This window comes from Hallella multisaccharivorax DSM 17128, from assembly GCF_000218235.1.
Taxonomy (GTDB): domain Bacteria; phylum Bacteroidota; class Bacteroidia; order Bacteroidales; family Bacteroidaceae; genus Prevotella; species Prevotella multisaccharivorax.
Genome location: NZ_GL945017.1, coordinates 1,476,612 through 1,534,282, shown reverse-complemented (window position 1 = coordinate 1,534,282; position 57,671 = coordinate 1,476,612). Strand labels below are relative to the sequence as shown.

Annotated in this window: 51 protein-coding genes and 2 tRNA genes (1 of these 53 only partly in view); 24 read left to right on the top strand and 29 right to left on the bottom strand. The window is 48.6% G+C overall.

The annotated features are described in order from the left end of the window. Positions 1-118 precede the first annotated feature (118 nt). Entirely contained in the window at positions 119-1,474 is a 1,356-nt protein-coding gene (mtaB, locus tag PREMU_RS06680) for a tRNA (N(6)-L-threonylcarbamoyladenosine(37)-C(2))-methylthiotransferase MtaB (protein ID WP_007574099.1), read from the top strand. Then, the gene (locus PREMU_RS06675; RefSeq protein WP_007574097.1) at positions 1,471-2,508 is read left to right on the top strand and encodes a glycosyltransferase family 2 protein; all 1,038 of its coding nucleotides are present in this window, start codon (positions 1,471-1,473) and stop codon (positions 2,506-2,508) included. The genes mtaB and PREMU_RS06675 overlap by 4 nt, the downstream gene beginning before the upstream one ends. 108 nt (positions 2,509-2,616) lie before the next feature. On the opposite strand, the gene rpsO is transcribed toward PREMU_RS06675, so the two are convergent. Further along, entirely contained in the window at positions 2,617-2,886 is a 270-nt protein-coding gene (rpsO, locus tag PREMU_RS06670; protein ID WP_007574095.1) for a 30S ribosomal protein S15, read from the bottom strand. Between the two features lie 277 nt (positions 2,887-3,163). Between rpsO and typA the strand changes: the two genes are divergently transcribed. Further along, the gene (typA, locus tag PREMU_RS06660; protein WP_007574092.1) at positions 3,164-4,966 is read left to right on the top strand and encodes a translational GTPase TypA; all 1,803 of its coding nucleotides are present in this window, start codon (positions 3,164-3,166) and stop codon (positions 4,964-4,966) included. Positions 4,967-5,138: 172 nt separating this feature from the next. Here typA and PREMU_RS06655 read toward each other — a convergent pair whose 3' ends face one another. Beyond that, a complete protein-coding gene (locus PREMU_RS06655; RefSeq protein ID WP_007574091.1) occupies positions 5,139-5,987 on the bottom strand; it encodes a GSCFA domain-containing protein in 849 nt (282 codons plus the stop codon). Positions 5,988-6,148: 161 nt separating this feature from the next. Here PREMU_RS06655 and PREMU_RS06650 point away from each other — a divergent pair, with 161 nt between their 5' ends. Then, on the top strand, positions 6,149-6,961 hold the full coding sequence (locus PREMU_RS06650; RefSeq protein ID WP_007574090.1) for a TrmH family RNA methyltransferase: 813 nt from the start codon (positions 6,149-6,151) through the stop codon (positions 6,959-6,961). On the opposite strand, the gene PREMU_RS06645 is transcribed toward PREMU_RS06650, so the two are convergent. Beyond that, positions 6,946-7,578: a LolA-like protein gene (locus PREMU_RS06645; RefSeq protein WP_007574089.1), complete on the bottom strand. Its 633-nt coding sequence runs from the start codon at positions 7,576-7,578 to the stop codon at positions 6,946-6,948. The genes PREMU_RS06650 and PREMU_RS06645 overlap by 16 nt on opposite strands. 2 nt (positions 7,579-7,580) lie before the next feature. Beyond that, complete coding sequence (locus PREMU_RS06640) at positions 7,581-10,091, bottom strand: YfhO family protein (protein ID WP_007574088.1); 2,511 nt, start codon at positions 10,089-10,091, stop codon at positions 7,581-7,583. Between the two features lie 73 nt (positions 10,092-10,164). Between PREMU_RS06640 and PREMU_RS06635 the strand changes: the two genes are divergently transcribed. Both PREMU_RS06635 and PREMU_RS06630 read left to right on the top strand, forming a co-directional pair. Continuing rightward, positions 10,165-10,863, top strand: coding sequence for a 5'-methylthioadenosine/adenosylhomocysteine nucleosidase (locus PREMU_RS06635; RefSeq protein WP_007574087.1), 699 nt, complete (start codon positions 10,165-10,167; stop codon positions 10,861-10,863). Positions 10,864-10,872: 9 nt separating this feature from the next. Then, a complete protein-coding gene (locus PREMU_RS06630) occupies positions 10,873-11,352 on the top strand; it encodes an S-ribosylhomocysteine lyase (protein WP_007574086.1) in 480 nt (159 codons plus the stop codon). Positions 11,353-11,413: 61 nt separating this feature from the next. Here the strand turns inward: PREMU_RS06630 and PREMU_RS06625 are convergent, their stop codons facing one another. From PREMU_RS06625 to PREMU_RS06590, 8 genes are all read right to left on the bottom strand, one after another. Further along, positions 11,414-12,019 (bottom strand): HU family DNA-binding protein, encoded by a 606-nt coding sequence (locus PREMU_RS06625; RefSeq protein WP_007574085.1) that lies wholly within the window; start codon positions 12,017-12,019, stop codon positions 11,414-11,416. A gap of 243 nt (positions 12,020-12,262) precedes the next feature. Further along, entirely contained in the window at positions 12,263-13,504 is a 1,242-nt protein-coding gene (locus PREMU_RS06620; protein WP_007574084.1) for a carboxypeptidase-like regulatory domain-containing protein, read from the bottom strand. 226 nt (positions 13,505-13,730) lie between these two features. Further along, positions 13,731-15,320: a peptide chain release factor 3 gene (locus tag PREMU_RS06615; RefSeq protein WP_007574083.1), complete on the bottom strand. Its 1,590-nt coding sequence runs from the start codon at positions 15,318-15,320 to the stop codon at positions 13,731-13,733. Continuing rightward, positions 15,313-16,194 (bottom strand): dTDP-4-dehydrorhamnose reductase, encoded by an 882-nt coding sequence (gene rfbD / locus PREMU_RS06610; RefSeq protein ID WP_007574081.1) that lies wholly within the window; start codon positions 16,192-16,194, stop codon positions 15,313-15,315. Before rfbD ends, PREMU_RS06615 begins: the two co-directional genes overlap by 8 nt. An 11-nt stretch (positions 16,195-16,205) precedes the next feature. Beyond that, positions 16,206-16,760, bottom strand: coding sequence for a DUF4924 family protein (locus PREMU_RS06605; RefSeq protein ID WP_007574079.1), 555 nt, complete (start codon positions 16,758-16,760; stop codon positions 16,206-16,208). Positions 16,761-16,796: 36 nt separating this feature from the next. Beyond that, the gene (locus tag PREMU_RS06600; RefSeq protein ID WP_007574078.1) at positions 16,797-17,477 is read right to left on the bottom strand and encodes a LysE family translocator; all 681 of its coding nucleotides are present in this window, start codon (positions 17,475-17,477) and stop codon (positions 16,797-16,799) included. Between the two features lie 72 nt (positions 17,478-17,549). Continuing rightward, entirely contained in the window at positions 17,550-19,325 is a 1,776-nt protein-coding gene (locus tag PREMU_RS06595; RefSeq protein WP_007574077.1) for a chloride channel protein, read from the bottom strand. Positions 19,326-19,366: 41 nt separating this feature from the next. Then, on the bottom strand, positions 19,367-19,936 hold the full coding sequence (locus PREMU_RS06590) for an L-threonylcarbamoyladenylate synthase (protein WP_007574076.1): 570 nt from the start codon (positions 19,934-19,936) through the stop codon (positions 19,367-19,369). Positions 19,937-20,174: 238 nt separating this feature from the next. Between PREMU_RS06590 and PREMU_RS06585 the strand changes: the two genes are divergently transcribed. After that, positions 20,175-21,152 carry an ROK family protein gene (locus PREMU_RS06585; protein WP_007574075.1) on the top strand — a complete coding sequence of 326 codons (978 nt, stop codon included), beginning with the start codon at positions 20,175-20,177 and terminating at the stop codon, positions 21,150-21,152. Positions 21,153-21,436: 284 nt separating this feature from the next. Here the strand turns inward: PREMU_RS06585 and PREMU_RS06580 are convergent, their stop codons facing one another. From PREMU_RS06580 to PREMU_RS06515, 14 genes are all read right to left on the bottom strand, one after another. Continuing rightward, positions 21,437-23,101 carry an AMP-binding protein gene (locus PREMU_RS06580; RefSeq protein ID WP_007574074.1) on the bottom strand — a complete coding sequence of 555 codons (1,665 nt, stop codon included), beginning with the start codon at positions 23,099-23,101 and terminating at the stop codon, positions 21,437-21,439. 57 nt (positions 23,102-23,158) lie between these two features. After that, on the bottom strand, positions 23,159-24,826 hold the full coding sequence (locus PREMU_RS06575; protein ID WP_007574073.1) for an AMP-binding protein: 1,668 nt from the start codon (positions 24,824-24,826) through the stop codon (positions 23,159-23,161). Between the two features lie 143 nt (positions 24,827-24,969). After that, a tRNA-Asp gene (locus PREMU_RS06570) sits at positions 24,970-25,043 on the bottom strand. A 31-nt stretch (positions 25,044-25,074) separates the two neighbouring features. Beyond that, positions 25,075-25,148: transfer RNA gene (locus PREMU_RS06565), tRNA-Asp, on the bottom strand. A 42-nt stretch (positions 25,149-25,190) separates the two neighbouring features. Further along, a complete protein-coding gene (locus PREMU_RS06560) occupies positions 25,191-25,745 on the bottom strand; it encodes a GNAT family N-acetyltransferase (RefSeq protein ID WP_007574072.1) in 555 nt (184 codons plus the stop codon). 4 nt (positions 25,746-25,749) lie between these two features. Next, complete coding sequence (locus tag PREMU_RS06555) at positions 25,750-26,931, bottom strand: glycosyltransferase family 2 protein (protein ID WP_007574071.1); 1,182 nt, start codon at positions 26,929-26,931, stop codon at positions 25,750-25,752. Between the two features lie 3 nt (positions 26,932-26,934). Beyond that, positions 26,935-27,372 carry a hypothetical protein gene (locus PREMU_RS06550; protein WP_007574069.1) on the bottom strand — a complete coding sequence of 146 codons (438 nt, stop codon included), beginning with the start codon at positions 27,370-27,372 and terminating at the stop codon, positions 26,935-26,937. 10 nt (positions 27,373-27,382) lie between these two features. After that, entirely contained in the window at positions 27,383-27,988 is a 606-nt protein-coding gene (gene recR, locus PREMU_RS06545) for a recombination mediator RecR (RefSeq protein WP_007574067.1), read from the bottom strand. Further along, a complete protein-coding gene (locus tag PREMU_RS06540) occupies positions 27,988-28,476 on the bottom strand; it encodes a hypothetical protein (protein WP_007574064.1) in 489 nt (162 codons plus the stop codon). The genes recR and PREMU_RS06540 overlap by 1 nt, the downstream gene beginning before the upstream one ends. A gap of 17 nt (positions 28,477-28,493) precedes the next feature. Next, positions 28,494-30,020, bottom strand: coding sequence for a carbon starvation CstA family protein (locus PREMU_RS06535; RefSeq protein ID WP_007574061.1), 1,527 nt, complete (start codon positions 30,018-30,020; stop codon positions 28,494-28,496). An 11-nt stretch (positions 30,021-30,031) separates the two neighbouring features. Further along, the gene (dapA, locus tag PREMU_RS06530; RefSeq protein ID WP_007574059.1) at positions 30,032-30,919 is read right to left on the bottom strand and encodes a 4-hydroxy-tetrahydrodipicolinate synthase; all 888 of its coding nucleotides are present in this window, start codon (positions 30,917-30,919) and stop codon (positions 30,032-30,034) included. 85 nt (positions 30,920-31,004) lie between these two features. Continuing rightward, positions 31,005-31,919: a DMT family transporter gene (locus PREMU_RS06525; protein ID WP_007574058.1), complete on the bottom strand. Its 915-nt coding sequence runs from the start codon at positions 31,917-31,919 to the stop codon at positions 31,005-31,007. A 35-nt stretch (positions 31,920-31,954) separates the two neighbouring features. Further along, positions 31,955-32,605, bottom strand: a complete 651-nt coding sequence (locus PREMU_RS06520) for a helix-turn-helix transcriptional regulator (RefSeq protein ID WP_007574057.1) — start codon at positions 32,603-32,605, stop codon at positions 31,955-31,957. 1 nt (position 32,606) lies between these two features. Continuing rightward, the gene (locus PREMU_RS06515) at positions 32,607-35,147 is read right to left on the bottom strand and encodes a DUF5686 family protein (protein ID WP_007574056.1); all 2,541 of its coding nucleotides are present in this window, start codon (positions 35,145-35,147) and stop codon (positions 32,607-32,609) included. Positions 35,148-35,334: 187 nt separating this feature from the next. On the opposite strand from PREMU_RS06515, the gene PREMU_RS06510 reads away from it, so the two are divergent. The 9 genes from PREMU_RS06510 to pyk all read left to right on the top strand — a co-directional run bounded on the left by PREMU_RS06510 (position 35,335) and on the right by pyk (position 44,600). After that, positions 35,335-35,838 (top strand): phosphatidylglycerophosphatase A family protein, encoded by a 504-nt coding sequence (locus tag PREMU_RS06510; RefSeq protein WP_040558711.1) that lies wholly within the window; start codon positions 35,335-35,337, stop codon positions 35,836-35,838. Between the two features lie 7 nt (positions 35,839-35,845). Further along, positions 35,846-36,268, top strand: a complete 423-nt coding sequence (locus tag PREMU_RS06505; protein WP_007574054.1) for a GtrA family protein — start codon at positions 35,846-35,848, stop codon at positions 36,266-36,268. A 62-nt stretch (positions 36,269-36,330) separates the two neighbouring features. Beyond that, complete coding sequence (locus tag PREMU_RS06500) at positions 36,331-36,999, top strand: CDP-alcohol phosphatidyltransferase family protein (RefSeq protein WP_007574053.1); 669 nt, start codon at positions 36,331-36,333, stop codon at positions 36,997-36,999. A 4-nt stretch (positions 37,000-37,003) separates the two neighbouring features. Then, positions 37,004-37,801: a phosphatase PAP2 family protein gene (locus PREMU_RS06495; RefSeq protein ID WP_007574052.1), complete on the top strand. Its 798-nt coding sequence runs from the start codon at positions 37,004-37,006 to the stop codon at positions 37,799-37,801. A gap of 8 nt (positions 37,802-37,809) precedes the next feature. Next, a complete protein-coding gene (locus tag PREMU_RS06490) occupies positions 37,810-39,837 on the top strand; it encodes a patatin-like phospholipase family protein (RefSeq protein ID WP_007574051.1) in 2,028 nt (675 codons plus the stop codon). A 301-nt stretch (positions 39,838-40,138) separates the two neighbouring features. Continuing rightward, positions 40,139-40,600, top strand: a complete 462-nt coding sequence (locus PREMU_RS06485) for a MaoC family dehydratase (RefSeq protein WP_007574050.1) — start codon at positions 40,139-40,141, stop codon at positions 40,598-40,600. Between the two features lie 162 nt (positions 40,601-40,762). Next, positions 40,763-42,550 (top strand): 30S ribosomal protein S1, encoded by a 1,788-nt coding sequence (rpsA, locus tag PREMU_RS06480; protein ID WP_007574049.1) that lies wholly within the window; start codon positions 40,763-40,765, stop codon positions 42,548-42,550. Positions 42,551-42,659: 109 nt separating this feature from the next. Next, positions 42,660-43,094 carry a hypothetical protein gene (locus PREMU_RS06475; RefSeq protein ID WP_007574047.1) on the top strand — a complete coding sequence of 145 codons (435 nt, stop codon included), beginning with the start codon at positions 42,660-42,662 and terminating at the stop codon, positions 43,092-43,094. A 90-nt stretch (positions 43,095-43,184) separates the two neighbouring features. Further along, positions 43,185-44,600, top strand: a complete 1,416-nt coding sequence (gene pyk / locus PREMU_RS06470; protein ID WP_007574046.1) for a pyruvate kinase — start codon at positions 43,185-43,187, stop codon at positions 44,598-44,600. Here pyk and PREMU_RS06465 read toward each other — a convergent pair. The 3 genes from PREMU_RS06465 to PREMU_RS06455 all read right to left on the bottom strand — a co-directional run bounded on the left by PREMU_RS06465 (position 44,575) and on the right by PREMU_RS06455 (position 47,598). Then, positions 44,575-45,855, bottom strand: coding sequence for a type IX secretion system plug protein (locus tag PREMU_RS06465; RefSeq protein ID WP_040558083.1), 1,281 nt, complete (start codon positions 45,853-45,855; stop codon positions 44,575-44,577). The two genes, pyk and PREMU_RS06465, sit on opposite strands and share 26 nt — an antisense overlap. 2 nt (positions 45,856-45,857) lie before the next feature. Further along, positions 45,858-47,108, bottom strand: coding sequence for a phosphoglycerate kinase (locus PREMU_RS06460; protein WP_007574042.1), 1,251 nt, complete (start codon positions 47,106-47,108; stop codon positions 45,858-45,860). Between the two features lie 205 nt (positions 47,109-47,313). Continuing rightward, positions 47,314-47,598, bottom strand: a complete 285-nt coding sequence (locus tag PREMU_RS06455; RefSeq protein ID WP_007574037.1) for a DUF4491 family protein — start codon at positions 47,596-47,598, stop codon at positions 47,314-47,316. A gap of 134 nt (positions 47,599-47,732) precedes the next feature. Between PREMU_RS06455 and PREMU_RS06450 the strand changes: the two genes are divergently transcribed. The 8 genes from PREMU_RS06450 to pheT all read left to right on the top strand — a co-directional run. Next, positions 47,733-49,481: a phospho-sugar mutase gene (locus PREMU_RS06450; RefSeq protein WP_007574035.1), complete on the top strand. Its 1,749-nt coding sequence runs from the start codon at positions 47,733-47,735 to the stop codon at positions 49,479-49,481. 69 nt (positions 49,482-49,550) lie between these two features. Next, positions 49,551-50,534 (top strand): Gfo/Idh/MocA family protein, encoded by a 984-nt coding sequence (locus tag PREMU_RS06445; RefSeq protein ID WP_007574033.1) that lies wholly within the window; start codon positions 49,551-49,553, stop codon positions 50,532-50,534. A 434-nt stretch (positions 50,535-50,968) separates the two neighbouring features. After that, positions 50,969-52,060, top strand: coding sequence for a DUF4421 domain-containing protein (locus PREMU_RS06435; protein ID WP_007574029.1), 1,092 nt, complete (start codon positions 50,969-50,971; stop codon positions 52,058-52,060). Next, complete coding sequence (locus tag PREMU_RS06430) at positions 52,057-52,911, top strand: N-acetylmuramoyl-L-alanine amidase-like domain-containing protein (RefSeq protein WP_007574027.1); 855 nt, start codon at positions 52,057-52,059, stop codon at positions 52,909-52,911. The genes PREMU_RS06435 and PREMU_RS06430 overlap by 4 nt, the downstream gene beginning before the upstream one ends. Positions 52,912-52,928: 17 nt before the next feature. Further along, positions 52,929-54,200, top strand: coding sequence for a replication-associated recombination protein A (locus tag PREMU_RS06425; RefSeq protein WP_007574025.1), 1,272 nt, complete (start codon positions 52,929-52,931; stop codon positions 54,198-54,200). Between the two features lie 203 nt (positions 54,201-54,403). Continuing rightward, complete coding sequence (locus PREMU_RS06420; RefSeq protein WP_040558710.1) at positions 54,404-55,375, top strand: D-2-hydroxyacid dehydrogenase; 972 nt, start codon at positions 54,404-54,406, stop codon at positions 55,373-55,375. 8 nt (positions 55,376-55,383) lie between these two features. After that, on the top strand, positions 55,384-56,019 hold the full coding sequence (locus PREMU_RS06415) for a trimeric intracellular cation channel family protein (protein ID WP_007574021.1): 636 nt from the start codon (positions 55,384-55,386) through the stop codon (positions 56,017-56,019). Between the two features lie 99 nt (positions 56,020-56,118). Further along, a protein-coding gene (pheT, locus tag PREMU_RS06410) for a phenylalanine--tRNA ligase subunit beta (protein ID WP_007574020.1) crosses the window boundary here: on the top strand, positions 56,119-57,671 show its 5' portion. Its footprint extends 916 nt past the window's final position; only the first 1,553 of its 2,469 coding nucleotides appear in the window; the start codon lies at positions 56,119-56,121; its stop codon lies beyond the right edge, outside the window.

Below are 57,671 nucleotides of genomic sequence, written 5' to 3'. Positions count from 1 at the left end.
ATTTGCACAGCGATGAGAAAGGCTCTTGCTATGTGCCTTAACATGGATAAAAATGTACTATTATATAATGTGTAAGTCTTAAGAAAGCCGTACCTTTGCATGAAATTCAGAAAGAGATATGATAGACACATCAGCTTTCCAGGGCAAGAAAGCCGCTTTTTATACATTAGGATGCAAGCTTAACTTCTCCGAGACCTCGACTTTCGCCAAGATTCTTGGCGAAATGGGCGTTGTGGAAGTAAAGGCAGGGGAAACAGCAGACATCTGTTTGATCAATACCTGTTCGGTAACTGAGATGGCGGATCATAAGTGTCGGCAGGCCATCCATCGCATGGTGAGGGATAATCCAGGCGCTTTTGTCGTGGTGACAGGGTGCTATGCGCAGCTCGACTCCGAGAAGGTGAGTAAGATGGATGGTGTGGATCTGGTACTTGGATCAAACGAGAAAGCAGATCTTATTCAGTATCTCAACGACGCGTGGACCAACGCACAGCCGGAAAATGAGAGTATCGATGGACACCGGCATCTTTTTCACCACGTCAAGACAAAGGACATCAAGAAGTTTCAGCCTTCGTGCTCACGCGGTAACCGGACACGCTATTTCCTCAAGGTGCAGGATGGATGCAACTACTTCTGCACCTATTGTACCATTCCTTTCGCACGTGGTCTCTCGCGCAATCCTTCTGTCGCCTCACTTGTTGCCCAGGCTGAGCAGGCTGCGCAAGAGGGCGGAAAAGAAATCGTACTCACCGGAGTCAATATTGGCGACTTTGGAGAGACAACAGGTGAGAAGTTCATTGACCTGGTCAAAGCGCTTGACGGCGTGGAGGGCATCAGCCGTTTCCGCATCAGTTCCATCGAGCCCGATCTTATCAGTGATGAGTTGGTAGAGTACTGCGCGCGTAGCCGCGCCTTCATGCCGCATTTCCACATCCCCCTTCAAAGTGGAAGTGACGAGGTGTTGAGGCTCATGCACCGCCGCTATTCAAGGGATGTCTTCGCCCATAAAATTCGACTCATCAAGCAACTCATGCCCGATGCATTCATTGGAGTAGATGTGATGGTGGGATGCCGCGGCGAAACGCCCGAGTGTTTTGAGGACAGTTATCAGTTCATCAGTTCGCTTCCGGTCACCCAACTCCATGTTTTCCCTTACTCTGAGCGACCGGGTACCGCAGCCTTACACATTAATTATATAGTGCCTGACAGGGACAAGAAAAACCGTGTCCACCATTTACTGAAATTGTCGGATGAGAAAACGCTTGCTTTTTATGCTGCACATATTGGTCAGGAAGCTGAAGTGCTCTTTGAAAAAGCCGCCCACGGCAAGGCCATGCATGGATTTACGGACAACTATATCCGTGTAGAACTTCCGCCGTCGGACGATAACGACCGGCTTGACAATAAGATAGTGCGGGTGAGGTTAGGAGAATTCAATATTGATAAGAGTGCGCTCAAGGGGCAGTTACTATGAACACTGACAGAAGAATTGCGGTCGTCATTCTCAATTGGAATGGCAAGGCCATGCTGAAAAGCTATTTGTCCACGGTGGTCGAGTATTCTCAGGACGAGGCTGTGGTTTGGGTGGCCGACAATGCCTCTACTGACGGTTCGTTGGAGATGCTGGCAGAGGAATATCCGATGGTGAGAACTCTCCGTCTCGATTGTAACTATGGCTTTGCTGAGGGCTATAACCGTGCTTTAGCAAAGATTGATGCCGAATATTATGTGCTGCTCAACTCCGACGTGGAAGTTACTCATCATTGGCTCACGCCATTGCTGGAGTTGATGGATGCCCATGCTGACGTGGCAGCTTGCCAGCCCAAGTTGCTGTCGGAGTCAGATAAGGACAGTTTTGAATACGCTGGGGCATGCGGAGGTTTCCTTGACAGATATGGCTATCCTTTTTGCAGGGGAAGAATCTTCAACACCGTTGAGTGGGACAATGGTCAGTACGATTACCCTGCCGACGTACTTTGGGCTACGGGCGCCTGCCTTTTCATCCGCTCATCTGATTATTGGAAAGTTGGTGGGTTGGACGGCCGGTTCTTTGCCCATTGTGAGGAGATCGATCTCTGCTGGAGGTTGAGACAGTGTGGCCGGAGAATTATATGTTATCCGGAAAGCAAGGTTTACCATGTGGGCGGAGGCACGTTGCCAAAAGGCAATCCGATGAAAACCTTCCTCAACTTTCGCAATAACCTGACCATGCTTTATAAGAATTTGCCCGACAATGAGTTGCGTGGTGTAATGCGGATGAGGTTTTTCCTGGATTGGCTTGCCGCCTTTGAGATGCTCCTTCTCCAACGAAATTTTGGGGAGTTTAAGGCGGTGTTGCGCGGCCGACGGGCTTTCCGTCGTTGGAGACATGATTTTGATAATGACCGTCGCAAGATTGCTGCCACCCGAACGGTCAACCCTGTACCGGAGCGGAGTATGTTCTGCATTTTGTGGCAATACTATGTCAAAGGAAGGAAAAAGTACAGTCTGTTGAAACCGAAAGGGTAGAGTTGCTGCCATGTTTTCCTTTTCCCCAGAGTTCAAAAGGCAGAACCATAAAAACCCCGCCATCATTAATGATGACGGGGTTGAGCTTCTATAAATGCTTTTAGCGTATTACTTACGCAAGCCGAGAGCCTTGATGATCTCACGGTAGCGGTTAATGTCGCGCTCCTTGAGGTAGGTGAGCAGACGGCGGCGCTTGCCGACGAGCTGTGTCAGTGAGCGGGTGGTCACGAAATCTTTGTGGTTAGCCTTCACGTGCTCTGTCAGATGGGCGATGCGATAAGTGAACAGCGCAATCTGTGCCTCTGCAGAACCAGTGTCTGTTGTACCTTTGCCGTACTTGCTGAAGATCTCAGCCTTCTTCTCTTTGTCTAAATACATTGTGTAATGAATGGATTAATTTATTGGTGCATCAATGACATCCTTCTGCCGTTTGCAGGCCTTAATCACAACCTTGACAGCCTCGAATGCTCCGGCCTCTCCGGAAATGCGGATGCAAAGTTACTAAAAATTCGGCGACTAGCAATGATTTCCCAGTATTTTTTTGTAATTTTGCCACCGAATAAGAATAACAAGTGAAGAGAGAAGGGTGAAGAATCATAGTACTTACTGTCATCATAACTCTCCATCCTCAACTCTCAAATCTCAAAGGTAAAAGATGCAAGACATTCGTAACATTGCAGTGATTGCGCACGTTGACCATGGCAAGACCACATTGGTCGACAAGATGATGCTCGCCGGAAAGCTTTTCCGAGATGGAAAGGATGATAGTGGCGAGGTGCTCGACTCCAACGATCTGGAACGTGAGCGAGGGATAACGATTCTTTCTAAAAATGTCTCGATAAACTGGAAAGGAGTAAAGATTAACATTCTTGACACGCCGGGGCACTCCGATTTTGGTGGTGAAGTTGAGCGTGTGCTCAACATGGCCGACGGTTGTCTGCTTTTAGTTGATGCCTTTGAGGGCCCGATGCCGCAGACACGCTTTGTGTTGCAGAAAGCCCTGAAGATAGGCCTCAAGCCAATTGTTGTGGTGAATAAGGTGGACAAACCCAACTGCAGGCCCGAACAAGTCTATGAGATGGTGTTCGATCTCATGTGTGACCTCAACGCCTCTGAAGATCAGCTCGACTTCCCAGTCGTTTATGGTTCAGCCAAAAATGGATGGATGGGTTCCGACTATAAGACGCCGACCGGCAATATTGACTACCTTCTCGATAAGATCGTAGAGATTATTCCCGCGCCTAAGCACTTGGATGGGACCCCGCAGATGCTCATTACGTCTCTTGATTACAGCAACTATACGGGACGTATTGCCGTGGGTCGTGTGCATCGTGGCACATTGAAAGACGGTATGAACATTACGATCTGTCACCGCGATGGCACTCAGGAAAAGACCAAGATTAAGGAGCTTCACACCTTCGAAGGTATCACTCATAAGCGTGTGGAGTCGGTTGATAGTGGTGACATTTGCGCTGTCATCGGATTAGAACACTTCGAGATTGGCGACACCATCGCTGACTTTGAGAATCCAGAACCGCTGCCGCCCATCGCCGTGGATGAACCCACAATGTCAATGCTCTTCACGATCAACGACTCGCCGTTCTTTGGCCGTGAGGGCAAGTTCTGTACTTCGCGCCAGATCAACGACCGCCTGATGAAAGAATTGGAAAAGAATATTGCCTTACGTGTTGATATGGTAGAAGGCTACACCGACCGCTGGATCGTCAAGGGTCGTGGTGTGCTTCATCTCTCCGTACTCATCGAGACAATGCGTCGCGAGGGCTATGAGCTGCAAGTAGGACAGCCGCAAGTGATCTACAAGGAAATTAACGGGCAGAAGTGTGAGCCTGTCGAGGAACTTGACATCAATGTGCCGCAGGAGTATTCGTCAAAAATGGTGGATATGGTGACACGCCGTAAAGGTGACCTTACAGGTATGGATACCGAAGGCGACCGCGTGAACATCACCTTTGACATTCCCTCACGTGGCATCATCGGCTTGCGTACCAACGTGCTTACTGCCAGTCAGGGAGAGGCCATCATGGCGCACCGCTACAAGGAGTACCAGCCTTTCAAGGGTGAGATCGTGCGTCGCACAAATGGCTCCATGGTGTCTATGGATACGGGTACGGCCTATGCCTATGCCATCGATAAACTGCAGGATCGTGGCAAGTTCTTCATTGATCCGGGCGAAGAAGTGTATGCCGGTGAGGTTGTGGGCGAGCATGTACACGACAACGATCTCGTCGTCAATGTCTGCAAAGCTAAGCAGCTCACCAACGTGCGTGCCAGTGGATCCGACGATAAGGCACATATTGTGCCGAAGACCGTTATGAGCCTTGAGGAGTGTCTTGAGTATATCAAGGAAGACGAGTATGTCGAAGTTACGCCGAAGTCGATGCGCATGCGCAAGATCATCCTCGACCATTTGGAGCGGAAACGTGCAGGCAAAGACTGAGCACTGTCATCCTTCAAAAAAAGGCAAGCAAAGGGTGTGATAAAACGCCCATATGTGAGGTTCGGCCCTTGTGACCGCCCGTGAAGACATTGACAATCCATGTTGCCACGAGCAGTCGCAAGGGCCGAACTTTGCTATTTATAGATTGGGGGAGGGAATCGAAACAACAGTGTCATTTGGGAAGAGATATCGGAAGGGATATGGGATATTTCTCGCTTAACCGTCTAAGTCTTTCTTCCATCTTCAGCTCAAACAGCCGGTATTCCTCACTGTCAGGGTGCAGGGGCCTGTGGCCAAGCGCGGCGCGGATGGGCCTCCACTCCTTGAGAAAGGCGAAGGTGGCATCTGAGAAATAGGCTTCCGCCATGCGATCGTAGATGTAGTCTACTGCCTGGCTGCTGGGATGAAGCATATCGGGTTGATAGAAACGATAGTCGCGCAACTCATCGTCCAATATCTCATAGGAAGGGAAATAGCCCATAAGTCGAGAGTTGTCACTTTGAAGAAGTGTATCGATAGCAAGGAGGAGAGTGGCTTTTGAGAGTCGTGAGCCATGATAGCCGTACTTGCGGTAGCGGATGGGGGAAACGGTGAACAGAAAATGAACCTTAGGGAAGTGGCCTGTAATGAGGCTGACAGCGCGGTTGAGATAGTCGGCACACTCATTAATGGACAGCTTTTGCTCCAGAAAAAGGCTTTGCGGCCGCTTGTGGCAGTTGTCAACGATTTCTCCTGTTTCCTTGAGGATGTAGACGTGATTGGTGCCGAGGGTGAAGATGGCAGTGCCAGGTTCTCCCGACTGGAAAGGCATGGCATTGTCAGCAAGCAATCGCTCCACGGTGTGGAGAATGCTTGCAGGGTTGTACATCACACCGAAAGGGTTGACTACAACCCTGAACTGCTCTTCTGCAAACCGGCGGCCAATGTTGTCGGCAAAGCAAGAACCGACGAAGAGCATGCGCTCGCAAGGCCCAATCTTCCAAGGACTTGGGGGAATGTCAACAATAGTTCTGAACTCCATTGCCCTCATATAATTACTTTCATACCTTTTATATATAACGTCTCCTCACGTGGACTGTTCCTGTTTCTATTGTTCGTGTGAGGCATACCCATGTGGGCTTGTCCAAACAAAGTTACGGAAAAGTTTGGTCAATTGGCATAGAATCAGTAATTTTGTGAAATATGGAAAGGGAAATCATTACGAGCACGCAAAACCCGAAGATCAAGCGACTCGTACTGCTTCAGCAGAAATCGGCTTTCCGTCAGTCGGAAGGCTTATTCGTCGTCGAAGGAGCGCGCGAGGTGCTTCACTGCCTTCATTCGGGTTATGAGGTTGACACATTGTTTGTTTGTCCTGAGATTTTGCAGAGTTATGAGGGTGCGGCTGAGATCCTTACGATAGTTCATGAGGGGTGCGGCTATGCGGTCTCACCGAAGGTCTACGGCCGCATTGCCTACCGTGAAGGTACTGAGGGCGTGGTCGCGGAGATGAGATCCAAGAAGCTTACCCTTGATGACCTACGCCTTCCTCACAATCCCCTTGTGGTGGTACTGGAGCGCGTGGAGAAGCCTGGCAACCTTGGTGCGGTGCTTCGCTCAGCGGATGCCGCAGCGACTGATGCCGTTATCGTGTGCGATCCGCTGACTGATCTTTACAATCCAAACCTTATTCGGTCAAGCATTGGAGCCGTGTTTACGGTGCCGACGGTGGCATGTACCTCAGAGGAGTGTGTCGCTTTCCTGAAGAAAAACGCCATACAGATTCTTACGGCTCAATTGCAGGATTCCCGTCTCTATTACGATACTGACATGCAGTGTGGCACTGCCATCGTGATGGGTACGGAGTCGACAGGGCTGACCAACACTTGGCGCGAAGCTGCCGACGCGCATATCCGCATTCCGATGAGAGGGCAGCTCGACTCCCTTAACGTATCGGTCTCGGCCGCTATCCTGCTTTTCGAGGCTGTAAGGCAAAGGGCTCAGTCGGGCCAGTGATTGGTGAACTGGAAGCCTTTGAACCGCGAAGAGGGGAAAATGAAGATGTCATCGTCCGTGATGCCAGGATGGAAGTTAATGATTTTCACTGTCGTCCAGAAGAAAGCCACCTTCACTTTCAAGGCAATAGGATAATGGGTCTGACGGTCGAGCACAAGCTTAGCGTGCCTAATGCTACTTTTTACATTGTCTTTGGCGTCAAGACTGATAACATAGCCGTCCTTCTCATTGGCCCAGCCATAGTTATAGTCGTCGGGTGTAAAGGTGAATTTGGACAGGTATTTGTCTCGTTTGGGCGAGTCGGGGTTGTGGACATCCACCGTTTTCTTTTTCATGTCCACCTTATAGAAGTGTTTTGAGTCTGACCAACCCCAGTAACGTTTTTCCTGATAGTGTTGTCTCTTTCCTTTTACCCATATTGTACCGGCCGTTTTGTAGATACCGATGATGTTGACTGAGTAGCCAAGTGATACTCCGTTGGGCGATGTGTACATATCCCATACAGAATTGAACAGCGCACGCGCTTCTCTGGCATTATTAGCTGAAACGCTGCTAACTGGAAACAGAAGGAGCAGTAGCATGACTGCCATTGCTCCTTTCCATGAAGAGATCCTCATTGTTATTGTTGTTTCTTCTTTTTCTTCCACTCAGTGTAGATCCCTGCGATGATGAGAACAAAGAGGAGTAAGTAAGCTCCGTAGGCAACGGCTTCGGTGTTACGGATAGATGCAGGATGGAAGTCGAGCACTATCTCGTGTTTGCCTGGCACCACACGCAATGCGCGGAGAATATAGTTGGCACGACCGAGCTCTGCGCTTTTACCGTCAATGGTTGCAGTCCAGCCTGGATAATAGATTTCTGAGAAGACGAGCACGCCTCCCTTTGCGGAGTTAGCCTCATAAATAAGGTGATTGGGTTCATAGTCTTTCAGCGTCACCATGGATTCCCCGTCTTGTCTTGTAGCCTTACCCAGTGTTGACTCAAACTGCCGGTCAGCAACGGCTTCGTGTTTGAGGTTGATCTGGCCTACCTCGGCAATCTCCTCGTTAGCGTTAGCTGCATAGTAGACTTTGTCTACAAACCAGGCGTTGCCGTTCACATAGGGATTCTGCAAAGGTACTGTACGGTTGTTTTGCATTGGGAGAATGAAGTATTTGGCATTGAGCATATCCAGAACAGGGAAGATGGAGTCGCCGTTTACTTTCGTCATGTCTCCTTCAGCCTTAGCGATAGCAGGCATCATCTTCTGCATTTCCGGTACTATATAGGCGTCAATCATCTCTTGGTAGCGGCGTAACTTAGCTGCGTGGTAACCGCCGATACTCTTGTGGTAATAAGATGTCTCGTTCTCATTGAACGTATTGGATGCAAGATTGAGCACACGATAGTCGAGACCTTTGTCTCGTAGGATGAGCTTGTCAGTCTCCGTCATAGGTTGGGGGGTGTCGCGAACGCTCTTCTCTACGAACATGGCATCGTTGAGATAGCGCTTGTCCACCTGCCACATGTCTACAAGACAGAGCAACGCGATGCATACAACCGTGAACTTTGCGTTAAGCTTTTTCAGATAGAAAAGCAGTAATAACGCCATACCAATAGCAATGATGATGAATGACCGCAGTGCATCGGATGTGAAGATGTACTCACGTACAGTCGTGAGGTTAGCTTCCAGACCGCTGATGAACTGTGAGGCTTCCGCACCTTGTTGGGCGATTTGTCCAAACTGCTGCATCTCAGTTGCAGAGATGTAATTGGGGAAAAACAGTGTAGGGGCGAGCCAAAAGAGAAGCGAGACTCCGCCCGTGAGACCGAACGATGTCCACAACCATTTCTTATTTCTTTTGAGTGTGTCGGGCTCATCAATGATTTTCTTCAATGCCATCATCGCCAGCAAGGGAATGGTGAACTCAGCGATAACAAGAATGGAGGCCACCGTACGGAATTTGGCATATAGGGGCACGTAGTCGATGAAGAAGTTGGTGAAGCCCATGAAGTTGTGGCCCCATGAGAGAAGAATGGACAGAACGGTAGCTGCCAACAAGGCCCATTTAACGGGTCCTTTCACAATAAACAAGCCAAGGAAGAAGAGTAAGAGCACAAAGGCGCCTACATAAACCGGCCCACTTGTGCCTGGCTGGTCACCCCAGTATTGTCCGAGTTGCTGGTAGGCCTGCATGTATTGCGGGTCTGCTTTCTTCATCGCCTTGGCGTTAGCAGCCATGGGTACGCTGGCACCACCCTTGACATTAGGCACGAGGAGTGTCCACGTCTCGTCAATGCCATAGCTCCACTGCGTGATGTAGTCACGGTCGAGTCCACTTGAAGTCTGTTCGGTTGTATTTTTCTTCACCAGCTCACTCTTCCCGCGCATGCTTTCTTTCTGGTATTGCCAGGTGTGATAAAGATTGGGAAGGTTGATACAGATACCGATAATTGCCGCTGCAGCCACGACTCCCGAGGCTTTCCAGAAGCGGGGGAGCCAGTGCTGACGAATGGCAGCCACGAGCCATGCAATGACCAAAAAGAGGATGATGAACAGGTAATAATAGGTCATTTGCACATGGTTGGCGTTGATCTCGAACGCCGTGAAGATGGCAGTCACCGTGAAACCCCAGAGGTATTTGCCGCGATAAGCAAGCACCATGCCACCAATCATGGGCGGCAGATAGGCGAGTGCCATCACTTTCCATAAATGTCCGGCAGCAATGATGATCAGGAAATAGCTTGAGAATGCCCAAATAATGGAGCCGAGGACAGCGAGATATTGCTTGAAGTCAAAGGCTCGGAGAAGAATGTAAAAGCCTAAAAGATAGGCAAACAGGAACCATACGTAGTCGGGAAGCCAAAGATGATAGAACGATATGGCTTTGTTGAGAATCGTATTGCTACTGTAAGAGGGTGCTGTCTGATACGTAGGCATTCCGCCAAAAAGTGCGTTGGTCCACCTTGTTGTTTTGCCGGTCTTCTCATGATATTGCTGTGCCTCACGGCCTGCGCCGATTCCAGCTGCAGAATCATGCTGAAAAAGGATACGGCCTTCAAAGTCGGCGGGAGCAAAGTAAGCCACAGACAATACGATAAAAAGAATCACTGCCAAAATGTCTGGCAGGCATTTCTTCAATGTTTTCATAAGTTTTCTGTCTATTATGCGGCAAAGGTAGTGTTTTTTCTTAACTTTGCATGCAAATTTAGTAGATATTGTTATGAAAAAGTTAGGAGTTATTGTGGCGATGGAGAAGGAGCTGTCACAGCTCCGTTCATTGCTTGATGGTGCCTCTGCAGAGCGTCATCACCATAATGATTTTATTCTTGGCACTATGGGGTGCCATGAAATCGTATTGCAGCAATGCGGCATTGGTAAAGTGAACGCGGCCATTGGAGCTGTCGAGATGATAGACAATTATCACCCGGATCTCATTATCTCAACAGGATGTGCAGGCGGAGCCGACATCGCCTTGAATCCTTTGGATGTGGTGGTGGCTTCGGAGTGTGTCTATCATGATGTCTATTGTGGAGACAATGCTGACTTTGGGCAGGTAATAGGTATGCCGTCACGCTTCAAATCGGAAGCCGGACTTGTGGACAAGGCCTTGGCGGTGCGGGTGCCAGGAGACAGCAAAATCGTTAAGGGACTGACGGTGAGTGGGGATTGGTTTGTAGATTCGCAACAGAAAATGCGGGAAATTCTCTCTATGTTCCCAAAAGCGACGGCGGTTGATATGGAAAGTTGTTCCATTGCTCAGGCCTGCTATATTTACAAGACACCGTTCATTTCTTTCCGCGTCATCAGCGATGTGCCATTGAAAGACTCCAAAGCTTCTCAATACTTTGACTTTTGGAACCGCGCCGCTGAGGGCAGTTTTGAGGTAACACGGTTATTTATTGAGTCAATAGATTTATAATACACAACGATGAAAAAGATACCTTCTTTTACTATCAACCATGAGAAACTTCTCCGTGGCATTTATGTATCGCGTAAGGACGAGGTTGGAGGCGAGACCGTCACAACGTTTGACATCCGGATGAAAGAACCTAATCGTGAGCCGGTGGTGCATGCAGGAGCACTTCATACCATAGAACATCTTGCGGCAACATTCTTGAGAAATGATGCGGAATGGAAGGACAAGGTCATCTATTGGGGGCCTATGGGATGCCTGACAGGCAATTATCTTCTGCTCCGTGGCGACTTGGAACCGCAAGATATTGCTGATCTTATGCGCAGGACATTCAGGTATATCGCTGATTTTGAGGGAGACATTCCTGGAGCCGCTCCGCGCGACTGTGGCAACTGGCTGCTCCATGACCTGCCGATGGCAAAATGGGAAGCCCGGAAATTCCTTGATGAGGTGCTTGAGCATCTGCATCCTGAGAATATGACGTATCCGGAGTGACTTCCAATGCTTTTGTCGCTCCTGGGCTGAATGCCCTGATGGCAGGGCTCAAGGGTTGTTCTCAATCCGGCTTTCTGAAATAGATGGGCAGATGGTGGGTTCCTTGTTTCGTCAAGTGCCCGTCTTCTACCCATTTCGTAAGCCATTCCAGCGCCTTGTTCTTGCCCAGCACAAATTCCTCACGCATAATGCGGGTTGTAAGATACTGATGTGAAGACAGATAGCTCTCTACTTTCGGCCACAACTCTTCGGCAGTATAAGTTATAGATTTTGAAGGGCAGTCGCTTTTATGGAAGGACACTTGCTTCTTGATCGTGTTGAGCAACTTCTCTTCTGGCAGAAAGTTGATGCCTCGCAGATAGATGTCCTTTCCCGTGACGGTGGCCTCCTTACGCTCTTCGGGAAGTGCAAGACCGGCAGAGAGCGATAAGTAGCCGATGCCTTGGAGATGAAAACGGCGCCCTTCGCACAGGCTGTCAACGATGACACGTCGCAGCTCGGCAAGCACGCCACGCACATCGGCACGCGTCAAGGTGGTGGACTGCTCAATTCTGTTTTCTATTTCTTCCACCGTCAAGGCTCTGCGATGTCTGAGACGAACGAAGCGTTGAGGTTTACCGGAGCCTTGTGCGTTCTCAATGTTTTGTTCTTCGTAATTGATTTCCATGAGCTAAAAGATTTTCTGTAGATCATTGCAAAGTTAAGCAATCATCTGCAAACGGCCAAATGTAGACACTTCAAAGCCCGCTGTCGATTGTCACCCGAACGCATGACAATCATCATTTGTTCGTAGGACAATTGTCATTCGGCCGCATGACGATTGTCCTACGACCGATAGACAATGACATCCCACTTTCAGCATCTCCTTTCAGTCAGTATGAAGACGTATAAGAAGACATGTCCTTCCCGCTCATTCGTTGTTGATGATTTTCCGTTTGAGTTTCTTGATGCCGTTTTCCAGACTCTCTGTGGGTGCAATGATGTTGTAGTCCTTCCAGAATTCAGGGTCTCCGAAATATTCGGGATGGTCAAACAGTGACTCCCTCTCCTTGAACGAGTCCCTCGATTTGATGGCTTTGACGCCATCAGTGTGCTCGTCAGTCACTACCATCTCTGATGTCACACGGTAGGGTGCAGCGAACAGTTTTCTCTTCCATTCGCATGTGAAGCTCGTTTCAACTCGCAGGTAACTCAGCGTCAGTCTTCCTGTTGTGCCGGGCTTATAGGTAAGATACAAGGTCATACCCTTAGGTTTGAACTTTACGCCGAGGGGCTTGTGGTAAAGCATGGCATTCGTGGCCTTCGTCTTATTGCTGAGATCAAGGCTCATATCGATATGTGTGATGCCGATGGTGTTGGTAAGAATATAGATGTCACCATATAGCAGCGCATAAGGACATGCTATCGAAGCTCCTTTCTTTGGCCTTATGCTCACTTTCACTTGTCCGAGACCATCGGAGGTGGATGCGGGCAGCATGGAGAAATCATAATATTGCAGGTTGTCCTCATTGAGTAGAAAGTCAAGGTTCTTGACAGCGTCAAGGGTCAGTGGGGTTGTCGGTCCACCTATGAGTTTTGCTCCGAGCGTGTCCTTGGGACTCGCAGAGACGAGTCTCCGTGCCTTCACTATTGCCACGCGGTCGCCAGTAATGCCTTGAGAATAAGGAGTGCGGTACATGTCATTGATAGACTCTGCAACATAGATGAATCGTTTCCCTTTTTGTGTCGTCTCCCGATAGAAACATCTTTGGATGACCGGTACCGAGACATAGTTGTCGGCAATGCTTTTTATTGCGATTCTCACCACATCCTCAGGGCGTGCCGCAAGGATATTGTCAAGCATGATGGTCGTACGTTGTAGCCTGACGGCAATATGGTTTCTGTCTCCTGTAAGTTTCAACTTTCGCGTAGCATAGCCTATGTGCGACACTGTAAAGCTTTTACTGTCGGAAGGTAACCGAAGGATGAACTCGCCATCGGCATTGGATACGGTAGTGTAGTGCCCATCGCCGGCAGTCACCGATGCGTAAGCGATGGCCTCATGGGTTTCACTGTCCGTGACTTTGCCTGCAACGGAAGCCAGCTCCTGTGAGAACACTTTTGTTGAAAACATCAGTGCCAGTAATAAGGGTATAGTAGAAAACGGTCTCATAAGCTCAAGTCTTAAGGTTCCCAATGGCAAATTTAAATAAAAATCGGCGAATTATGGCTCTGTTTGGCATAAAAAATGAGGAGAATTTGTAACTTTTTGCTGATATTTGACAGTTTGCCGTATGTCCCTCATTTGCAGGAGATTATTATCTAAAAGAAAATAGCCGGAGCCCTCTTTAAAGGCGCCGGCTATTCAAAGAAGATGCAGGCCTCTCGGAGGCCTGCACTTAGAATTCGCTGGTGAAGTGGAACTTGATGTGCTTGAAGTCTTCCTCGGCCATGCCCAGCACATAACTTGAGTCAGCGAGAAAGACGTCACGGTTTTCAATGTCTTTGGCCATATACTGATATTTTCGCTTTTTGAAGTTCTCCAGTTCCTCTGCATCGTCACTTTCTATCCAGCAGGCTTTGTAGAGATGAACGGGCTCCCAACGGCATTTAGCGTTGTACTCATGTTCAAGACGGTACTGAATGACTTCAAATTGTAGTTGTCCGACAGTGCCGATGATACGGCGGTTGTTGAACTGATTGACAAACATCTGCGCCACACCCTCGTTCATGAGCTGCTCAATGCCTTTCTGGAATTGCTTCGATTTCATGGGATCGTCGTTCTCGATGTATTTGAATAGCTCGGGTGAGAAGGAGGGGAGGCCGCGGAAATGCAGCTTCTCTCCCTCGGTGAGCGTATCGCCTATCTTAAAGATACCATTGTCGGGGAGACCGACAATGTCGCCCGGCCATGCCTCGTCCACAGTGCTCTTGCGTTGTGCCATGAATTGTGTGGGGGAGGAAAACCGTAAACTTTTGTCGAGTCTTACGTGGTAGTAGGGCTGATTGCGGAGAAACTTGCCTGAGCATATTTTGCAGAAGGCAATGCATGAGCGATGATTCGGATCAATGTTTGCCGTGATCTTGAAAATAAATCCAGTGAACTTGGGCTCGTCCGGCTTTACCATCCTTTCCTCTGCCTTTGTAGGCTGAGGGTCGGGGGCTATCTGCACGAAGCAGTCAAGCAGTTCCTGTACACCGAAGTTGTTGAGGGCAGATCCAAAGAATACGGGTGCCACCTCTGCCTTCCGATAGTCTTCGACGTTGAATTCAGGATAAACTCCATCCACTAATTCAAGGTCCTCGCGTAGCCTTGTGGCAAAGTCCTCACCCACATGCTGTTCAAGGTCGGATGACTGTACATCGACTTCCACTTTCCGTGTTTTGCGCTGTTTGTCGGGGGTAAATAGGTTGAGGTTGTGCTCAAAAATGTTGTAGACACCTTTGAACTTCATTCCTTGGCCGATGGGCCACGAAAGAGGGCGCACGCGGATGTTGAGCTCCTGCTCCAGCTCGTCAAGCAAGTCAAAGGGATCGCGCCCCTCACGGTCCATCTTGTTGATGAAAATGATGACGGGTGTGTTGCGCATCCGGCATACTTCCATGAGCTTCCGGGTCTGCGCCTCCACACCTTTGGCGGAATCAACAACAATGATTGCGGAGTCGACGGCGGTGAGCGTGCGGTAGGTATCTTCCGCAAAGTCCTGGTGTCCAGGCGTATCGAGGATATTGACCTTATAGGGTTCTCCGCTCTGGCCTTCGGGGAGATAGTCGAACTCCATGACCGATGTGGAGACGGAAATGCCACGCTGCTTCTCAATGTCCATCCAGTCGCTGGTAGCCGTCTTGCGAATCTTGTTGTTCTTGACGGCTCCTGCGACTTGTATTTGTCCGCCAAAGAGCAAGAACTTCTCTGTTAGTGTTGTCTTGCCTGCATCAGGATGGGAAATGATGGCAAATGTTCGCCTTCTTTCGATTTGTTTATTCATTGTTGATATTGTTCATGCATTTCTTGAGGCTGTCGAGCCAATAGGGGATCTTTATACCGAAAGTTTCCTTGATTTTTGTTTTGTCGAGCACAGAATAGGCTGGGCGTGTCACGGGTGAAGGGTATTCGTCGCTGTGGCACGGTTCTATATTGCAGTTGTTGTTTCCAGCAATCAGGGCAATCATCTTTGTAAAGTCGTACCAACTACAGACACCCTCATTGCTGAAATGGTAGATGCCAGTCTTTCCTTCGAATAGACGATTCTCGATGATATGGAAGATTACATCAGCCAGATCGCCGGCGTATGTAGGTGTGCCCGTCTGATCGAAGACGACTTTCAGTTGTGGCTTGGTAGCGGTAAGATTCAGCATGGTCTTCACAAAGTTGTGGCCGAACTCTGAGTAGAGCCATGCCGTACGGAAAATGAGATATTTACATCCTGTGGCTGCGATTTTTTGTTCACCGTGAAGCTTGGTCAGTCCGTAGACTCCCGTAGGCGTTCCTTTCTGATTCTCGTTGCATGGCGTGTTATAGGGGTCGCCACCGAAAACGTAATCTGTGCTGATGTGAATGAGGAGGCCATTGTTTTCCTTCATTACTTTGGCAAGATTCTCTGGAGCAGTGGCATTAAGCGCTTCTACAATATCACCTGCAGTTTCTGCCTTATCCACATTGGTCCATGCTGCACAGTTGATGATGCAGCGTATGTCGTGCTCTTCAACGTAGCTGCGCACTTTGTCAATGGCTGTTATGTCGAGCTTTTCATATCCATCGCAGACATCTGTAAAGAAATAATTATCTTTGACAGCTTGCCTGCTTACAATTTGTACTTCGTTGCCAAGTTGTCCGTTGGCGCCTGTTACAAGAATGTTCATATGCTTAGTGCTTAATTATTGTCTCCGAAATCCAACCCCTCTTCTCTATCCTTTACATAGTAATCGCTGAGCATTCCGACAAAAGTAGCTATTTCGTTGAATGCATGTTCTGTCTCAGGAGAAATCTCTTTCTCTTGGATTTGCAACATCATTTTGCCGTATAGTGCATTAAAGCAGGTCTCAATCTCTTCAAACTGCTCATTGCCTTTTCTCCTTAACTCTACGATGAAAGGAAGAACTTTGTAATATTCTGCATTATAAAAAGGGAAGTGGTTGCTATCGAGAAGTTGTTGGTGCAAGTCGGTAAGATCTTGCAGAACAATGGCATTGATATTCAGATGGCCTCTGTCACGTTTTCCTTCCTCGTTCATCATGCGAATGAGATTGCCAAACCAGTCAGTCTCTTCCTCCTTTTGTTCGGCAGTGAGTTTGGCAAATTTACTGATGTATTCCTTCTTGATTTGGCTGAGCGAACAGCTGTAAGCACGGATGAGATCTTCTATCTGCCACATATAGAGCAGATATTCAGCGATATTTTTTTTTCTGAGTTGCTGTGCAATAAACATATGTTACCGTGGCATGTTTTATCCCATAACTGCAGGCTACTGTTGCAATTTCGGAAAGAGATAGATATTAAAAATAGTGCCGATGAGGCTTATTAAAGAGAAGAAGATGACACATCCTCCAATAATTCTATTGATGATGACCACTCCTGTCTGGTCAAATTTGCTGCGTATCTTGTCGATAACCCACGTGAGCCCATACCACCAAAGCAGGGCTCCGCCTATCATAGAGGCATACCCAACAGCCATAAGAACCGGTCGCTTGGGAATGATAAAGTTGAATTGGGCAAAGAGAGCGATGAAGAGCAGGATAATCAAAGGGTTGGAAAAGGTGATGAAGAACGCTGTCACTCCGTTGTGGAGCAATGTGCCTTTCTCTTTCTGTCCTCCACTGCGCGCATTTTTTAAAGGATTGCTGAAGAAACTAATCAGCCCAAAAGCCAACAACATTATTCCACCAGCAAGTTGAAGATAAAACTTGTAGACAGGATTGTTGATGAAATCGACGACAAACGACATACCTGCACCTGAAATCAAAGCATAGATCAAGTCGCTGACCGAGGCACCAACGCCTGTTGCAAAACCATACCAACGGCCTTTTTTTTGAGTGCGCTGAACACAGAGAATGCCAACAGGGCCCATGGGTGCAGATGCGGCCACACCAATGATGATTCCCTTAATGATCAGTTCTAAAATATCGATATGTATCGGGAAGGGCATAATGAGCTATCTATAAATCTCTGCAAAGTTACTCATTTTATTCTATGATAACAACATTTTTCCTTATTTATGCTACTCAGCAGAATAATCGGCAACCATTTTTCTATAAACCCGATAGAGTCTCATTCGTGAAATATACCCCATCAGATGATTGTTGATATCAACTACAGGCAGGGCCTCGGCATTGGTTCCGTCAAACTTTTTCATCACCTTTTCCATAGGCTCATTATTGTAGAGAAATGCGGGGACGGGAGTCATAAGTTGTGCCGCGGTATACTTTTGATAAAGCTCTGTTCTAAAGACAATGTGCCTTATTTTAAGAATATCGATCTCTCCAAGCAAGTGCCCATCATCGTCAACGACCGGCAAATAGTTGAAATCGTTGTTGGACAAGACGCTGACGAGTTTCCCTAAACGCAGTCCTGGCTTGACGGAAGTGATGTTTTTCTCAATCACAGAGTCCATGTTCATCAACGTCAGTATGCTTTTATCGGTGTGGTGGGTGAGCAGTTTTCCCTCACGTGCCAAGCGCATGGCATAAATGCTATGGGGCTCAAAGATGCTGATGACTATCACACTGACAACAGCCACAATAAGCAGTGGCACAAAGAGCTGGTAACCTCCGGTTATCTCCGCAATGAGGAAAATACCTGTCAGAGGTGCATGCATCACCCCTGCCATTACTCCAGCCATACCTAAGAGCACAAAGTTTTTCTCAGGGAGGTATGTGCCGATCATCTCCATGTTCCAGATACGTGAGAAGAAGAACCCTGCGAATCCTCCCACGAACAATGAAGGCGCAAAGGTTCCACCGCAACCTCCTGCACCGTTAGTAGAGGCTGTGGCTACAATCTTCGTAAGGATGACAAGGCCAATATACACGACGAGCAACTCAGAATGGCCATAGAACAAGGACCCGTTCATGATCTGGTCCCAATTGTCGGGCGTTTTCCCGCTCAACAAGATGGCCAATCCATTCCATCCCTCACCATAAAGCGATGGGAAAAAGAAAATGAGGATACTAAGGATCAGTCCCCCCGTGAAGAGCTTTTCATAAGGGTGCTTCCGCATTTTGCTGTATTGTGTTTCACACCAAGTCATACCCCTCATAAAGTAGAGGCTCACGAATCCGCAAAACACGCCAAAGAGAATGGTGCCCGGTACACGTTCTACACTCCATGCGCTGTCGAGCTGAAAGGTAAACATCGTGGCTGTACCAGCAAGTATGTAGCTCACGACGTCTGCGGTGATGGTCGAGATGAGAATCGGTACTATAGAGGCCATGTTCATGTCAATCATTAGCACCTCAAGTGTAAAGACCAATCCTGCGATAGGAGCTTTGTAAATGCCGGCGATAGCTGCGGCGGCTCCACATCCGACAAGAACCATCAGTTGTCGGTTGCTCATGTGGAAGATGCGTCCCAAATTGGAGCCAATGGCGGACCCCGTAAGCACGATAGGAGCCTCAGCTCCCACAGAACCACCGAAGCCAATGGTCAGTGCAGAAGCAACGAGCGAAGTCCAACAGTTGTGGGGCCTCAGCTTTGACTGCTTTGTGGAGATGGCATAGAGCACCCGTGTAATGCCGTGAGAGATATTGTCTCTTACAACATATTTAATAAAAAGCATGGTCAGCCAAATGCCTACGACAGGGAAGACGAGGTAGAGCCAGTTGGCGCGGTCGGCAACGAAGTCGTCGGTGAGGAAGTTCTGTATCAGGGCGATAAGCTTGTGCAAGAGAAAGGCGGCAAGCGAGGCCAGCACACCGATAGCAAATGCCAACAAGGACGTTGCCTGTCTGTTTGTGAGATGATGCTCTCTCCAAGCTATAACTTGGTCAATCTTCATGCTTTTTCTTTAGTCTTCATCATTCAATGCATATGCAAAGTTCATTTTCTAATGATTGTTACCTCGCCATTCGGTCTGAGTCTAATGATGGAGCTTGGCGTGTGTGGCTTATGCTCTTGCCGGCGCGACCAACATACATAGTCGACACTGTCGAGTAATTCCTGACTGATGTCCGCATAGTTTTGCGCGGCAGGTTCTCCGCTGATGTTGGCACTTGTTGAAACCAATGCTTTCTGAAATCGATAGCACAACTCGTGAGAAAAAGGCTCTTTGGTGATTCTCAAAGCAATGGAGCCGTCTTCAGCTATAAGATTGGATGCGAGGTTTACGGCACCGTCAAGGATGACAGTTGTAGGCTTGATCGCAGTATCAAGCAAATCCCATGCGACAGCCGGCACGTTGCGGACATATCGTTGCAATCGTGCATCGCTGTCAACCAGGCAGATGAGAGCCTTGGAGTCGTCGCGGTGCTTGATCTGATACACTTTGGCCACAGCCTCTGCATTCGTAGCATCGCAACCGATGCCCCATACAGTATCAGTAGGGTAAAGAATGACGCCGCCAGCTTTGAGAACTCGGACGGCATTCTTAATGTCTTCTTCTTGTGTCATGATGAATGATTCCTGATTTACACAAACTTAGCGCAAAGATACTAAATCTTTATTGGTTACACAAAATAAGACCCATTTTTTATAAAAAAAAGCTACATTTTCTTAGCTTTTCTCTAATGTTTTATTAACTTTGCATCGACAAGGCGACGATCTATGATTGCGCCGTTGTTAAAACCATGGAATAGAAACATTTGAGAATTCAGATACTCGGATATTAACAGACTAAAAACATAGTATTATGGAAGAACCCGTTATGAAGCCGTATGTCATTGGTCTTGACCTCGGCGGCACTAATTCAGTGTTTGGTATTGTCGACTCTCGTGGTGATATAAAAGCTACGACAGCCATTAAGACTCAAGTCTATGAAAAGGTCGAAGACTACGTGGAGGCAAGCGTAGAGGCTCTGCAGGCCATTATCGAGCAGGTCGGCGGCATTGGTACGATCAAATCGATGGGTATAGGAGCCCCCAATGGAAATTTCTATACTGGCACCATTGAGTTTGCACCAAATCTTGTCTGGGGACATGATGGTATTGTTCCCTTGGCGAGCATGTTCTCTGAGAAATTAGGAGTGCCTGTAGCTCTCACTAACGATGCCAATGCCGCAGCCTTGGGTGAGATGACTTATGGAGCCGCTCGCGGTATGAAAAACTTTATCGAGATCACATTGGGTACAGGAGTTGGCTCGGGTATCGTTATCAATGGCCAGCTCGTCTATGGCTGTGACGGATTTGCCGGTGAGTTGGGGCATATCACGATGGTCCGCGGCGAGCAGGGTCGTCCTTGCGGATGTGGCCGGACAGGATGTTTGGAGGCTTACTGTTCAGCTACGGGTGTGGCTCGTACGGCTCGTGAGATGTTGGAGAAGACGGATCGTCCTTCGCTGCTCCGTGACTTGGATTCTGAGAAAATCACTTCTTTGGATGTGAGTATTGCGGCAGAGAAAGGCGATCAGTTGGCTAAGGATATTTATGAATTCACCGGTCACATGCTCGGTGAGGCTTGCGCAGACTTTGCTGCCTTCTCTTCGCCGGAAGCATTCATTTTCTTTGGAGGCATGACAAAGGCCGGAGATCTGATCATGAAGCCTGTGAAGGAAGCCTTTGACGCGCACGTGCTGAAAATCTTCAAAGGTAAGGCGAAGTTCCTTATCAGCAGTCTGGACGGCAGTTCTGCCGCTGTTCTTGGCGCTTCTGCTGTGGGCTGGGATCTATAAAGGCATTTCTTAAGAAAATAATAACAGGTAATTTTAAGATTGGTGTTGGCTTTCTTCCAACAAGCTGTTATCTTAAAGTTACCTGTTATTTTTTGCATTGACAAGAAGATGAGTAGCACGTCTTGCCCTTTCCGCCATATCGCTTCTAAAAAGGACTACACCGTAATCGCAACGCCTCAACGCTGTAATCGCGTTGCCTTTACGGTGTAATCGGAATGCCTCTACGGTGTAAAGGCGTTGCGATTACACTGTAGAGGCAAATGGGTTGGAGCGTACTCCCCGATTTATTGGGTATACAGGAATCTTTTAATGGAGCGTTTCGGGGTTTTCTCGAACTCTTCTTCATGAATCCGAATCTCGGAAAGATGGCAGTAAGCCGGTTGTTCGGCATTGAGCGTCTTACGGTTCTGCTCCATGATATCCTTGATATCACTGTCGTTGAGTCCCATTCCCTTGGCTGCCTCGTAGTCGGGATGAACCAGTCCCACAAGCTTGTCGCCATCCTGGATAACTACACTCTCGTTGACAAGTGTCAGAGAGTTGAGCTTGTCTTCTATCTCTTCCGGATAGATATTCTGTCCGTTTGATCCGAGCAACATATTCTTAGACCGGCCTTTAATGAAGATGTTGCCTTCTGCATCCATCAGTCCGAGGTCGCCCGTGTGGAACCAACCGTTACTGTCGATAGCGTCGTGGGTTGCTTTCTCATTCTTGTAATAGCCAAGCATAACATTGGGGCCCTTGCAGAGTATTTCACCCGGCACGTGGGCTGGGTCAGTACTGTCGATTTTAACCTGCATATGGTAGGCGGCCTTGCCACATGAGAACGGCACAAAATGCGACCAGTCCTCATAACCAATGATAGGCGCGCACTCCGTTGCACCGTAGCCGACAGTATAGTGGAAGCCAATGCGGTGAAGGAACAGCTCCACTTCCTGAGAGAAAGCGGCTCCACCAATAATGACTTCATAGAAGTTGCCACCGAAGGCATTGGTTACCTGCTCATTGATGCGCTCAGAAATCTTTTTGTTGATTCCCGGCATTTTAAGCAGCAACCGCATGCGTGGATCCTGAAGTTTCGGGAAGACCTTCTTGCGAATGATCTTCTCAATGATGAGAGGCACAGAGATGATGATTCGCGGCCTCACGTCGGCAAACGCAGCGGCAATGATGGCTGGTGAGGGTATGCGTGTGAGATAGTAGATATGACACCCTTTGAGAAACTCGAATATGAATTCGAAGGCCATACCGTACATGTGTGCCATAGGCAGGATACTGATGACATTGTCGCCTGCCTTGAGGAGATTGCCAAGAACATGCTCCGCAAAATCGGCATTACTCCACATGGCACGATAGGGAATCATCACGCCTTTGGAGAAGCCTGTCGTGCCGCTGGTGTAGTTGATGAGAGCCATCTCGTCGGGGCTTTGCTCGATGTAGTAGTGAACGTGCTCCTTTCTGAAGTATTTAGGGAATTTGTGGCCAAACATCTCGTTGAGATGTTCACGAGCGTAAGTGAGCTTCTCAGTACGTGAGATAACGAGAGAGTAGTCAGGAATGTAGATAATGCCCTCCAATGCTGGCATTTTATCTGGACTTATCTGCGTTGCCACGACATCGCCCACGAAGAGAAGCTTCGCATCGGAGTGGTTGACAATGTTGTGGATTTGGTCGGGAGTAAACTCATGCAGAATGGGTACAGCTATGGCTCCATAGGTGAGCACTGCTAAGAGAGCAGCAGCCCATGCTGCGCTGTTACGGCCGCAAAGAGCAATCTTGTCGCCTTTCTCAACGCCAGAGCTTTCAAACATGATATGGAGCTTTTCTATTTTGCGCGCCACATCATGATACTGCAAAGTAGCACCCTTGTAATCGGTCAGTGCATCCCGATCCCAATTCTTAATAATGCTGTTTTGAATGAGCTGATTGAAACTTGGAATTTTTTCCATGGTGGTAAATATCTTCGTTATAAAAAAAGACTGTCTGAAAGAAAATGAAAAGCTGAGTTAATTGTTGGCTTCTGTGTACAAATATCTCTTGATGGATTTCTTAGGAGTTTTTTCAAATTCCTGATTGTACAATTGTATTTTGCTGATTTTGCAGAAAGAGGGCAGCTGCTTATTGAGTTCCAGGCGATTCTGCTCCATAATGGAACCGAGGTCGTCCACTTTGAACCCTAATTGTTCAGCGGTTTCAAGGTCGGGATGAACCAGTCCTACCAGTTGGTCGCCACGCTGGACGATCAGGCTTTCTCCAACCATGGCCATGGAGTTTAGTTTGTCCTCGATTTCTTCAGGATAGACATTTTGCCCGTTAGATCCAAGAAGCATGTTCTTGATACGCCCATGTAGGAACAAGTGTCCGTCAGGTGTGAGCCGCCCCACGTCACCCGTATGGAACCAACCATCGCTGTCGATGGCTGCCTGTGTGGCTTTCTCGTTCTTGTAGTATCCAGACATCACGTTGAGGCCGCGGGTGATGACTTCTCCTGGGATGTTGGCAGGATCGGAGCTGATAACCTTCAATTCCATATTCTCCGCCACTGTTCCACAGGAACCTGGTACGAAATCGTGCCAGTCGGAGTAGGAGATCAGCGGCCCTGTCTCTGTTGTCCCGTAGCCAATGGTGATAGGAAATCCTATATCGACAAGGAATGCCTCAATGTCCTTATTCAGTCCAGCTCCGCCGACAATCACTTCATAGGCATTTCCACCCATCTCTTCCCGCACAAGCTGGCAGATGTGTTCGCGTACCTTTCGGCCAATACCCGGTGTGTGCATCAGTACCCGCATCGGAGTCGTGATGAGCGGGAGAATCTTCTTACGAATGATTTTCTCAATGATAAGAGGAACGGAAATAATGACGCATGGATGTATTTCGGCAAGCGCAGCCTGTATGACAGTTGGGCTTGGTAAACGTGTCAGGAAATAAATATGGTTGCCAATGCAGAATTGCAACAAGAACTCGCAGCTCATCCCGTACATGTGGGCCATGGGAAGGATGGAGAGAGTGTCCGCATCCTTAGGGAGTTTACTTCCTAATATGTTTTTCAGGTAGTTGATGTTGCTCCAGAGTACACGGTAGGGGAGCATGACGCCCTTGGAAAAGCCAGTCGTACCACTGGTATAGTTGATTAAGGCCAGGTCTTCTGCGTCTCCATTATAATAATGTATGTGCTCCCTACGGAAATATTTCGGGTATTTCATGCCGAAGATCTCGTTGAGATGCTCTCTGGTATACGTGATTTTTTCAGATCGGCTCAACACGATGGAGTAGTCGGGAATGTAGATGATGCCGTCCAGATGGGGCATTTGCTCATAGTCGAGTTGTGTGGCCATGACATCGCCAACAAACAGCAATCGCGCATCGGAATGGTTCACTACATTGTAAACTTGGTCGGAAGTAAACTCATGCTGGATAGGCACAGCCACCGCGCCGTAAGTGAGTATTGCCAAGAATGCACAGGCCCACATGGAGCTGTTGCGTCCACAGAGAGCCACCTTGTCACCTTTCTGCAAACCTATACTCTCAAACATGATGTGGAGTTTCTCTATCTTCCTTGCCACGTCATGGTACTGGAGTGTTGCTCCTTTATAGTCGGTGAAAGCATCCTTATACCAGTTGTCGGTAATGGTTTCTTCAAGCAATTTATTGAAACTTGGCGTTTTTACCATTGCGCAAATCTCGAATTTTTGTGCAAAGTTAATATGTAAAATGCACATTTGCAAATAAAATGTGCATTATTTTGAATGAACTTTCACGATAAATTGAATATAGAAAAAAAGTCACTCGCCAACACTGACGAATGACTCTTTTGCGGTGCGTACGAGACTCGGACTCGTGACCTCCTGCGTGACAGGCAGGCATTCTAACCAACTGAACTAACGCACCAATCGAATGGCGCAAAAAGTGACGAGGTAAGCGGTGCGTACGAGACTCGGACTCGTGACCTCCTGCGTGACAGGCAGGCATTCTAACCAACTGAACTAACGCACCATTGGCCCGTTTTTATTTTGCGTGTGCAAAGGTAGATATATTTTATTTTCCTGCAAAATTTTTCGTAGCCTTTTTGCAAAAAAAATGCATCAGATACACGTTATGATACTTGTCGCCATCAAAAAGCCACTCTTTTAGCTCTGTGTCAAGAATGAATCCAGCTTTTTTGAAAAGCTTGACGCTGTATGTGTTTTCTACACTAACAAGGGCGTAGAGCTGGTGAACGTGAAGTACGGTGTGCGCATAATTGATGAGCTGAATCAATGCAGCTTTTCCATAGCCCTTGTCGCGGTATCTTCGCTGCACGACAATTCCAACTTCCGCTCGCTGGTGTTGTGGGTTGAAATTGCAAAGATCAATGATTCCAATAAACTCCTGCAGAGTGTTCGTGACGATAAGCCTGACCTGCTTGTCTGTATATATGTCGCCTGTAGAGGAAGCGATATATTCGTGTAGGGTGAAGCGAGAAAAGGGCATGTTGGTGCTGCTCACGCACCATATATCCTGATCGTTCTCGATATCATATATGATGTCAAGATCCTCAGGCTCCATAGCTCGTAAAATGACCTGCGGAAGTGATTGATTGGCGTTGTCCATAATATTAAGCGATTATGACTTCTTGGTCTGTAATGAGCATCTTGTTTTCAGGATGATAGATGGCAAGCGACGCCTGTCCCTGATAATGGCTGCTCATGATGTTGATCATTTGACCGTATGAGAAGATGCCACTGTCAAGGGCCACATAAACTTGCTGCTTTTTCATGGAGGGGATTATTGGTGCCAGGGTGCTGTCGTTCGCATCGTAGAACACGGCCCACAGACCCTTTTTGGCTACAAGTTGCTGACATTGTTTGGTGTGCTCAGACTTAACAATAAATATATAACAGCTGTCAACACTGTGGTGCCTGGTGAATCCCAAACTCTTTCTTGTCCTCTGGAAGGCAATGGAAAGAAGCGAGCACAATGCTTTGGTATCCACGGCAAGATGCACAGGCAGTAGCAGTAGTCTGCTGGGTCCATGGTAATGCTTCTTGAAGAAAATGAGCATGGCTTCATAGAAGACATGGACATAACGAAAGCTTGTTTTCTGAGTAGATTCGCCTTTATAGTGCAAAATAGGATAGGGAAGGTACCAGTTCTCCCAGCCACTCTTAAGTAGACGGTAGCTAAGGTCAATATCTTCACCATACATGAAGAAGTCTTCGTCTAAGGCCCATCCTTGCGGGAGTGCCTCGCGTCTCAACAGGAAGAAAGCTCCACTGATAATTTCTATTTTGGCTTCCTGATCCCATGACAGCCACCCCATATAGTATCTTCCTAAGCGCTTGTTGTGGGGGAAGTTGTTACATATTCCTGTAAATTTGCAGAAAGCAGTAAAAGGCGTCGGAATGCCGCGGCGTGACTCCTTTGCGTCAGTGCCGTCGGGATTCTTCATTCTCACGCCCGCACCTCCGGCTTTAGGATGTTGCTCCATGAATCTGACAGCTCTCTTTATCGTATCATCTGCTACGATTGTGTCAGGGTTGAGTAGGAGTATATATTTACCGCTGCTCTGGAGTATTGCCCTGTTGTTGGCTTTTGTGAAACCTAAATTGTGATCACAACTAATGAACTTTACTTCAGGGAAAAGATGCCGAAGGCTTTCCACGGATCCATCATGCGAATGATTGTCGAAGACAATCACCTCTGCATCAATGTCCCGTAATGCTTTTCTCAAAGACAGTAAGCATTGCTGAAGATAGAATCTGACATTGTAGTTGACTATAATGACCGATAGTTGCAATTTCTACTTCTTTTCTTGAGTGTCGTTTTTAGTTTCTTCAACGCACCGCATTTTAGACGGATATATAAAAATCATTGAAAGCAATCCGATAATCCCTAAATATCCAAAGGCTACATTCATGAACTGATAATAGAGCCCGCAATTGACGACCATGGGAAGGGCAAGCATCAGTATTCGCACTGATCCCCAACGTATCAGCGCATTTGCCTTCTCTTTCTCCAGTGCGCATTTGATGCTTTTAAATCTGAAGAGCCTCAATGAAACGGGAATGAAGCAAATCGTAATCAGCTCCATAGCAATGGCCAAGTGGTATTCTGTCATCGTGTCCCCCTGCAATCCTCCTGAGAGAATAAAATCATTCTCATAGAGAACGATCATGCAAAGACAAACAATGATAGGAATCCAGAACTCGATAAGTAGTATTCTATGTGACTTATCCATTTTGTATGCGTCAATCTATGGTTGTTCTGTTTACGATAGAACGCCCCAATGTCACCTCGTCCGTATATTCAAGTTCATTTCCCACACTAATGCCTCTGGCAATGACTGACAGCTTGACCCCGTAAAGCTTGAGCTGTCGGGAAATATAAAAGTTGGTGGTGTCTCCCTCCATCGTAGAGCTGAGTGCAAAGATGACTTCTTTGATTCCACCCGCTGCCACTCTTTTGACAAGTGAGTCAATCTCAAGGTCACCAGGGCCAATACCGTCCATCGGTGAAATGATGCCACCCAAGACATGGTAAAGGCCGTGGTAAGTCTGTGTGTTCTCAATGGCCATGACATCCTGCACGTTCTCAACAACACAGATGATAGTTCTGTCGCGCCGTTCGTCGGAGCATATGGGACAAATACTGGTGTCACTAATATTGTGGCAGACTTGGCAATATTTAATGTCATGCCTGAGTTTTACCACTGCATCGGCGAAGGAGTCAACTTCCGAAACAGGTTGCTTAAGCAAATGAAGTGCCAATCGCAATGCTGTTTTTGGACCCACACCAGGAAGCTTGCCAAGTTCGTTTGCAGCGCGTTCAAGCAAGATGGAGGGGTATTTCTCCATCAGTCTCCAAGATAAATGCCAAATCCAATGCGTAGCCCTATCGTAGAATAGTCTGAATGACGCTTGAAACTCTGTTGATAATAAAGACTCGGTTCAATAGTGACGGTGTGGCTAATGAAGAAAGCATAACCTATCTCTACACCTGGCATGAAGTCATTATAATTGCCTGAGGAATGGATGAATTTGGTGTTTGCACCCAGGAAAATACCGTTTTGTGTGATATAATAACGGCCTCCGACTCCTGCATAGAGAGTGTTATCAATGTCTTTTCCGGGGTGGTCAAAGCCCGCCTGTCCGTAGAGAAGAAGGTTGTCAGCTACAAACAGGCCAGCTGTGGCATTGACACCTAAACTGAGTTCTTTGCTGCCATTATAGCTTAGATTCAATCCAGAAAGAGAGGCTCCAATGTATTTCTTGCCTTCCTCAAACTGTGCATTGGCAGTGATTGTAGCAAGAAGAGCGAACATAATAATTAAAATCTTTTTCATGATAAATCTTTTGTTTATTATTTATGGGTAATTTGCAATTTAGATTGCCTGAGATACCAGCGGAAGAACCATATACCGGCAATGACCAATGAAAGGACGGAGCAACAATAGCTAACTGTTTTCGATAATCCAGCAGCCATGGGTGAGATAAAGAGAAATGTGGAGCAAACCACAGTCATGAATAACGCCGGAATGAGTGAGATGATAAATGGTTTTTTCCTTTGTACGAGATAAACTGTGATTGTCCAAAGAGTGAAGACAGCCAGCGTTTGATTGGACCATCCAAACCATTGCCAAATGGTGTTGAAGCCATCTGGATTTGCCATCTGCCATGCGAGTAGTGCTAATGCAGCGCAGAACATGGGTATGGCGACTAATAGACGCTTATGGATACTTCTCTGACTGAGGTGCAGGGCATCGGCAATGATGAGTCGAGCAGAGCGAAAGGCAGTGTCCCCACTTGTAATAGGGGCAGCTACTACTCCAAAGATTGCCAGGACACCGCCAAAGATGCCAAGCCAACCTGTACAAACCTTTTCTACAACATTGGGAGCTGTGAAATACTGTATAAGGGCCTTGCCTCCATTTGTCTGTTCGAGGAATGCGTGGATACTGTTGGTATCGACTACTTGTCTCCAACCGCTGTAATAGAAGAAATAAATAGAGACTGTCGCCCAAATTAATGCAACAATACCCTCTGTGATCATGGCACCATAGAATACTGGGCGTCCAAGTTTTTCACTGTTTAAGCAACGGGCCATAAGGGGACTCTGCGTACCATGGAAGCCACTGATGGCTCCACAGGCGATAGTAAGGAAAAGGCATGGGAAAAGTGGATTCTTTGCAAGATAAGATTGTGTGCCAAGCAAGGATTGTGGACGGTTAAGGTTACTTGCGTCAAGATTGCTCCAGACTTCTGGAAGGGCCGGAAGCTTCACATAGAGACAGATTACCAATGCGATGGCCATGAAAAGCATGGCAAAAGCAAAGATAGGATAGAGCTTGCCGATAATCTTGTCAATTGGAAGGAGCGTGGCGAGGACGTAATATGCGAAGATAGCGCACACCCAGCCAAATGTGGTCCATCCGAGATCCTTCAATACTAAGGCAGGGCTGTATACGAACACCACGCCAACCATCATAAGAAGAAATACAGAAAACACAAGCATGACGCCTTTGGTACGCTTGCCTAAATAATCGCCAACAAGCTCTGGAAGATTAGCCCCCTTGTGGCGTACCGACAGCATGCCGGAGAAGTAGTCGTGTACTGCTCCAGCAAAAATACAGCCAAACACAATCCATACGTAAGCAACAGGTCCATACCACGCACCCATGATGGCACCGAAAATAGGACCTGTTCCTGCGATATTCAGGAATTGGATCATGAATACTTTCCATGTTGGCATGGCAATATAGTCCACCCCGTCTGAGTTGACAACAGCCGGTGTCGGGCGATTATCCGGCTGAAAGACCCGCTCTACAAACTTCCCGTAGATCAGATAGCCTAATATTAATGCGATAAGAGCAATAGTAAATGATATCATCCCAAATGCATCTAAAATCTCAGCTCTTTAAGAATATCAGCCATTTTCTGTTTTGTCTCAATCTTTGTAGAAACGAGAGGCAATCTCAGGACATTCGATATAAAGCCCATATCGTTCAGCAATGCTTTCACTCCGGCTGGGTTACCATCAACAAAAAGCAGTTTGTAAAGCTCCGTAAACATATGATGGATCTTACGGGCTGGTTCGTATTCCCCATTGAACTCAAGCCGAATCATTCTGGAGAACTCTTTGGGGAGAGCGTTTCCTATAACAGAAATGACTCCAACCGCCCCACTGGCTATCATAGAGAAGGTGAGTGCGTCGTCACCGCTGATCACTTCAAAATTGTTAGGCTTATATTTTAGTATTTCGTCAATTTGGGAAAGACTACCGGAGGCCTCCTTTATTCCCACAATATTTGGGAAGTCTTGTGCAAGGCGGACGGTTGTCGTAGCTTGCATATTTACTCCCGTCCTTCCAGGCACGTTGTACATAACAATGGGAAGTGGAGCCTCTTGCACAATAGCCTTGAAATGCTGGTAAAGTCCTTCTTGGGATGGCTTGTTATAGAAAGGACAGATACTTAGTATGCCATCAATGCCACTCCAGTCAGTAGACTTCATCTCTTCGATAACGGCACGAGTATTGTTGCCTCCACAATACTTTAGCAGGGGGATGCGGCCTTTGTTCACATCTTTGATCACTTCCGTAATCTTGTCTTTTTCCTCACGTGTAAGACAGGGAGCCTCCGCAGTGGTTGCGAGAATACAGAGAAAGTCCGCGTTATTGTTGATTTGATAGTCAACGAGTCTTGCCAGAGAAGCATAATCTACACTTCCCTCTTCTGTAAAAGGTGTCACTAAGGCGATTCCTAATCCTCTGAAAATGTTCTGTGCCATAAAGAGATATAAAGCATTTAGACGTTCATAACGTCAGTTACGTTGCAAAGTTAATCTTTTTGTTTCTAATAGCAAAGGAAAATGACTATTTACTTCCAATAAATAGTAAGACCATTGATAAAAGCACAAATAGCAGATCGACGGCCTTGGCTTTGAGATTACGCTCGTGGAAGAAAACTGCCCCAAACAGAAAACTTACTACTACGCTACTGCGCCGAATCATCGAAACTATTGAAATCATGGCATCAGGAATGCTAAGTGCATAGAAATAAAGGAAGTCTGCGGCAGAGAGAAAGATACTGATACCGATAATAGACCAGTCCCAATGAAACATATCTTTTCTTTTTTGTGGATACCAGATAATAAGCAACATCAGCAGCATTATAGCAGTTTGATAAATGTTATACCAGGCTTGCACTGCCATTCGGTCAAGGCCTACGCCTCCATTTATAGGCGAGGCCATGAGATACTTATCATAGAGACCACTCACAGCGCCAAGTAACGCGGCGATGACAATGCACCCTATCCATTTATTATGCCCGAAATTGATGCCTTCTTGTTTTCCTGAACGGCTCAGCATAAAAAATGATGTGGCAGCTACAGCCACACCTGCCCATTGCCATCCGTTGAGACGTTCTCCAAACACAAGCATGGCACCAACGAGAACCATTACTGGCCGAGTGGCGTTAATGGGACCTACAATTGTTAAAGGCAGGTGTTTCATTCCGATGTATCCAGCAAGCCATGATGAAAGCACGATAACACTCTTTAGAATAATGTACTTGTGTATTACCCAACCACCATTCCCTACATGGAAGGGTGATCCGGAGGGGAGAATGCCCGCTGAGGAGAGTAAGATGAATGGAATGAAAATCAGCGAGCAAAATACAGTATTGAGAAACAATACAGGAATGACCGCATTGTGTTGCAGCGATTTCTTTTTAAAGGAATCGTAAAATCCCAACAGCGTCGCTGACATAAACGCTAAGAGTAACCACATGCTTGACTTACAATTCGGTTGTATATGTTGTATATTTAGATGTAATATTCCGCTGAGTCAACGAGTCCGGCACGTAGTGCGAACTTAGTGGCTTCGTGTAGGTTGTTGACACCCAACTTCCTGAAAATATTTTTTCGATGCGTATTGACAGTATGAAAACTTGAAAAACGCCTTTTCGCAATCTCTTTTGTTGTCATTCCTAAAGCAATATCTTTCAATATTTCCAGCTCTGTTTTTGTCAATTGGGGCAATTCATTTTGGCGGTTTGTCTCATTGTCGGGGGCAGTGAGAAGTAGCTCCGTGACTTGCTGACAGATAAATCTTTTCCCTCGATTTGCAAACGACACGGCCTCTCTGATCTCTTGCAGTGAACAGTCTTTCAGCACAATACCGCATCTTGGACATGTTATGACAATTTCATGTAAGAAATCTCTGCTAAGATCTTCGCTGAAAAGAATCCACTGTGCCTTGGAGAATCTCTCGCAGATGATATTCAGTTCTTCCACATCATTGATATCGAAGAGCGTATAGTCAAGGATGATAATAGCATGGCTGTCTTCTTTTAGCGCTTCTATGAGTCCTGTCTTGTCATTGATGCATTTGCTCTCGCTGTCGTTGCGTGATGCAATTAGGTAGAGGAGTCCTGCACGTGTGATATCTTGGTTGTCAGCAATATAGAATTTCATGTTAGAATGAAGCTTGAAAATCGAATCTGATACCCCACTTACTGATGCCAGGATAGTTATAGGTAAGACGGCGCACGTATCCAATACTGATGAGCTTGAAGATGTTGTGTATACCAGCTTCCACTTCCCAATAGGGTTTGTTGCTCATAATATGTGAGTCGGCAGGGAAACGGTAAATCATGTCGTCATTGGTATTCTTGGTAGGGTTGTTCTTGTCAGTAAGCCGTCCCCAGAAGCCTTTCACATCGACAAACTCTCTCCATTTCAGTCTTCTAATGAGTGGGATACGGTTAAGCAGCTTGCCGTTCATATCCCATTTCCAGCTCCAGAACACTTGGCGGTCGTTGAGAAATTCCCAGTCGCGAACAAGCGATACAGTATTCTCTGTCTCGACATAACTCAGGTTGACAGGTGGCTGGATGAGCAATGGAAAAGGCACCTTATTCCATTGGACCTTTCCTGTGACATGGAAGTCCATGAATCCCCAGGAGCCGAGCCATTGCCGTTGGTAAATACTCAACGTGGTAAGATTGCTTCGGAAGTCACCTCCCAATAGACCTTTGAACCCGATAGTATGACTCAGACTAATGTCTGGAGAATCCAGGTTGACAGGCAAGCGTGTGCGCTTCGTGTTGACGTAGGTCACACCAGGATTCCATGTAATCCCAGCTGTGGCGTCAGTGAGGCGTATTTTGTTGACTTCTTCTCCTGTGTTGACTTTGAAGAAGTGAAGCTGGCCGGCTGTCTCATTACTTTGTGTCTGGATGCGGGCATTATATCGCCAGCCAGCCTCTGTCTCATAGTTGAAAGTGAGTCGCTGACGATTGTAGAGATACATCTCTTTTTGGGAAGATGAACGTATGGTCATAAAGATGTTGTCCTTATTGTGGATGAGGTTGAGGTCGGAAGGGGACATGACATCTCGCGAAGTCTCGAAGACAAGGTTACGCTGTGGAAACTCGAAAGGACTAAGCTGTTTCTTGTTGAACGACCAGGTGAACTCGTCACCGTAATACCAGCGGCGGCTTTTTGTGCCGTATGCCGCATAACCGTTCCAGAAGAGATGGGGATTGAGTGCTGCCAGCGTGCGGCCGGCAAGGCGGAGACGTAAGCCATCTACATAGTTGGAACTGATGAATGTGTTGACAGGTCCAATGTCAAACTTGCTCTTTTTCTTTGGGTCAGAATTGGTTTCCACATAGTTCTCTACAAGAAGTTGCACTGTCTTGATGATATACTTCCACCCTTTGGAATTTTCCATGTTACTGATAAACTGTGACATTGACGATTCACTCTTCGTCAGTCCCGTCTGCCGGTAACTGTTCCAGAAAGCATCATTTCGGTTATAGGCATCACTATAGTGTTTCACTTTGGCACTACCTTGGAATAGTTGTTTTGGCAATTCGTTAAAAGCATACTCTGTCATTCGAGTGGTTCGTGTGACAAGTATGTCTTGCAAAAGCTTAGTTGCATGAATTTCCGCGGCCATGTCATCCTTGGACAGTACCCATTCTCCATTGTCGAGTTTTGTGTATTCCTGCTCAATGTGCATGTCGTCAATCCAGTTGACATCACTCTTTTTGGGCATATAGAGATTTACTTTCCTGACGTGGAGCGTAGAGTCAGAAAGTACATAGAGCTCTCCTCTGAAACCGAAGTCTTGTTGATTCGCAGGGATGAACTGTATATGATAGCACTTGTCTTTGTCTACATAAGTGGTGTCTTCGATATAAAAATGATAAAACGAAATGGCTGTATTGCCAATTGGAGAGACAAATGGATACTGCACCAGGCGGATATAGTCGTTGTAGATGTCTACATCGGTGAATACCTCTTTGAGCATCGTATTGATGATCTCTCCTGTTGAAAGCACTTGTCCGATGCCGTTAGATTGCTGGCCCATGATGATGTCCTTCTCCTTTTTCGGATTCTTCCGATAGATATGTTGTGTCACGGTCTCATCCACTTGGAGAGGGAGAATACGTTTGCCGTTGTAAGGTGACGTCTCTATCTGGTCACGGAGGTATGAACGCTTCTGAAAGAATTTGCCTTCCAGTTGCTTGTCAGAAATATCGTTCAGGGCTAACGTTATCTTTTGATACTTATCGTATTGATAATAAGGATGATTGCTTAGGTCTGTCCGCTTTTTCGCAGCAATGACTCTTCGCATCAGCTCCACCGCAGGATTATCCTTGCGGCGGTAGCGGGTACGTTTCTGCTTGACGACGACCTCGGATAATGAACGCATGTCTTCCCTGAGCACTATTTTGCCAAGGTCATCTGAGGCATTGTCCACCTTGACAGTTGTGCTTTTGAACCCGACACTCGTCACCGTGAGTGACCATCCCGGGTGTTTTGCTATAGAGAACTTACCTTCCATGTCGCTCGAAACTGCGATATGATGGCCCCGATAGGTAATACTGGCATAAGGAACGGCATAGCCGTCTTTATCAACAATTTGTCCTGTCACTTGTTGAGCCACAGCACTGATAATGCTTGTGAAGCACATTAGAATGACTATGGTAAAGCGATGATAATTCATAAAAATGTTATTGCCCTGTTCTTACAATCTTGTTCAAGGCCTTGAGAGAAAAGCCGTTGAGAATTATTTTGGTGTGCAAAGTTATATAATAAAGTGGAAAAAACGTTGGAAAACTTTTTGGTGACTTGAAGTTTTATATTAATTTTGCACTCATAAACGAATTCATCGATGATTGAGAACGGATGGCATGAACAATAAAGGTAATCTTACAGACGAGCATCCTCCCTTTCTTCCCTTGCTGATAGGAACGGGGTTAGGTAGCGGTTTTTGGCCATGGGGGCCTGGGACGGCAGGCAGTGTGCTGGCAGTCCTTTTGTGGATGTTGTTGGGAACTTGGCTCCAGGGGTGCAGTTTGGTCTTGGTCACCTTGGTTCTTGCAGTTCTCTTTACATTGTTGGGTTGGTGGGCGACAGCCCGACTGCAGCCTTATTGGGGCGAGGATCCCTCACGAGTCGTGGTTGACGAAATGGTGGGCATGTGGATTTCGCTTCTTGCTGTACGGTCCGGAGAATGGCAGTGGGCCTTGGTGGCCCTTGTGCTTTTCCGCTTTTTCGATATTGTGAAACCTTTGGGTATCCGTAAGCTTGATGCTATGAAAGGGGCTTTTTGGGTGATGGGCGACGATATTCTTGGCGGTGTTTATACACTTACAGTTTTAGTCTTATGCAAACTTATAACCGCCTGTATATAAATATTCTATGAAAAATATACGACGCGAGATATGGACATTTACCAAGGCGGAAATGAGCGCTTTTGCCGCCAGCTGTGTAGACTTCGGAATGGCAATACTCCTCACTTACTCTGGCGCGCTCAGCTATGGCTATGCCAATATTATTGGAGTGGTGTCCGGGGGGGCTGTCAATTTTACGCTTAACAGCCAGTATGTTTTCTCCAAGACCGGCCGTGCTAAGCAATTGTTAGCGATGCGATATTTGTTGGTGTGGTTAGGCAGCATGTTTCTCAATGGTTGTGGTACCAACCTGTTGACATGGCTTGTAGGTGGAAAAAGCTATTTCGTTTTTGTAAAGGCTCTCGTTGCCCTGTGTGTAGCATTTTGCTTCAACTATCCCTTGCAAAGAGGCTGGGTGTTCAGAAAGAGAGATATAGCGGACGTGGATTAATATGATTTTATAAAACAGAATATATTAGATCGGTATTAAGAAATTGACTAAATTAACAGACTATGTGGTATAGGGATTTTCTTCAGCAATTGATTTACAAAGTTATTAACCCACTCATCAAGGGACTGATCAAGGCAGGCATCACTCCTAACATGGTTACGACAATGGGGTTCATTGGTAATATCGTTGCTTCAGCATTCTTCATTTATGCTTCTCAGCAAACAGACCTTTCCTCCCAAGCCATTACCTTAGGATGGGGCGGTTTCATTATCATTGCCTCCGGATTGTTTGATATGATAGACGGTCGCCTTGCCCGTATGGGTAATATGAGCTCCTCGTTTGGTGCGATGTGGGATTCTACTCTGGACCGTTATAGCGAGCTGGTGTCTCTCTTTGGCATTGTGCTGGTGTTTCTTGAAGACAATGGCTGGTTTTGGATGGGTGTCGTTACGTTTGCAGCGATGGTAGGCAGTGTCATGGTGAGCTATGTCCGTGCAAGGGCTGAGGGACTTGGCATTGAATGTAAAGTGGGTTTCATGCAACGCCCCGAGCGCGTCGTGGTAACCGCTGTCACCGCGATCCTCACAGGTCTGACGGGCTCTTTGTGGTGGCTTGCAGGCGGAATGATTCTTATTGCTGTCCTCGCTAATATTACTGCCTTCTGGCGTGTGGCCTTCTGCTATAAGCAGCTGAACGAACGTGACGAGGTGAACAGTCAACGCAACCTTTAAGTTCATGGACTGCCTGCTGATCACTGTCTTGTTCGCTCTGCTCGCCATTGTGAAGCCTACGCGTAGGTTCGCCTTCGCCATGCTGCCATGGTTTCTGTTCGGATTCATCTACAGCAGTTTCAATTATTATCCCAATTACGAATTTCACAGCATTGATGTACGTGGCTTGTACGATACAGAGAAAAGCTTGTTCGGCATTAACACTGCTGCCGGACGGCTGATACCTGGCGAATGGTTTGCCATTCATCATTGGGCTGTGGCTGATTTCATGGCGGGATGCTTCTATCTCTGCTGGGTGCCGGTGCCCATTGCCTTTACGGTCTATCTTTACTTCTCACGCGACCGTGCCTGGGCCAACCGTTTTGCTTGGGCATTTCTTACGGTCAACCTCATTGGATTCATAGGCTATTACATCCATCCGGCGGCGCCTCCATGGTATGTCATGCGCTACGGCTTCACACCAGTGCTTCACACTCCCGGCTATGTGGCAGGACTTGGACGCTTTGACCAGTTGGTGGGCATCAACATCTTCCACGGCATCTATGGAAAAAACGCAAACGTATTTGCCGCAGTGCCAAGCTTGCATGCGTCCTATCTGCTGGTGACAACATTCTATTCATTAATGAGTCACAGACGGTGGTACACTTCGGCTGTTTTCGCTTTCATCTGTATGGGCATTTGGTTTGCGGCGGTGTACACGGGCCACCACTATGTCATCGATGTCTTGCTCGGCATTCTTACGGCCATTATCGGGACGATCCTTTTTGAGTTGATATGGAGAAAAGTGTTGAAGCGAAATTAGAATAAATTATGCGAAAGTTCAGCTTGTTTTTATTGCTTGTCCTATCATGCGTCTGCACTGTATTCGGTCAAGATTCGCAGCGGCCGCGTGTGGCTGTTGTCTTGTCGGGTGGCGGTGCAAAGGGAATGGCACATATTGGAGCGCTGAAAGTCATTGAAAAAGCGGGAATCCCTGTCGACATTGTTACGGGCACGTCTATGGGTAGCATCATCGGCGGACTGTATAGTTGCGGGTGGACCGCCCAGCGGCTCGACTCAATGGTGCGCAAACAGGACTGGACTCTCTTGCTTAGCGACCGTGGGGAATACTATGCACAGAACTTAGGCAATCGTGAGAAGCAGGCGACCTATGCTTTCAGCAAAACCTTTGCCCTCGGGCAGAAGGACAGGCTCGGCGACGCCGGACTCATTCAGGGGCGAAACCTCATGACGCTCTTTGACCGGCTCACCGCAGGCTACACCGACTCAATAAGCTTCGACTCCCTTCCCATTCCGTTTGCCTGCGTGGCTACCAACATTGTTGACAATACCGAGTACGACTTTCACAGTGGGCGTCTTGCCTTTGCCATGCGCTCCAGTATGTCTATTCCTGCCGCTTTCTCACCGATGAGATTAGGCGATAAAGTGCTTGTCGACGGCGGGTTGCGCAATAATTATCCGGCTGATGTCGCTAAGGCGATGGGAGCCGACTATATCATAGGAGTCACCGTTCAGGGACCGCCCCGGACCGCTGACGACATCAACTCCAGCAGCTTGGTAATGGGACAGATCATCAATGTCAATTGCAAGAATAAGTATGAAGCTAACCTCTCTATCACCGACATCCCAATCAGGGTAAATACGCAAGGTTACAGCGCTGCCAGTTTTACGCCTGCTGCCATTGACACACTGATAAGAAGAGGGGAGGAAGAGGCTATGCGTCACTGGGATGAGCTGATGGAGCTCAAGCGCAAGTTGGAACTACCTGACGATTACCGGCCAGCCCCACATGTTCTCAATCCTGCCGCACTGATTGCCCCAGACTATGCGGACACTAAACGGCAGCGGTCGGCCCATGATATGCTCCAGGGTAGTATCGGACTACGGTTTGATACAGAGGCCATGGTGGCGATGCAGCTTGACGGAGTTTACTCCATGGCAAACCGTCCGATAGATCTGGAAGCTACGATCAGGCTTGGGAAGCGGATGAGTTTTGCCATGAAAGGCGTTGTAAAACCTGGCAGAGTGGAGACCGGATTGCAATATGTATTTGAGCACAACGACCTTGACATATTTAGCGGGGGTAAAAAATCCTTTAATCTCACGATTAATCACCACAAGACCAGTTTGGGGCTGATGGATATTGGCGTGCGCAATCTCACCATGGACCTGTCAGCCAATTGGGACTATTACGACTTCCATCGCTTTATGGTCGACAGCCAAATCACCCACGAAGGGCTTGGCTTGAAAAATGAGCACCTCTTCAGTTATCATGCCTGTCTGCACTACGATTCTGAGAACAAGGGTGTATTCCCTTCCCGTGGATCGTCGTTTAGGGCTGAGTATGGGTATTTCACCGACAACTTCTACAGTTATAAAGGCCACCGTGGTTTTAGTGAGCTTAATGCGCGTTGGCGTACGTCCTTTCCGCTTAGCCATTTGCTTACGCTCCAGCCAACGCTCTACGGACGGATGCTCTTCGGTTCAGACATTCCCTTTATTCGCATGAACGGCATTGGCGGACCGTGGTTCGGACACTATCTGGATCAACAGATGCCATTTGACGGAATAGGTCATGTGGAGATGACGGATAAACAATTTGTTGCATGTCGGCTGAAATTACAGGCGCAGCTCTCCACCAACAACTTCGTTCTTATCTCAGTATCCGGAGCACAACCATCACACAGAGCTGCCAGGTTGCTGAAGTCTCACACACTGCTGGGTTGTCAGGCCGCTTACTACTATAGAACTATTTTTGGTCCATTGGGCGCTACATTGGGCTATTCCAACAAGACGAAACGCGTCAACCTCTTCATTAATCTGGGTTATGAGTTTTAAAGGGAAGATAAAGAAAAATAAAGAGGATGTGGCATAAATGCACCATATCCTTTACTCTGATCCACTTGCTCCAAATTATTATCGATTTTTCTACTCTTTTGGAGTGCAACCATGTTGCACATATTGTCTAATGCATCCGTGCATAGTATGATTTGCCTTTACAGTGTAGACGCATTGCCTTTACGCCGTAGACGCATTGCCTTTACAGTGTAGACGCATTGCCTTTACGCTGTAAAGGGGGAAGATTTTTTTGCCACTTTCAGAAAATGTGCTTACCTTTGCAGGAAAAAGAAGCATTAGCATGAAAACAGTTATCAATTCTTATGATGAGTTTGCCACTTATTTAGGCAAACCTCTGGGCACCTCTGAATGGCTGAAAGTAGATCAGGATCGTATCAACGCTTTTGCGGATGCCACACTTGACCACCAATGGATTCATGTGGATGTAGATCGTGCCAGGCAAGAAAGCCCTTATAAGAACACCATTGCCCACGGGTATCTAACATTGGCTTTGCTGCCACATCTCTGGGGGCAGATCGTTGAGGTGAACAACCTTAAGATGATGGTCAACTATGGTATGGACAAGATGCGCTTCGGGCAGCCTGTCATTACTGGCAGCCGCATCCGCATGACGGCCTCGCTGGCCAATATTGAGAACCTTCGCGGCATCTGCAAAGCCTACATCGACTTTGCCATTGAGATAGAGGGACAGCGCAAGCCTGCTCTCAAGGGAGAAGCACAGTTCCTGTACTATTTCAAATAAATTTAAAGTTAATAATCCATAAATCTCTCTTCTGCTTAGCTGTGAATGTGTAAGAACACGGTGAAAAGCAGTAACTTTGTATCCGATTCAGCGAAGGCACTTCGTATGCCCGAATATTTCACATAAAGTCTAACTTTATTAATTTTACAAACAATATTATTTATGTCTAATTACAACGACGTCAAGAACGTAAAGCCATTGGATGACTTCAACTGGGAAGAGTTTGAGAATGGCGCAAGCTCCAGTGTGAGCAAGGAAGACCAGGCTAAGGCCTACGACAACACCCTGAGCAAGATTCAGGACCATGAGGTTGTCGAGGGTACGGTCACCTCTATCGACAAAAAAGAAGTGGTGGTCAACATCGGCTACAAGAGTGATGGCATCATCTCCGCTTCTGAGTTCCGCTACAACCCTGATCTGAAGGTGGGCGACAAAGTAGAGGTTTATGTCGAGGATCAGGAAGACAAGCGCGGTCAGCTTGTTCTCTCTCACAAGAAAGCCCGTCTGGCCAAGAGCTGGGAAGATATCAACAGGGCTATGGAGAACGACGAAGTTATCCAGGGCTACATCAAGTGCCGCACGAAGGGCGGTATGATCGTAGACATTCTGGGGATTGAGGCCTTCCTGCCCGGCTCGCAGATTGACGTCCATCCTATACGCGACTACGATGTGTTCGTAGGCAAGACCATGGAGTTCAAGGTTGTGAAGATCAACCAGGAGTTCCGCAACGTGGTTGTTTCTCACAAGGCGCTCATCGAGGCCGAGCTGGAGGCACAGAAGAAAGAAATTATCTCTCACCTGGAGAAGGGTCAGGTGCTCGAGGGTACCGTCAAGAATATCACCTCTTACGGTGTGTTTGTCGACCTCGGTGGTGTGGACGGGCTCGTTCATATCACAGATCTCTCTTGGGGCCGCGTGAGCGATCCTCATGAGGTGGTTGCACTTGATCAGAAGATCAAGGTGGTGATCCTCGATTTCGACGAGGAAAAGAAGCGTATCGCTCTCGGCGTGAAGCAGCTTACTCCGCATCCATGGGATAGCCTCGATCCTGACTTGAAGGTGGGCGACCACGTGAAGGGTAAAGTTGTCGTTATCGCCGATTATGGTGCCTTCGTTGAAATCCAGCCTGGTGTTGAGGGTCTTATCCATGTCTCTGAGATGTCTTGGAGCCAGCATCTCCGCTCTGCGCAGGAGTTCCTGCATGTGGGCGATGAGGTTGAGGCTGTCATTCTGTCTCTCGACCGTCAGGAGCGCAAGATGTCTCTTGGCCTGAAGCAGCTCAAGGCTGATCCTTGGGAGCACATTGAGGAGAAATATCCAGTGGGCTCTGTTCACAAGGCTAAGGTTCGCAACTTCACCAACTTTGGTATCTTCACAGAGCTGGAGGAGGGTGTCGACGGCCTGATCCACATCTCTGATCTCTCTTGGACCAAAAAGGTGAAGCATCCTTCTGAGTTCACTACAATCGGTGCTGATATTGATGTGGTGGTTTTGGAGATCGACAAGGAGAACCGTCGTCTGAGCCTCGGCCACAAGCAGCTTGAGGAGAATCCTTGGGATAAGTATGAGGCTCTTTATCAGCAGGGATCTGTCCACAACGGCAAGATCACTGAGATGATGGACAAGGGTGCTGTCATCACGCTTGATGAGGGCGGTGAGGGCTTCGCTACTCCAAAGCATCTTACAAAGGAAGACGGCTCACAGGCTAAGCTTGGTGAGGAGCTTCCGTTCAAGGTGATTGAGTTCAACAAGGACTCTCACCGCATTATCCTCTCTCACAGCCGTACTTTTGAGGAGGGTCACGATGAGCCTCGTCAGCATCGTCATGCAAACAGTGGCGCACGCAAGCAGAATGACGCTCCCGTCATCAACAACGTGCAGGCCGGTACCTCTCTCGGAGACCTTGACGTGCTTGCCAAGCTCAGGGCTGACATGGAGAAGGGTAAGTAATCTCCAATCACACGATTATTACTTAAATAAGATAGGGCAGGGGATGGGCTGTGGGCTTGTCTCCTGCCTTTGTTTCATTCAATAATTTCTCAAATCCCTTTTATTGTTCATGAAAAGTCTATTTGGTATTTGCCTTGCATCATCGTTGTGTCTGTGCTTGATAACTACTGGCTGTGGTGAGAGTGGTCAGAATGATCCCCGTTCGGCTGTCGATTCTTTCTCGACGGCTTATTTCAATTGGCGCTTTAAAGACGCGGTACCATGTGTGACCCCTCAGTCCGAGAAATGGCTGCGGTTTGCGGCATCCCAAGTTGTTGAGGAAGACATTGACTCTTTGCGTGCCAAGAAATACGCAGCAGATATCACGGTGGATGATTTGAGCAATATTGACGATTCTACAGTTATTGCTACTCTGACAGTAAAAGATTATCTTGCCATGGACACGATAGGAGCGGCACCACACAGAGTCACCAAGCGTCAATTTCACATTCCTATCAGACTGATAGATGGCTACTGGCGGGTTCATCTCTCAAGGCTGCCTTAGAGTGGCTTTTTTAGTGATAATTTCATTCAAAAGATTTGTAGGAAAAGGAAAAATATCCTATCTTTGCCAAAGGATAATAATGATAGTTTCATGAAACAGACAAAAATAGTATGCTCCATCAGTGACCGTCGTTGTGATGTCGATTTCATTCGCGGATTGTTCAACGCAGGCATGAATGTAGTGAGAATGAACACAGCGCATGCCACGCCGGATGGCATCCGCACCATCATCGAAAACACTCGTGCCGTTTCGCCTCATATCGGTATCCTCATCGACACTAAGGGGCCTGAGGTAAGGACCACAGATGTCAAAGAACCTATACAATATAGAACAGGTGAGGCTGTGAAGATTTTCGGGCGTCCGGAGATGGAAACCACCCACGACATCATCAATGTGTCGTTTCCTGACTTCGCTAAGGATGTGAGAGTGGGTGACGTCATTCTCTTCGACGACGGCGCCATCGGCATGAAGGTGACGGGCATTGAGGGCCCTACAGTCTATGTTGAAGTACAAAATGACGGTGTGCTCGGTGCCCACAAGAGCGTCAATGTGCCGGGTGAGCACATTGATTTGCCTGCCCTGACCGAGAAGGATAAGCGGAATATTCAGTTGGCCATTGACGAAAACATCGACTTCATCGCCCATAGTTTTGTGCGGTCGGCAGATGATGTGCATGCCGTTCAGAGAATTCTTGATAAGCACCTTTCAGATATCAAGATTATTTCGAAGATCGAGAATCAGGAGGGTGTCGACAATATTGACGAGATCATCAAGGCAAGCTACGGTATCATGGTGGCGCGCGGCGATTTAGGCATTGAAGTGCCCGTGGAGAAAATCCCCGGCATTCAGCGGATGATCATCCGTAAGTGCGTAGAGCACCACAAACCGGTGATTGTGGCTACGCAGATGCTGCACACCATGATCAACAATCCTCGGCCAACGCGTGCAGAGGTCACAGATATTGCCAACGCCATCTATAGTAATACCGATGCCTTGATGCTCAGTGGAGAAACAGCAGCAGGTAAATACCCGCTCGAGGCCGTGGAGACCATGGCAACAGTTGCTGAACAGGCTGAGAACGACCGCCAAAACTTTGACTCTATTTATAATGTGCCGCTCAATGATCATTGCTCTCAACGCGAATTCTTGTCTCATGCTGCTATTGAGTCTACACGCCTGTTGGGGGTTGAAGGCATCATCACAGCCTCACGTTCGGGTTATACGGCCCGCTGTCTGGCATCGTACCGTGGCCCCAAGCCCATTCTTGCCATCTGTTATAATGACAAGCTGCAGCGCTGGCTGAACCTTTCTTATGGCGTGATTGCCGTCCGACAGAAAGAAGAGGCCTCGCACGACGACATCTTCAACGCCGCCATCCGTATGCTGAGACAAAAAGGCTATGTGACCAATGAGGACAAGGTGGCTTACCTGTCTGGTTCACTTGATAATCTTGAAGAGGGGACGGCTTATCTTGAAATTATCAAGGTAGGCGAGAGGATAGGTTGAGATAGTTGACGAGCCGGTCGGTGCGCTCTCCCTGACCACGGAAGTAGACAAGTAGTTGGTAGCTGTTTTCTGTTTGATAATAGTTACCTTGAGAAGGTAGGGGAACTGTGGTGCCGTCGGCACGCATCAAGAGATATTGGTAATTGTAATAGCCCTGTTTGAGGGGGACGACGGCTTCATAGAGGCCGTCGTTTTCATTCCAAGTCATCCGGTAGCGCTCATCAAAGTTATCTTGCGTCCATGCGCCATTCAGGTAAACATCGGCCGTTTGCCGTGAAGCTTTCAGCGTGAAATGGGTGAGAATGTAGTCACTTTGCGTATTATTGTTGACATTATCAGAATTCCGGATACAGAAGGCACCGTCGACATCCTCATCGTAAATATAGTTTGGGCGCGGCTCGTCCATGAACACCCATGCATTGTAGTGTTTTCCATCCCACCCAACACGCTCCAAGCCCATGGTGGTGTGGGTGGGGTCGAGGATCTCAAACTTGTGATACTCGTTTCCGGCGGGGAAAACGAGGCTGCGGTTATGGTCCCACGCCATGCCGTCTGCCCTGATATACTGTGGCTTCGGATTACAGACACAGTTGTCCCACCGGCCGTTCTGTAGCACGACGGTCTTGATCTGTGTTGACGGCGATGTGACACGGTTGGAGCCGAAATTGAGGCTGATGCTTAGTTGCTGATGACTGCCGTTGATGTCGATGTCCGTGTTCGCAGTCTGCTCCATCGCACTTTTCATGCTTTGTTCCGTCACCATGAGACAGGCCTTGAGCACGGGCGTGTTGCCGGTGTCCTCATCATGGACCGTGACGGTGTAGTTACCGCTTAGTTTTAGCCGGCAGCGGTCATTGGGGAGTGTCAGTTTGTAATGAGTGTATGGCGTGTTGGTGTTGACCGACTGTCCATAGTCGTCGATGGTGTTTCCTGAGGCGAAGCCGTCGACATAATCGCTTTCCAACAGTTCTTCGGATGGTGTCCAGTCAGCCTCACAGTGCTGCACGGTGTAAGTGTAGCGGTGATAGTCGTGAGAGAGCTCGTCAAAGGCAATGGTGACAAAACCCTCGCCGGCATTATTGGAATCATTGCCGTTATTGGCCGGTGACAAGCCGATCACAGGCAACGGCTCCATCCAGTTGTTCCCTGGAACGACCTGGAGAGAAGCAATGGTAGAAACAAAAATCTCACTGCGCTGTGCCTTTGCGGTGGCACAGAGCAATGAGATGAGAAGAATGATGATTCTGTGATTCAAGATCAGCCCTCAATAGCAGCCACGCCGGGGAGTACTTTGCCCTCGATGGCCTCGAGCATGGCACCGCCACCTGTAGAGACATAGCTCACCTTGTCGGCCAGACCGAACTTGTTGACAGCGGCAACAGAGTCGCCGCCGCCCACGAGCGAGTAAGCGCCGTTCTTCTGTGTGGCCTCTGCCACAGTCTTGGCGATCTCGCCGGTGCCGTGAGCGAAGTTCTCAAGCTCGAAAACGCCTACAGGGCCGTTCCACAGGATGGTCCTGGAAGAGAGGATAATCTTCTTCCAGTTGTCCAGACTCTCTTCGGAGGCGTCCATACCCTCCCATCCGTCAGGAATCTGATTGATAGGAAACACCTTACGCGGAGTGTCGTTCTTGAACTCCCTGCCGCAGACGGTGGCGACAGACAGAGAGAGGTTCACACCTTTCTCTCTGGCCGTCTTGATGACGTTCAGAGCCTCGGGCATGAGGTCGTCCTCGTGCAGAGAGTTGCCGATGTGGCCGCCCTGAGCTTTGACGAAGGTGTAACCCATACCCCCACCGATGATGAGGTTGTCGACCTTGTCGAGGAGGTTCTTGATGACGCCGAGCTTGGAGCTGACCTTGGAGCCACCGATGATGGCGGTGAAAGGATGCCGGGCGTTCTTCAGCACGTTGTCGATAGCCTTCACCTCTTTCTCCATGAGGTAGCCGAGCATCTTGTGGTCCTTGTCGAAATAATCGGCAATGACGGCTGTAGAGGCGTGCTTGCGGTGTGCGGTGCCGAAAGCGTCGTTGACATAAACCTCTGCGTAAGAAGCGAGCTTCTTGGCGAAGTCTTTCTGACGGTTCTTCATCTCTGCCTTGGCAGCGTCGTACTCAGGGGTACCTTTCTCTACGCCTACAGGCTTGCCCTCCTCTTCGGGATAGAAGCGGAGGTTCTCCAGCAGCAGTGCCTCACCGGGTTTCAGGGCGGCGGCCTCGGCGTCAGCCTTGCCGCAGTCGGGAGCGAACTTCACGTCAACACCAAGTGCCCTGCTCACGTCAGGAACGATCTGCCTCAGGCTCAGCTTGGCATTCACCTTGCCCTTAGGCTTGCCCATGTGGCTCATCATGATCAGAGCGCCGCCATCATTCAGGATCTTCTTCAGGGTGGGCAGAGCACCACGGATACGGGTGTCGTCCGTCACGTGGCCATTCTCATCCAATGGCACATTGAAATCTACGCGGACAATTGCCTTCTTATCGGCAAAATTAAACTCATCGATTGTCATAGCTCTTTAAAATTGTTCTAATAAATTAGTTATTATAATAAAAATCAGATTCAGCTTATGCTATTGCCCACAAAGGTACTAAAAAAGAAACGAACGGCTATGGATTTTATTTTTTTTATGATTGCACTGGGGGTGATGCTGTGACAACCCAAAAGCGTTGCAATGTTGCACGTCGCAATAAGGTGTTTTCCAGTCTCTGTGATGTTTATTGTCTCTTCGGGTTCTTCGGGAACCATCCTTTCTCCACGCGTTTCTTCTGCTCGAAGAGCTCTCCGATGGCCCAAAGACTGGAGGCGCCTGCCACGCCGGCGACGGCAGAGAGGAACGTGCTCTCAATACAGAGGGAGCCCGCCATACAGGCAATGCCTGTCAAAAGAAATATCCACCAGGGACGTGTGCCGAAGTAATATTCGGTCTTGATGACAATGGGGTGGAAGACACCAATTATAAAAAAAGTGCACAAGGCGATGGCTGTTCCAGAGAAATACATACTATCTTATCATGTTTGTTGAGTTACAACTGCAAATTTACAAAAATTAATTTGCATACTGTCTATTATTAGGAAAATAAATGCTATCTTTGCGACATAAAAATATGTAAAACACTTTTTAAACCCTATCAGTTATGGATAATAACAAAGAGCTTATTGCCCAGTGTGAGGCCAGGGCCAGACAGTGGCTTTCTCCTGCCTTTGATGAAGAGACGCGCGTTTCGGTCCAGGCTATGCTGGACAATTCCGACAAGACAGATCTCATTGAAAGTTTCTACAAGGATCTCGAGTTTGGTACGGGCGGCCTGCGCGGTATCATGGGCGCAGGCACGAACCGCATGAACATCTATACGGTAGGCATGGCAACCCAGGGCTTTGCCAACTACTTAAAGAAAAACTTTAAGGACCGCAAGGAGATATCTGCCGTTGTGTGTCATGACTGCCGTAACAACAGCCGTCTGTATGCCGAGACAGTGGCCAACATCTTCTCGGCCAACGGCATCAAGGCTTATCTCTTCGACGACCTCCGCCCGACGCCGGAGTGCTCTTTTGCCATCCGTTATCTCAAGGCCCAAGGCGGTGTAAACATCACAGCCAGCCACAATCCCCGTGAATATAACGGTTACAAGGCCTACTGGGAGGATGGAGCCCAAGTGCTTGCGCCGCACGACAAGGGCATCATTGACGAGGTGAGCAGGTGCGCCATTGCCGACGTGAAGTTCCGGGGCAACAAGGATCTTGTCCAGATTATCGGCGAGGATATCGACGAGCCGTATCTGCGCAGGATCCGTACTGTCAGCATCGACCCCGGGGTCATCAGGAAGCAGCATGACCTGAAGATTGTCTATACACCGCTGCATGGAGCCGGCCGCGTCATCATTCCGCGCTCTCTGGCTTATTGGGGCTTTGACAATGTTCACTGTGTCTTTGAGCAGATGATTAAAGACGGAAACTTCCCCACTGTGGACCGTCCCAACCCCGAGTTCGCCGAGGCGCTGACACTCGGTCTGCGCGATGCCAGGAAGCTCGATGCCGATATCCTCATGGCTTCTGACCCTGACGCTGACCGCGTGGGCATGGCCTGCAAGAACGACAAGGGCGAGTGGGTGCTCATCAACGGCAACCAGACTTGCATGATCTTCCTGTGGTACATCATCTCCAACCGTAAGGCTAAGGGGCTGCTGAAGCCGACTGACTTCATCGTCAAGACTATTGTGACGACGGAGCTCATCAAAAAGATTGCAGACAAGCAGGGTGTGGAGATGCGAGACTGCTACACGGGCTTTAAATGGATTGCCCGTGAAATCCGGCTTTCTGAAGGCAGGCAGCAGTATATCGGTGGCGGCGAGGAGAGCTACGGCTTTCTGGCTGAGGACTTTGTCCGCGATAAGGACGCTGTGTCGGCATGCTCACTGCTGGCTGAGATCTGCGCTTACGCCAAGGATAAGGGAAAGTCTCTCTATGACATCCTGATGGATATCTATAAGGAGTACGGCTTCTCCAAGGAGTTCACGGTCAATGTGGAGCGTCCGGGCAAGGCCGGTGCCGAGGAGATACAGAAGATGATGGCCGACTTCCGCGCCAATCCGCCGAAGGAGCTTGGCGGCTCTAAGGTCGTGCTGTGGAAAGACTACAAGACGCTTGAGGCTGTTGACGACAAGGGTAACAGGACGAAGCTCGTCATGCCTGAGACAAGCAATGTGCTGCAGTGGTTCTGCGGCGATGATACGAAAGTCAGCGTGCGCCCCTCAGGCACAGAGCCGAAGATTAAGTTCTATATCGAGGTCAAGGGCGTGATGCATGACGCTTCGGAGTATGAGGCTCTTGACAGGAAAGGAATGGAGAAGATTGAGGCTATCAAGAAGAGCCTCGGTCTGGCATAAGATATTTAGTGCAGTGGCCGGTCCCGTACCGGTCACTGCATTGGATGAGAATAACGATCGTAATTTAGCATGAGACAAATACGATGGGGATTCATCGGCTGCGGGGAGGTCACGGAGAAGAAATCAGGACCTGCTTTCAATGAGGTTGAGGGGTCCTGTGTCGTGGCTGTGATGAGCCGTAACGGAGAGCGTGTGAAGGCCTATGCGCAACGGCACAACATACCAAAATGGTATACCGATGCTCAGGAGCTCATCGACGACCCCGATGTCAATGCCGTCTACATCGCCACGCCGCCGTCCTCCCACGCTACATACGCCGTCATGTGCATGCGGTCCGGTAAACCGTGCTATGTGGAGAAACCATTGGCGGCCAACTATGAAGACTGTATCCGCGTCAACCGCATCAGCGAGCAGACAGGCGTACCCTGCTTCGTGGCTTACTACCGCCGCTATCTGCCTTATTTCAACAGGGTGCGGCACATTATCGCCTCTGACGGTATTGGCAAGGTGCTCACTGTGCAGCTGCAGTTTGCCGTGCCTCCACGTGACCTGGATTACAGTGCCTCGTCCTCAAAACCGTGGCGGTTACAGCCCGACATCTCCGGCGGCGGCTATTTCTATGACCTGGCACCCCATCAGCTCGATTTGCTCCAAGAACTCTTCGGAATCATTGTCCGAGCCCATGGCTATCCCACGAACCGCGAGCATCTCTATGAGGCAGAGGACACTATCTCGGCAGTGTTCATCTTTGACAGTGGCATCTCGGGCAGTGCGTCTTGGTGTTTCGTGGGACATGAGAGCGCCAAGGCCGACCGCATAACGGTGATAGGCGACAAGGGCATACTCTCTTTTAGTGTATATAACTATGACCCCATCCAGCTGGTCAATAACTCTGGGTCACGAAGCATTATTGTACCCAATCCCCCTTATTTGCAGTTGCCTATCATCACTTCCGTCATCCATCATTTGCAAGGCATAGATACCTGTACAGCCACATCAGTCAGTGCTACCCCGGTCAATTGGGTGATGGACCGTGTCCTGGGAAAGTTCTGACGCCATTGATGATGAATGACACGAATGAACGCGTCCGGACGGATGTGAGGGAGTGCAGGGTAGAGCCTTGCGCCCTATCTCAAATAATATTCCAACCAACATTCAATCTGTCGAACATTATTTTAGGTGGCCCACGGGGGGGCCACCCTGCACTAATTGTGAGGGAGAAGTGCAGCTATGAAGCTGGCGCTCTTCAGGGACGCGCTCGGTTTCATTTTTATCGTTGCTGCCAAGCAATAGGATATCATCGTTAAGTAATGGGACATCATCGTTAAGCAATAGGACATCGGCGTTAAGCATTAGACTATCGTTATTAAGCATTAGGGTATTACCGCCAAACAAATGGGGAAGAATAGAGCCAAAAAAATGTTATTCCTCTTTGTCATGATCGAAAATTATCGTAAGTTTGCAGCATAAAAGGTTGACAGGAAAGAATGCGCACACGGTTAATATGGCTATTGATTCTCCTCTCAGGGCTCTCTGGCGCTGCGTGTGCTGACAGCATTCCTGCTGCCACCCCAACGAAAAGGCTGTCGGGGTTTATGAGGATGGTACGCAATTTTTCACGGGTGGATACCAACTATATCGAGCCGCAGAAGTATAATTTCACGATCATGCTGCAAAACACTATCAGTTTTGAGGGCTACACACTCAAGACGCGCAATGGTCATGAGGTAGTGTTTTCACCCGAGCCTTCTTATAAGATAGGACCGTATTTTGGCTGGCGTCTTGTTTTTCTGGGCTACACTATTGACCTGCGGCAGTTGGGTAACGAAGCGCGTGAAGCGATTAATTTCAGTCTGTATGCCCCGCAGATAGGTGTGGACATCTTTTTCAGAAAGTCGGGCGACAACTATCGAATCGGCGGCATCAACTTCGGCGACAAATCTGTCGATAGAGCGATGAAACGGCAGAATTTCGATGGTTTTGAGACCTCTGAGCGGGGTATCAACGCTTACTACATCTTCAATCATCAAAGGTTCTCTTATCCGGCCGCCTACAGTCAGAGCACACAGCAGCGCCGCTCGACAGGCAGCGCACTCGCCGGCATGAGCTATTCCCGCCACAAGCTGAATGTAAACTGGGACAAGTTTCACCGGCTAATGGACCAAGTGGTAGGCAAGGGCACAGCAGAGACCGTGGGCGATACCGCCATACACTTTTCTAATATTGACTATACTGACTTCTCGCTCAGCGGCGGCTATGCTTACAATTGGGTCTTCGCCCGCAACTGGCTCTTCGACATCTCCCTGCAGGCAGCGTTGGGATACAAGCAGTTGAAAGGCAAGTCCAATGGTGAGAACAAGAATTTCTTCCGCAATTTTAATATCAGGGATATCATGCTCGACGGCGTGTCGAGACTGGGACTCGTGTGGAATGATACACGGTGGTATGCAGGCGCCAGCGCCGTCTTTCACACGTATAATTACCGAAAAGCCAATTTCTCAGCCAATACCACATTCGGTAATGTCTACATCTATTCAGGTTATAATTTCGGTTTAAAAAAACAATACAGAAAGAAATGAAGAGAATCATATTGGGTATACTTCCCCTTTTACTGGCACTTAGTCTCCAGGCTCAGGGCGTGGACTACACGAAGTCCGACTCCATGAAGGCGATGGGGCTACTGAGGGATGCGGGAAGGCTTAAGGACAAGTCGATGGGGTCCTACATGGTCTTTTTTGCCCGTTCGTTGAAGGGGCTGCCCTACGTGGCAAAGACATTGGAAAAGAATAAGACGGAAAGGCTCGTCGTCAACCTCCGCCAGCTTGACTGCACCACCTACGTGGAGACGGTTCTTGCCCTGTCAAGGTGTATGCGGCAGGGCAAGCCCACATTTGCCGCTTACTGTGCCAATCTGCGGCAGGTACGATATAAGGGAGGGGTGGTGTCGTATCCCACCCGCCAGCATTACTTCACTTACTGGATTCAGGAAAATGTCCACGAAGGTCTTGTGGCGGATATACAGTCGCCCAATCCGCCTTTCTCAGCCGTCCAGACAGTGAAGGCCGACTATATGACGACGCATTTAGAGAGCTACCCCATGCTAAGCAGAAGAGCTCAGTGGGTCCGCCAGATAGCGGAGATGGAGAAGTCTATCACCGGCACCCGCCAGCGCTATATACCGAAGAGCATGGTGAATGACAGCCGGCTGATGCGGAAGACCGTTCATAATGGCGACATTATCGCCATTGTGACCACTAAGAAGGGATTGGAAATCAGCCACCTCGGCATTGCCGTATGGCATAGCGACGGACTGCACATGCTCAATGCCTCGGCCATCTATCATCGAGTAGTGGAGGACAACAACTTGTTGAAGACATATCTTTATCACCAGAAATCAGCGTTGGGTATCCGCATTGTACGGCCCATCTAAAAGACCTCAAGAAGACTATGGAACCATTGGCAGAGCGCATGCGCCCGCGCACCCTTGACGACTATGTCGGCCAGCAGCATCTTGTTGGGCGTGGCGGTGTGGTGCGCAAAATGATTGAAAGCAGAAAGATCTCGTCGTTTATTCTGTGGGGGCCTCCAGGTGTGGGCAAGACCACACTGGCCGAGATAGTGGCTGCAGAGATGAAGGTACCCTTCTTTACGCTCAGCGCGGTCACCAGCGGAGTAAAGGATGTCAGGGAGGTTATCGAGCGTGCTAAGAACGGACGATTTTTCAACAATGCCTCGCCCATTCTTTTTATTGATGAGATCCACCGCTTCTCCAAGTCACAGCAAGACTCACTGCTTGGAGCTGTGGAGCGTGGCGTGGTAACGCTCATTGGAGCCACGACGGAGAATCCTTCGTTCGAGGTCATCCGTCCGCTACTCTCTCGCTGCCAAGTCTATGTATTGAAATCGCTTGGCAAGGAGGATCTGCTGAAAATCATTAACAGAGCCATAGCGACAGACTCAGAACTGAAGAAAAAGCACATTGAGCTCAAGGAGACAGGCGCCATGATGCGTTACAGTGGCGGCGATGCCCGCAAACTGCTCAACATCCTTGAGCTGATAGTCGGCTCTGTCAACGGAGACGATGTGGTGATTACCGATGAGCGGGTGGAAGCGGAGTTGCAGACCAACCCCCTGGCCTACGACAAGCAGGGAGAGATGCACTACGACATCATCTCCGCCTTCATTAAGAGCATTCGCGGCTCTGATCCTGACGCGGCACTCTACTGGATGGCGAGGATGATCGAGGGAGGCGAGGACCCGCAGTTTATCGCGCGGCGGCTCGTCATCTCCGCAGCCGAAGATATCGGGCTCGCCAACCCTAATGCACTGCTACTGGCCAATGCCGCTTTCGATGCCGTCATGAAGATAGGATGGCCTGAAGGGCGCATTCCCTTGGCCGAGGCTGCCGTTTATCTGGCCACCAGTCCCAAAAGTAATTCGGCATACATGGGCATCAACACGGCCATTGAGGAAGTGAAGCAAAGCGGCAACCAGCCGGTGCCCCTGCCGCTTCGCAACGCCCCCACAAAGCTCATGGAGCAGTTGGGCTACCACGATGGCTATAAGTATCCACATGACTATCCAGGCAATTTCACACCACAGCAGTATCTTCCCGACGAGATGCGGCAGAAGCGTTTCTGGCACGCCCAGCACTCGCCGGCGGAAGAAAAGCTTTACCAGCGCATGCTGCAGTGCTGGGGTGACAGATATAAAATGTAGCGGCGCCATTATACACACCGTAGAGGCGATGCCATTACACCGTAGAGGCGATGCCATTACGCCGTAAAGGCGATGCCATTACACCGTAGAGGCGATGCCATTACACTGTAGAGGCGATGCCATTACACTGTAGAGGAAGAGAGAATACGGCTGACATTGATTTTTTACTATATAGCAACCTTATAAATTTTTAATTCGATATGATGAATATTGTAGTACTTGACGGCCACGCCGCCAATCCAGGCGATCTCTCCTGGGAGCCTCTGAAGGCCTTCGGCGCGTTGAAGGTCTATGAGCGGACAGCCCCTGACCAGGTCATCGTGCGCGCCAAAGACGCCGACATCGTGCTGATGAATAAGATCGACATGACCGATGAAGTTATCCGCCAACTGCCGAAACTCAAATATATCGGCATTCTGGCTACGGGCTATAACAACATTGACACTGAGTCGGCCCATCGTCATGGTGTAATAGTGTGCAATATCCCGTCCTATTCCACAGAGAGCGTGGTGCAGGCCACCTTCGCTCATATTCTCAATATCACCAATCAGGTAGCTCATTATGCCGACCAGAACCGTGCTGCTGACAAGGAAGGTGAAGGCCTGCGCTGGTCGCGCAATCCGGATTTCTGTTATTGGGATACACCACTGCCAGAGTTGTCTGGCAAGACGTTGGGCATTGTAGGACTTGGCCACATCGGGCAGCGTGTGGCTCAGGTGGCCCTCGCTTTCGGCATGCGTGTCTTCGCCTATACGTCGAAAGATCAGTCACAGCTCCCGGAAGGTGTCTATAAAGCCACGCTCGACGGACTGCTGCACTCCTCAGACATTGTGAGTCTCCATTGCCCGCTGACAAAGGATAACTTCCATTTCATCAATGCCGACAGTATCTCAAAGATGCGGCAGGGCACAATTCTCATCAATACTGCCCGCGGTGCGCTCGTCGATGAGCAGGCCATAGCCGACGCGCTCGCCGGAGGACAGTTAGGCGGCTATGGGGCCGATGTGATGGCCGAGGAGCCGCCGCGCCCTGACAATCCGCTATTCAGACAGCCGCATGCCTATATCACCCCGCATGTGGCTTGGGCCACACTGGAGGCACGCCGAAGACTGATGGATATTTGTATGGCCAACATCAAGGCCTTCCTTCAGGGAGAGCCCATCAATAAGGTTTAAGTATTGCCATGCAATTTGCTGATCCACAATTAGTTCACACTGTACAGACTATCATCGAGATTCTCGGCACCTTGGCTTTTGCCATCTCCGGTATCCGCCATGCTGCCGCCAAGCACTTCGACTGGTTCGGAGGATTTGTCTGCGGCTTTGCCGTGGCCATTGGGGGTGGAACCCTGCGCGATGTCATGTTGGGGCTTCCCCCATTTTGGATGACCTCGCCACTCTATATTATCTGTACGATCGTCGCCCAGATCTTCGTAATCTCGTTCTCAAAATTGCTTCGCCGCCTTGACAATGCCTGGTTCTTTTTCGACACATTGGGCCTTGCGTCATTCACAATTACGGGAATCCAAAAGACTCTCGAATGCGGTTTCCCCTTTTGGGTGGCCATCGTGATGGGCTGCATCACCGGATGCGCCGGCGGCGTAATCCGCGATGTGCTGCTCAATAAGACGCCCGTCGTCTTGCGCAAGGAGATCTATGCCATGGCCAGTGTCATAGGCGGACTGCTCTATTGGATGTTCAATGAACTGGAGGTGAACTTGCCGGTGACTGTGATCACTACTTTCCTATTCATTGTCGTCGTCCGCATCCTTGCGGTGAAATACCATCTGTCGCTTCCGGTACTCAAGGATGAGACCTGACGCACTCCCCCGTATTTTGCGGCATAAAGGAAAAAATCGCCAGTCAGTTTGCCTGGCTCATAGATTATTAGTAATTTTGCAGAAAATATCAATCTTAAAATGAAAATATCATATAAATGGCTTAAGGAATACGTTGACTTTGACCTTTCTCCCCAAGAGACTGCCGACGCGCTGACCTCTACGGGGTTGGAAGTGGATGCCCTTGATGAGGTGGAAGCCATCAAGGGTGGTCTGAAGGGGCTTTATGTGGGCAAGGTGCTCACGTGCGAGATGCACCCCAACAGCGACCATCTGCATGTCACCACTGTTGACCTGGGTAAAGGCGAGCCACAGCAAATCGTCTGTGGCGCACCCAATGTGGCAGCGGGGCAAAAAGTGATCGTTGCTGACTTGGACTGCAAGCTCTACGACGGCGATAAGGAGTTTGTCATCAAGAAAAGCCGCCTGCGCGGTGTCGACTCTTTCGGCATGATCTGTGCTGAGGATGAGATCGGCGTGGGCACGAGCCATGACGGCATCATCGTGCTCCCTGAGGAGGCCGTGGTGGGCACTCCCGCTGCGGAGTATTATCATCTCGATAGCGATTGGGTGATTGATATCGACATCACTGCCAACCGTGCTGACGCTCTCTCTCACTATGGTGTGGCCCGCGACCTCTACGCATGGCTCATACAGCGCGGATACAAGACAAGTCTCCATCGTCCCGACTGCACCAAGTTTCATGTTGACAACGAGTCGATGCCTATTGATGTGGAAATTGAAAACACGGAGGCTTGCAAGCGTTATGCCTGCCTGAGCATTACCGACTGTGAGGTAAAGGAAAGCCCTAAGTGGATGCAGGAAAAGCTCTCCACTATTGGCTTGAGACCTATCAACAACATCGTCGATATCACCAACTACATCATGATGGCTTACGGCCAGCCAATGCATTGCTTCGATGCTGACAAAGTGATCGGCCACAAGATCGTGGTGCGTACACAGCCCGAAGGCACGAAATTCGTGACTCTTGACGGCGAGGAACACATCTTGGGCGAACACGATCTGAGCATCTGTAATGCCAAAGAGCCCATGTGTATCGCGGGTATCTTTGGCGGCAAGGGCTCAGGCACATACGAGACGACTAAGAACGTGGTGCTGGAGTCAGCTTATTTCCACCCCACCTGGATCCGCAAGAGCGCGCGTCATCATGGCCTCTCCACTGATGCCAGCTTCCGCTTTGAGCGTGGCGTGGACCCCAATGGTACCATCTATGCCCTCAAGCAGGCGGCTATACTCTGCCAGGAGCTTGCAGGCGGAAAGGTGTCGATGCAGATCAAAGATGTGTATCCCCATCCATTACCCAATTTCGATGTGCGGCTCAACTATGAGTATGTTGACCGGCTGATTGGCAAAAAGCTTGGCGTCGATGCCATCAAGAGCATTGTGACCAGCCTGGAGATGAAGATCAACAAAGAGGACACGGAGGGTCTTGACCTGACGGTGCCCGCTTATCGGGTAGACGTGCGTCGTCCATGCGATGTGGTGGAAGACATCCTGCGCATTTATGGATATAATAATGTGGAGATCCCAACTCAGCTGAAGTCTTCTTTAACTATTCAGAATGAGGAGGATAAAGAGCATAAGCTTGAGAATATCATCTCTGAACAGCTTGT

Excerpts from the sequence above, each read along its gene's own strand:
- PREMU_RS06535 (WP_007574061.1), bottom strand. The coding sequence starts at position 30,020 with ATGATATCATTTACTATTGCTCTTATCGCATTAATATTAGGCTATCTG.
- PREMU_RS06675 (WP_007574097.1), top strand. The coding sequence starts at position 1,471 with ATGAACACTGACAGAAGAATTGCGGTCGTCATTCTCAATTGGAATGGC.
- PREMU_RS06580 (WP_007574074.1), bottom strand. The coding sequence starts at position 23,101 with ATGGAAAAAATTCCAAGTTTCAATCAGCTCATTCAAAACAGCATTATT.
- rfbD (WP_007574081.1), bottom strand. The coding sequence starts at position 16,194 with ATGAACATTCTTGTAACAGGCGCCAACGGACAACTTGGCAACGAAGTA.
- PREMU_RS06595 (WP_007574077.1), bottom strand. The coding sequence starts at position 19,325 with ATGAAGATTGACCAAGTTATAGCTTGGAGAGAGCATCATCTCACAAAC.
- PREMU_RS06585 (WP_007574075.1), top strand. The coding sequence starts at position 20,175 with ATGGAAGAACCCGTTATGAAGCCGTATGTCATTGGTCTTGACCTCGGC.
- pyk (WP_007574046.1), top strand. The coding sequence starts at position 43,185 with ATGAAACAGACAAAAATAGTATGCTCCATCAGTGACCGTCGTTGTGAT.
- PREMU_RS06450 (WP_007574035.1), top strand. The coding sequence starts at position 47,733 with ATGGATAATAACAAAGAGCTTATTGCCCAGTGTGAGGCCAGGGCCAGA.
- PREMU_RS06430 (WP_007574027.1), top strand. The coding sequence starts at position 52,057 with ATGAAGAGAATCATATTGGGTATACTTCCCCTTTTACTGGCACTTAGT.
- PREMU_RS06475 (WP_007574047.1), top strand. The coding sequence starts at position 42,660 with ATGAAAAGTCTATTTGGTATTTGCCTTGCATCATCGTTGTGTCTGTGC.
- mtaB (WP_007574099.1), top strand. The coding sequence starts at position 119 with ATGATAGACACATCAGCTTTCCAGGGCAAGAAAGCCGCTTTTTATACA.
- PREMU_RS06630 (WP_007574086.1), top strand. The coding sequence starts at position 10,873 with ATGAAAAAGATACCTTCTTTTACTATCAACCATGAGAAACTTCTCCGT.
- PREMU_RS06540 (WP_007574064.1), bottom strand. The coding sequence starts at position 28,476 with ATGAAAAAGATTTTAATTATTATGTTCGCTCTTCTTGCTACAATCACT.
- PREMU_RS06485 (WP_007574050.1), top strand. The coding sequence starts at position 40,139 with ATGAAAACAGTTATCAATTCTTATGATGAGTTTGCCACTTATTTAGGC.
- PREMU_RS06460 (WP_007574042.1), bottom strand. The coding sequence starts at position 47,108 with ATGACAATCGATGAGTTTAATTTTGCCGATAAGAAGGCAATTGTCCGC.
- PREMU_RS06590 (WP_007574076.1), bottom strand. The coding sequence starts at position 19,936 with ATGACACAAGAAGAAGACATTAAGAATGCCGTCCGAGTTCTCAAAGCT.
- PREMU_RS06655 (WP_007574091.1), bottom strand. The coding sequence starts at position 5,987 with ATGGAGTTCAGAACTATTGTTGACATTCCCCCAAGTCCTTGGAAGATT.
- PREMU_RS06560 (WP_007574072.1), bottom strand. The coding sequence starts at position 25,745 with ATGGACAACGCCAATCAATCACTTCCGCAGGTCATTTTACGAGCTATG.
- PREMU_RS06435 (WP_007574029.1), top strand. The coding sequence starts at position 50,969 with ATGCGCACACGGTTAATATGGCTATTGATTCTCCTCTCAGGGCTCTCT.
- PREMU_RS06495 (WP_007574052.1), top strand. The coding sequence starts at position 37,004 with ATGGACTGCCTGCTGATCACTGTCTTGTTCGCTCTGCTCGCCATTGTG.
- PREMU_RS06415 (WP_007574021.1), top strand. The coding sequence starts at position 55,384 with ATGCAATTTGCTGATCCACAATTAGTTCACACTGTACAGACTATCATC.
- PREMU_RS06635 (WP_007574087.1), top strand. The coding sequence starts at position 10,165 with ATGAAAAAGTTAGGAGTTATTGTGGCGATGGAGAAGGAGCTGTCACAG.
- PREMU_RS06575 (WP_007574073.1), bottom strand. The coding sequence starts at position 24,826 with ATGGTAAAAACGCCAAGTTTCAATAAATTGCTTGAAGAAACCATTACC.
- PREMU_RS06425 (WP_007574025.1), top strand. The coding sequence starts at position 52,929 with ATGGAACCATTGGCAGAGCGCATGCGCCCGCGCACCCTTGACGACTAT.
- PREMU_RS06550 (WP_007574069.1), bottom strand. The coding sequence starts at position 27,372 with ATGGATAAGTCACATAGAATACTACTTATCGAGTTCTGGATTCCTATC.
- PREMU_RS06625 (WP_007574085.1), bottom strand. The coding sequence starts at position 12,019 with ATGGAAATCAATTACGAAGAACAAAACATTGAGAACGCACAAGGCTCC.
- typA (WP_007574092.1), top strand. The coding sequence starts at position 3,164 with ATGCAAGACATTCGTAACATTGCAGTGATTGCGCACGTTGACCATGGC.
- rpsA (WP_007574049.1), top strand. The coding sequence starts at position 40,763 with ATGTCTAATTACAACGACGTCAAGAACGTAAAGCCATTGGATGACTTC.
- PREMU_RS06455 (WP_007574037.1), bottom strand. The coding sequence starts at position 47,598 with ATGTATTTCTCTGGAACAGCCATCGCCTTGTGCACTTTTTTTATAATT.
- PREMU_RS06525 (WP_007574058.1), bottom strand. The coding sequence starts at position 31,919 with ATGTGGTTACTCTTAGCGTTTATGTCAGCGACGCTGTTGGGATTTTAC.
- PREMU_RS06420 (WP_040558710.1), top strand. The coding sequence starts at position 54,404 with ATGAATATTGTAGTACTTGACGGCCACGCCGCCAATCCAGGCGATCTC.
- rpsO (WP_007574095.1), bottom strand. The coding sequence starts at position 2,886 with ATGTATTTAGACAAAGAGAAGAAGGCTGAGATCTTCAGCAAGTACGGC.
- PREMU_RS06490 (WP_007574051.1), top strand. The coding sequence starts at position 37,810 with ATGCGAAAGTTCAGCTTGTTTTTATTGCTTGTCCTATCATGCGTCTGC.
- PREMU_RS06605 (WP_007574079.1), bottom strand. The coding sequence starts at position 16,760 with ATGTTTATTGCACAGCAACTCAGAAAAAAAAATATCGCTGAATATCTG.
- recR (WP_007574067.1), bottom strand. The coding sequence starts at position 27,988 with ATGGAGAAATACCCCTCCATCTTGCTTGAACGCGCTGCAAACGAACTT.
- PREMU_RS06520 (WP_007574057.1), bottom strand. The coding sequence starts at position 32,605 with ATGAAATTCTATATTGCTGACAACCAAGATATCACACGTGCAGGACTC.
- PREMU_RS06510 (WP_040558711.1), top strand. The coding sequence starts at position 35,335 with ATGAACAATAAAGGTAATCTTACAGACGAGCATCCTCCCTTTCTTCCC.
- PREMU_RS06500 (WP_007574053.1), top strand. The coding sequence starts at position 36,331 with ATGTGGTATAGGGATTTTCTTCAGCAATTGATTTACAAAGTTATTAAC.
- PREMU_RS06650 (WP_007574090.1), top strand. The coding sequence starts at position 6,149 with ATGGAAAGGGAAATCATTACGAGCACGCAAAACCCGAAGATCAAGCGA.
- PREMU_RS06515 (WP_007574056.1), bottom strand. The coding sequence starts at position 35,147 with ATGAATTATCATCGCTTTACCATAGTCATTCTAATGTGCTTCACAAGC.
- PREMU_RS06615 (WP_007574083.1), bottom strand. The coding sequence starts at position 15,320 with ATGAATAAACAAATCGAAAGAAGGCGAACATTTGCCATCATTTCCCAT.
- PREMU_RS06600 (WP_007574078.1), bottom strand. The coding sequence starts at position 17,477 with ATGCCCTTCCCGATACATATCGATATTTTAGAACTGATCATTAAGGGA.
- PREMU_RS06645 (WP_007574089.1), bottom strand. The coding sequence starts at position 7,578 with ATGAGGATCTCTTCATGGAAAGGAGCAATGGCAGTCATGCTACTGCTC.
- PREMU_RS06640 (WP_007574088.1), bottom strand. The coding sequence starts at position 10,091 with ATGAAAACATTGAAGAAATGCCTGCCAGACATTTTGGCAGTGATTCTT.
- PREMU_RS06620 (WP_007574084.1), bottom strand. The coding sequence starts at position 13,504 with ATGAGACCGTTTTCTACTATACCCTTATTACTGGCACTGATGTTTTCA.
- dapA (WP_007574059.1), bottom strand. The coding sequence starts at position 30,919 with ATGGCACAGAACATTTTCAGAGGATTAGGAATCGCCTTAGTGACACCT.
- PREMU_RS06505 (WP_007574054.1), top strand. The coding sequence starts at position 35,846 with ATGAAAAATATACGACGCGAGATATGGACATTTACCAAGGCGGAAATG.
- PREMU_RS06445 (WP_007574033.1), top strand. The coding sequence starts at position 49,551 with ATGAGACAAATACGATGGGGATTCATCGGCTGCGGGGAGGTCACGGAG.